This is a genomic window from Adhaeribacter radiodurans, assembly GCF_014075995.1.
Classification (GTDB): Bacteria; Bacteroidota; Bacteroidia; order Cytophagales; family Hymenobacteraceae; genus Adhaeribacter; species Adhaeribacter radiodurans.
Genome location: NZ_CP055152.1, coordinates 57,672 through 115,342, shown reverse-complemented (window position 1 = coordinate 115,342; position 57,671 = coordinate 57,672). Strand labels below are relative to the sequence as shown.

Below are 57,671 nucleotides of genomic sequence, written 5' to 3'. Positions count from 1 at the left end.
GACCAACCTTGTTCCTGTTGGCGTTGGAAAATCAGCTGACCAATATCCCAATATAGGAAAATCATCTCTGCATTAGCGGCCAAAGTTGCTTTCGTCTGGGCTATCCGGATACGAGATTTGACATCCTCAAGTAAAGATGTATAAAAAGTCAAATTCAATTTTAAAGGTTTTATAATGAGCGAAAAAGTTTAACTAATTGCATAGAAATGCAAAGTAGAGGGGAAAAGAGAAATCAGATAACATTAAGAAAACGGTTATTTTACCAAAGTAAATCCAGATTAGCTAATCTAAATCCCATGGCTTGACTACTAACTTTAAACTTAATTGCAAGGCATTGAATTACATCTACTTGATCATCTTCAAAGTTAAATTTAGTATTTTTTATAGCTAAATTCACTAGTTCTCTTGGCATTAATAAGGCTGCAGCAAATGCATTAGCTTCACGTTCTTGTAGAAATTCACCCGTTGATGAATTTTGATCACGATACACAATAGTAAATAGATTACTTGGCTTATCAATAAACACTCCTTCACGTTGATGTTCAAGTAAATAATGCCCTATCTCGTGCGCAATGGTAAATCGTTGCCTAAATTCTATATTATTAGAATTTACACCAATTGTTGATTGGCCTAAATTAGTAATCAATAGTCCAGAAATATCCTCGGCTAAATCATGATAGATAATATTAAGATTTAAATTTTTAGCTAATGCGGAGACATCTATAGGTTCGGAATATAAATCGAACATCCTTAGACTATCTTCAGCACATTTTTCTATTTGCCTTAATCTTTTACGATTCATTTCCAGAGTTTATAATTTTATCTGTAAAGCTTCTAAGTTTTTCCTGGGAACTTTCACTTATTCCAGTCTTAAAAATGGCTTTCGTTAAAACGCTATTGAGTTCTTCATCTTTGGATGCAGGAACTACATTGTTAGGAATTAAATCATGTACTCCTATTTTTAATACATTGGCTATCAGACTTAGTAAGTACAAGGATGGATGTTGTCTTCCTTGTTCAATGTTGACGATAGATGTTCTGCTTAAATTTATTTTAGAAGCAAGATCAGTCTGGCTCATGTTAAGTTTCATACGGCAAGCACGGATATTCTGGCCTATCACCACATAAAACTCTATTTGACTCAAATAACTCATACGCAAATATATAAACTTAGTATACAATGTCAACTATCACAAACATTGTTTGTGATAGTTGACATAAATTTTTTTAAAAATGATTGCTTTTAAAAACTTATTTATATATTTTCGTATATAGTTAAAACTTATATATACAAAACCTATGACTAACAAAAAATCTACATCCTCCAATATTGCTAAACATGCTGCGCAAGTTCTTTCTGATCCATATGCTTCTTCAATAGCCAAGACACTTGCCGGATCTGCTTTATCACAAGTAAATAAAGGACATCAGACTGGAAGTAAAGTAGAAGATATTGCATCAAAAGCGCTATCCAGCTCAAAGTATAGCAATGAGACTAAAGTGCTTGCTGCATCTGTTCTTTCCCAATCAAATAAAGGACGTTGAATATTGCCTTAAAAGCTAATTGTTGCATTATGTGACAATTAGCTTTGTACCATTTCATCCCATAGTTATAGGAATGGATTACTTGTTACGAACTTTGGAAACTCTCTGGGAAATGGGAAGGATTAGAAAAAATTGAGAGGATAAGTTTAATTCAAGTGGAAATTTTGCGTAATCATCTTAGTTACTTGATATGGCGGCAATTGACTTAATTTAAAATGTCAATCCAAGATAACGGTAACAAGTAGCTCGAGAGATACCCAGTATCTTAGCAATCTCCTCTGCTCGCTTACCTGATTCGGAAAGAACTTTCGCGGACCTGGCTTTTTCCATGGCTTCGGGTGTCAAACCACTAGGCCTCCCTCCTGCTCGGCCGCGAGCTTTGGCTGCCACTAAGCCTGCTTTGGTTCGTTCTTTAATAATCTCGCGTTCAAATTCGGCTAAAGAAGCAAAGATGTTAAAAGTAAATCGACCAGTGGAAGTAGCCGTGTTGATGCCGTCTTGTAAACTCACGAAGTCTACTCCCCTACTTTGAAACTCGGCTACCAGGTCAATCAAATCGCGCAAGGACCTACCCAGCCGATCTAGCTTCCACACCACCACCGTATCGCCGGACCGAAGTTGACCCAGCAATTTCTCCAGCTCCGGCCGTTCCTTGTTCTTACCTGATTTCTTTTCCTGAAACACCAGCTCACATCCCTGCCGGGTGAGAGCGTCTAATTGCAGTTCTAATTTTTGGTCCTGGGTGCTGACCCGAGCGTAACCTATTTTCATATTTGTCTCACGAATGCCATCTCAAATATACAAAAATACTTTTGATTTATGAGATGGTCATTTGATACGGTTTTTAGCTGAAAAAAGCCTCCTTTTGGAGGCTCAGATTTCGTCTCGTAAAACGGTCGTTTCGTGAGATGAATGGTCAACGTATTTTAGGACTAAAAAGCAACTTTCTTTAGTAAACAGCATCGTACTCCCTCCTGAAAAGGCTACTTAGCCGATTAATAAACGGTTATAAACGGATATAAACGTTTATAACCGTTTATTAATCGGCTAAGGCTTCTAAAAAGACCAAGTACAACCCATATATTCCCTTCTTTTAGTCTGAAATACCTTTCCTATTGATTACAAATAGTCGTTTTAAGGAGCCTATCAACTCTAAAGAAAGAATTCATTTCAGATAAAAGTTATTTGGGAAAGAAAAAGTGGAGCTGGCAGGATAATTGGAGAATATTGTATATATTACTTATAATATGAAACAAGCCACTTTAACTAGTAAAAACACCCTTACAAGCCTCCTGAAAGCAGGTATTCCTACTCCAGCCATAGTGCAGATAACCGGAACAACTCCGTTTATCCGCTAGTTAGCTGCCAACAAAATGAAGAAAACAGTAGAAATAATAGAAGAGTTGAAGAGGTTTATACCTGTTGATGAAGATGCACCTGAAAGTAACGATATACTTTTGGACAACATCTTGGAAGACCTGTTCGAGAATGAGGATGCCCATTTAGTAATACCTTCATTATTTGAATTGATGGAAAATTATCCTGATGTTGACTTTGGGGCACCTGGTACAATTGTGCATACTTTAGAGACTTTCGATGGACAATATGAAGAGCAACTGTATTTATCTCTAAAAAGGGAGCCAACTGTTTTGAGTGTGCTGATGTTAAATAGAATAATTAACTCTTTATCAGACCCAAAAGAGAAAAATGAAAACATTGAACTTCTCCGTCAGATAAGTATTTCAGATAATATTAACGAGAACGCGAAAGAAGAAGCAAGAAGTTTTTACGATTATCAATTAAAGAATCTCGTCAGCTAATCGAGTAGACGGCCCTGCCACCGATAGGTAGCAGGGAGCGCCTCTCACACCACTGTACGTGCGGGTCTCGCATACAGCGGTTCGTTAAGTTGTAGAGCTACTTTCTTGTAGTAATCGAGCAACGATTCATATCCCCTCTTTACCAGTCGCTGGAGGGTAATGGTAGTCCCCAGCATCGGACTTTGGGCCACCGCCCAGCCGCCCTTCCGGGTCCGGCTCCAGGCGTAAGCCTGTCCCGCCGGAACACCTAGCCGTATCAGGTTCTTTCTTTTCCGCTCGGGTTTCTTCCAGTCATGCCAAATGCAATGGCGCAGCCGGTTGCGTAACCAACTATCCACTTCTTTTAACTTTCCCTGAATACTAGCCAAACGGAAGTAGTTGACCCAACCCCGCTGCACTTCTTTGAGTTGCTCCATACGCTCCTCAAAGGTACTGGGTGTGGTTTTGCGGGTAATGGCTTTCAGACTTTGTTTGAGCTTAACCCAAGCCTTTTCGGCCACCACCAGCTGGTATTTACCTTTGTCCCCTTTCCGGTAAGTGGGCACAAACCGGTAACCTAGTATCTGGAAATCTACTGGTCGTCTAATGCCGCTCTTTTCCCGATTGATGGGTAATCGCAACTTGTTTTTCAGGAACAGGAAAAGACTGTTGCCCACCTGTCGGGCTGCTGCTTCACTTTTGGTGTAAACACTGAAGTCATCGGCATAGCGCACGTACCGCCAGCCTTGCTTTTCCAGCTCTTTATCCAGTTCGTGGAGCAGGATGTTGGAGAGCAGCGGGCTCAACGGACTGCCTTGCGGTACCCCTTTGCGGCGTTTGGTTAGCTTTCCCTGGATAAGCATAGGAGCCCGCAACCATTTGCGGATCAGGCGCAGGGTGAGCGGGCATTTAACCTTGCGGTATACCAGTTGCAAGAGCAGGCAGTGATCTACTTCATCGAAGAAGCTTTTCAGATCCATGTCCACGATATGCTGGTAACCGGCATGGATATGCTTCTGAGCCTGCAATACTGCCTGCTGGGCATTCCGATTGGGGCGAAAGCCGTAGCTGTAGGGTTTGAACGCCAGCTCAAACAAGGGCGCGATGACTTGGTTTACCGCCTGTTGCAGCAGCCGGTCGGTGACGGTGGGAATGCCTAACAGGCGTTTCTGACCGTTGCTCTTGGGTATTTCTACTCCTAAGATGGGCTGAGGAAGGTAGCTGCCATTCGCAATAGCCGTGACAATCCGATCTTTGCTGACTTGCAGGTATGCGGCTAATCTACTCACGGGCATACCGTCCACCCCGGCCGAACCTTGGTTGGCCCGCACTTGGCGGTAAGCCTGGAGCAGGTTGCCCCGGTGGAGTACTTTCTCAATCATCTTACTACTTTAAGGGTAATCCTTGTTCCGCTTAAGGTAAGACTGGACTCGCCTCCTTACCACATTGGGAACAAACTTAACGTTTGGCCCTTCATCACGTGGTGAGACCTCCGTAGTGCTTACGGCTCGTTTCCCGTGACTACTATGGCCGCTGCTGACTTCTCCCTAGCTAACCCGTAGTGGGGAGACCTCCCCAGGTAAGACACTTATCCTTCCTTCTAATCCAGCGGCATCTACACCAAGTCGTTTGTTGGTCAAGGGCTTTACAAAGAGGTGCTTGCTTACCCACGACTCGGTGCCTCTTATGCCGTTTCTGTTCGTCCGTTCAGAAGTTTGTAGTCCCGCTTCCTTCAATGCTGGAGTTACCTCCAACCACCTTGCGGCTTACTAATCGGCTGCACCAACTCGCCGATAAGGGACTTGCACCCTCTGGATAATCTGAGTATCTTTCTTTCGAAATATTACCCGTGCCATGCTGGGCACACACCAAACCTAAACGTCAGTCTCGGCCGACGGCCTCAACCGTCGTTTAGCAGAGCCGTTGTGTGCAAGGCTAAACGACCTATTCATCCAAACTTTAGCAAACAATTTTTGAAATAAAAATTAATATGTTTGCCATACCAAAATGTTTTTTAAGACAACAATATTATGGACATTACAAATTTTCCAGAACATTTATTTGAAAATAACTACACGGAGACATCAGACCTACAAATTACTAACTACGAAGTGTATAAACATGTTTCCAAAAATAAGATTAACCTAAACAAAAATGTATTCAGTTTTTTGTTGGACGGACAAAAGAACATTCACTTTTCAAATGACATCGTTTCGATAGATGATACACAATCCTTACTCCTTGCATCGGGAAATTTTTTAACAACAGAAATTATAGGGGCAAATAGTTATAGTTGCCTACTCTTTTTCTTTTCTCAAAAAAACATTAATAATTTTTTATTGAAATATGGGCATTTATTTAACCCAAATGATTTTAATAAAGCAGCCACCAGTAGTCCTTATTTCCTTATAGAAAAAGACAATTTTATTATGCATTTTATTAATTCTATTCAACAAATTCATGGCTTGAATCAAACAATCTCTCAAAAGATTCTGGAATTGAAATTTGAAGAAATTATGCTGTATCTGGCTGATAAGTATGGGCAATTTTTTTTTGTTTATCTACATTCATTGTTAATCAATGAAAGAGAATTATCTTTTAAAATGGTCATTGAAAAAAATCTGTACACGAGTTTGAATATTGATGAGGTCGCTTTTCTATGCAATATGAGCCTGTCTACTTTTAAGCGAAAATTTATACAAGTATATCAAGAGTCTCCAGGAAAATGGTTTCAACTAAAACGGCTCAACAAAGCCAAAAAATTATTGCTTAATAATGAAGCGACACCATCAGAAATCTATATGGACTTTGGTTATGACAGCTTATCAAATTTTAGCACAGCCTTTAAAAATGAATTTGGTTACAGTCCAAAAAACATTATGAAAACTTGACCTTTTTTCATAAGTTTTTGAACTAAATAAAAAAGCCTCACAATCTTAAATGAGCTACATTTGTTAAAAGAAAATTGTTTTAATTTAGAATTAAAAAGACATGAAAAAATTAGGATTATTAGTTCGACTAGAAGCAAAACGTGGAAAAGAAAAAAATGTTGAAGAGTTTATTACAAGTGCATTGCCACTTGCTAATGAAGAAGCGCGTACTATTACATGGTATGCGTTCCGTATTGACGCTTCTACATTTGGCATTTTTGACACTTTTTCAGATGAAGAAGGCAGAGAAGCACATCTTGGTGGCAAGATTGCAAAGGCGTTAATGGAAAATGCACCTGAATTGTTGGCTACTGCACCATCTATTGAGAAATTGGACGTTTTAGCGGCTAAATAAATACACCACAATTATTATAAAATGGCAGCCTGTCAAAGTTCTGTAAAGGAATTTGGACAGGCTTCCTATGTTTAAAACAGCGTGGAAATAAATTAAGCTTAGACTGACGAAGAAGCCCAGCACACAACAAGGGTTTGCCAAAAGCGGGGCTGAAGTGCTTCTATTAAACATTTCTGCAAGGTTCAATAGTAGTAATTCTATTGAACTTTTGTGCTAAAAAACCCCGCCTTCGGCAAGCCGCAAAACGTTGGGTGTAACTGAATATTTAAAAATAATAGAGCCTTGGCAATATCATTAAGTGACATTATTAAATCAGAAGCTCTGCTCTACATATCTGTCCTTATTTCTTTTTGGCTACCATTTTATGTTTATGCAAAGATATATGCCCTTATAAAGTTTAAGGTTTACTCTTTAAAAGATGTAATGGTATTGATTGGGTGTGTTGCCACACTTTCGATTATCTTTATAGTTGTGTTCAATGATAAACAGCGGTTGTACATTTTTAGCCTAATGACAATGCTGCTTCTGGCATTGTCTCTCTATTTGTTAGTAAGAAGGATTTTAATTAAAAAGTAATAAGGACACATCAATAGAAAGTTTAAAATTGATAAAGTAAATCAATAACAACTTCACCCAACAAAGCCTAAAGCACACTAAGGCGTGCCTTAGCCAAGTCCGTTAGGATTAAAAATGTTTGAGAGTGTAACATATCAAAAAAAGGATAAGTCCTACCTGGAAGAAAGGTACATGCTTTTGTGTTTTATCTTTTTCGGAATAGTGGTAATATTTTATATTTTAGAATTGAGGTCTATCTACTCCATCATTCCATTTATTACGTCTATTATCTTTTATTGGAAATGGCACTATTTTAAACAGGGTCAAGAAAGATTAGATGGAAGATTCCAAAAGCAGCTAAAACTATGTAAAACCTCCATTCAGGTTGGTGAAACTGTATTTACTTTAAATGAAATAACAGATATTAGAATAGATATCAAACATCTATTTGGAGAGGAAGTTATTTCGACCTCGACTATAACCTACAAAAATGGTACGGATAATAACTTAGAATTCACTTATAATAATGTAAAATACCAATTTGCCTTTTGGATTAAATCAGAGCAACACAAGGAAGATTTGAAGAGGATACTAAAAGAATGGTATTTAGCTAAAGTAAGATTTGAGGAAACTTCAAAAGGAAATACATCCTATCTCCTGGAAGTTTAGGATTACGATCAAATTCAGGTGTTAAAAGATCAGTATAAGCTTAATTAAAAAAAATTCTACTCCTAACCACATCTATACGGTAGCTGCGCCACCGCAAAGCCTAGTCCGTTACCTGCAATCTTACAACCAGCACTTTTAAAGCCCAAATGTTGAATACTTTCAAAGAACATATAAACAAATTCGCAGAAGCTTCTAACGATGAATTTGATGAAATTCAAAAATTCTTTGACCTCAAAGATGTAGCTAAAAAAGAAAACTTACTAGAGGAAGGACAAATTTGCAGACACCATTATTTTGTACTAAGCGGCTTGCTACGAAAGTTTTACATCAATGAAAAAGGCATGGAACAAACCACCGAATTTGCCATAGAAACTTGGTGGATGACCGACAACATTGCTTACGAACGCAAGATCTCTTCCCAATTTTATATCCAAGCAGTAGAAAAATCTAAGATTCTTTGTATCACACAAGACAATCAGGAAAAACTGGTAAAAGCATTTCCGGGTATGGAACGCTATTTCCGTTTTGTTTACCAGCGGGCTTACGCCGCAGCCCAAATGCGTATTAAATATCTTTACTCCCTTTCCAAAGAAGAGTTTTATTTTCAATCAATTGAAAGGTATCCCGAATTTGCACAACGTATTCCCCAGTACTTACTCGCTTCCTATTTGGGATTCACACCCGAATATCTAAGTGAAATTCGTAAAAAGCGTATTTCTTAAACCAGTTTAAGATTTTTCATTTTCTCATTTGCCAGCTTTGCATTGAACAATTTTAAAAGAATTAGGCAATGCAAAAACGATTCAACATTAAAGCAGCAGCTCCCAATGCGCTAAAGGCAATGATTGGTTTAGAAACCTATCTTTCACAGTGTTCTATATCCAAAACGACCAAAGAACTTATTAAAATCCGTGCTTCACAAATCAACGGGTGTGCCTATTGTATCAACATCCATACGCAAGACGCCATTAAAAATGGTGAAACGACCCAGCGTATTTTTTTGCTGAATGCCTGGCGAGAAGCCGAAGGTATTTTTACGGAAGAAGAAAAAGCAGTGTTGGCTATCACGGAAGAGATAACGTTAATCCATCAAAATGGATTAGCGGACGACACTTATACAAACGCCTTACAATTCTTTAGCGAAACACAAATTGCAGATATTATAACGGCCGTTATTACCATCAATCTATGGAACAGGGTTGTACTAAGCACCCATCTGCTGATAGGACAAAGTTTGGCATAAGACAATCCTAATAGAAAATCGCAGGTGTAACGACCTGTGATTTTTTATTGGAAAGAAAAAGAATTCGGGTTATCGGGCCTAGTGAATAAACAAGATTAGATAACAAACTTATGTGGACTAAAGAAAATATGCCTGATTTGACAGGCAAAACAGCTATTGTAACCGGAGCAAATACCGGTATCGGTTACGAAACGGCAAAGGCTTTATATGAAAAAGGAGCAAATGTTACCATTGCTGCAAGAGACCAAAATAAAATTGAGGTAGCCATTGAGAAGATTACATCATCTACAAAAGGAAATGGAAGTTTAGAAATCGGCATTCTGAATTTAGCACATACTACTCAGATAAAATCTTTTGCAGATGGATTTAAAAATAGACATTCAAAACTTGACATTTTAGTAAACAATGCTGGCGTGATGATACCACCAGCATCAAAAACCGATAAGGGGTATGAGTTGCAGTTTGGGGTAAATTTTTTAGGGCATTTTGCTTTAACAGGACATTTGTTTCCATTATTAAAAAAGGCTTCAAATGCCCGTGTGGTAACACTTTCAAGCGGTGCAGCAACATTAACGGATAATATTGATTTTGATAATTTGAAATTAGAAAAGCCGTACAACGCATGGCAGTCTTATGCCATAAGCAAGTTGGCAGACATTCTGTTTACCTATGAATTAGACAGAAAAATAAAAGCAGCGGATTTAAAAATGATTTCCGCAGCTTCGCATCCCGGCGTTACACGAACAGATTTACAACGTCATATTCCCGGTGAGCAATTAGAAGGAATGTTCGCTGAATTTGATGAAGTGATGCAGCCCTGGCAAGGTGCATTACCTTCACTTTTTGCAGCTACAGACGCATCCGTAATGGGTGGTGAATTTTATGGTCCTGATGGAGCGAATGAATATTCGGGTTATCCGGCTTTATCTAAACACAGCACCAGGGCAATGAACGATAAGGAATTAGCTAAACAATTATGGAAATATGCGGAAAGTGAGAGTGGTGTGAGGTTTGAAATATAAAGGACTGCAGCTAACCGGGTGTTTATGAAATTATGGCTGGGGGTTGGAGCATTCAACGATATATCGCTATTTTGCTATTGCAGCTAATTGGAACGGACGTTTTTCAAATGCTACAACTTCACCAATACTTTAGCATTAATTCATTAATTGTACAAAAGCTAGAAAACCCTTCCTATTTAACATATAATTCGTTATCTGAAAAAGGGAATTTGCAGCACTCTAATAGCCATTCTTTGCAACCTATATATTGGCACTTTACCAATCTATGAAAAATAATCCTTTCTGCCATGGCGAATAGTATATTCCTTGATTTAGTAACTGCTATCTTTAAGCGTGTAGTTAAACCAGGAAAGAATGCAACCTAGAATCTCTGTAGTGACATTAGCCGTAAACGACTTAGAGAAAGCCGTTGCCTTTTACCGAGATGGACTGGGATTACCAACCCAAGGGATTATCGGTAAAGAATTTGAATACGGGGCCGTCGCTTTTTTTGATTTACAAAATGGGCTAAAACTAGCCCTATGGCCTAGAACAAGCTTGGCGCACGATACGCAGTTAAAACCTAACGAACCCGCGGTCACTGATTTCACCCTAGGTCACAATGTTGCTAGCAAAGCAGAAGTAGATGCGGTGATGGAGCAGGCCAAAAGCGCGGGAGCAACCATTGTAAAATCCGCCCAAAATACTTTTTATGGGGGTTATGCGGGATATTTCCAGGACCTAGACCAACACCTATGGGAAATCGTTTACAATCCCGCCTTCGATTTAAACGATTAGTTTAGCCTGCCGCTTAAGGTTCTCCAAATAAAGCGTGCTATTGGTGACCAACGGATAGAAATAGGCAACAAATTAAAAAGAAGACACCTCCTTTTCAAAAGCTTTGTAGTCCCCTCCTACTCGGCTAATTAGGTCCTATAAGTACCAATATGTAAAACAGCTTTAATTTATCTCAAGAAAGTAGTCTTTTCGTAAGATAGAATCTTTCCTAAAAGTTAGCTTATTTAACTTGTTTTTGCAGCAAAAGAGAACCATATTCCGTTATACCGTTCTATAATAGCAGCCACTACCCTAATACCTTTACTCCCTAACTTATAAGTTGATTTCAATGTCTGATCTTTACTCTCCGCCGCCCAACTTATTGGCGGTCTTCAACTCTTTGCCCGGCGCTTACTTACTTCTCTCCCGCGATTTAATTATGGAAGCCGTATCGGATGCTTACCTGGAGGCAACCCTCACGAAACGGGAAGACTTAGTTGGGCATCATATATTCGAGCTTTTTCCGGACAACCCCGAAGCTCCGGAAGCGAAAGGAAAGACGAATGTGCGGGCTTCTTTAGAACAAGTAATAGCCACGGGTAAGCCCCACGAATTGGCCCGCCAACAGTACGATGTACCCGATCCGGAAAAAGCTGGTCACTTTGTGGAACGCCACTGGTTAACCCGCAATATCCCGGTATTAGATGCGCAGGGGCAAGTGTACCAGATTATCCATTCGGTTGTCAATGTAACCGCGGCGGTACTGGCTGAAAAAAAACTTTCCCAGAGTGAATCCCGCGAAAAAGCTGCGCATGCGCAAGCTGATCTACAAGAGCAGCAACTGCATAATATCTTAATGCAAGCACCGGCTCTCATCTGTATTTTCCAGGGACCCGAGCACGTTTTTAAATTCGTGAATCCGCCTTATCAGCAGTTAGTAGGCGAACGCCCCTTAGTCGGTAAACCGATTGCCGAAGTCATGCCGGAACTTGTTGGTCAACCTATTTTTGGTTTACTCCATAAAGTATATCGTACTGGCGAGACCTACTACGCCAATGAGATGCTCGTGCAGCTCGATCATGAAAATACGGGTCAAGAACTAGGAGAAAACTATTATAATTTCATCTACCAGGCTACGCGCAATTTAGCCGGTGAAGTAGATGGAATTATAGTCTTTGCTTATGAAGTAACCGCCCAGGTAGCGGCTCGTCGCCAGGTAGATATAAGCCGGCAAGAAGTTCAAACCCTGAATAAAGAATTGCAGGCTATAAACGAAGAACTGCAAGTTACCAACCAGGAACTTACTTCCACCAACCAGAAATTGGAAAAGGCTCAGCACGCCTTAAAACAACTCAATCAGGTACTAGAAGCCCGGGTAGATGATCGCACTCTCGCCTTACACGCGGCCCTCCAGAAAACAGAGCTGCAACGGGAACAATTGCGCGAGCAACAAAACAAATTGCAGCTGATCTTAGGGCAGGTGCCCGCCGCTATTGCCACATTAGAGGGACCGGAACATCGCTATAATTTTTTCAATGATCCTTACCTGGCTCTGTCGGGTGATCGCGCCCAATTAGGGCTAACCGTGACCGAAGTTTTTCCGGAATTAGCCGAGCAAGGTTTTGTTAGTTTATTAGACCAGGTGTATGCTACTGGCTTTCCTTTTGTAGGAACCGAAAAATCTCTGCGACTTTATGATCCGAACACGGGAAAACTTAAGCAACGATACGTAGATTTTGTCTACCAGCCCTTGCGAAATGACTTTGGCCAGATCCAAGGGATTCTGGCCTTTATTGTGGACGTTACCGAGAAGGTAGAAGCCCGGCAGCAAGCCGCCGCTTTACAGGCCGAATTAATAGCTAATGCGCAGAAATTAATCCAAGAACGCGAAACGTTCTACCAGGTATTTGAACTGACCCCCGCGGCTATTTGCATCCAACGGGGACCGGAACACCGGTACGAATACGTTAACGCCGCTTACCAGGCGTTTTTCCCGGGTAGGGAATTACTGGGCCGGACGGTAGCGGAAGCTTTGCCCGAAACGGTACCCGCGGGTTTCGCCGGGCTTTTAAATAAAGTTTACCAGACGGGGGAGACGTACTTCGGTCAGGAAGCTCCGCTACTGCTGGAACAGCCCGATGGAAAGCCACCCAGGGAAATGTATTTTACTTTTACTTACCAGGCTTACCGCGAGAACGGCCAAATCGTGGGGATTTCTACTTTTGCGTACGATGTTACCCAGCAAGTGCAAATGCGTCAGCAACAAGAAGCGCAGCAAAAACAACTGCAAGTTCTTTTCGAGCAAGCTCCCGTGGCTATTGCCGTGCTGCGCAATCCGGAATACGTGATTGAGGTAGCCAATCCCCTGGTAGCAGCCTTGTGGGGCCGAATTCCGGAACAGGTGTTAGGTAAAGCCTTGCTGGAAGCGCTGCCGGAAGTACGTGACCAAGGTTTTAAGGAGTTACTCGATGAAGTGGTGCGTACCGGTACCCCTTTTGTAGCCAACGAAGTAACCGCCATGTTGCCCCGAAATGGCCAATTAGAAAAAATATACTTAAACTTTGTTTACCAACCTTTACAGGATGAGCAAGGCCAGGTGATGAGCGTGGCGGCGGTAGCAACCGACGTCAGTGAACAAGTAAAAGCCCGCCAAGCCAGTGAAGCCAGCACCCAGCAACTACGCCTGATAACCGATTCCTTACCCGTTCTCATTGGCTACCTGGATCAGGAAGAAAAATACCGGTTCGCCAATAAAGCCTACGAGAGTTGGTTTCACCAAAAACCAGAAGATTTGCTGAACCGGCCGGTCCGCCAGGTAGTAGGGGAAACCGCTTACCGGGGAGTAAAACAATACATTGATCGTGCCCTTAAAGGGGAACGACTGGACTTTGAAGCGACCATGCCCTACCGAGAAGGCTTTACCAAACATATCCGGACCAGTTACGTTCCCGATTTACAAAATGAAAAGGTCGTAGGCTTCTATACCCTGGTGCAGGATATTACCGATCAGGTAGAAGCCCGCCGGATTGTGGAAGCCAGTGAACGCAAAGCAACGGCCTTAGCTGAAAATCTGCTCACGGCGAATCAGGAATTACAAGAGGCTAATCAGCAACTCGTGCGCGTGAACGTGGATTTGGATAATTTCATTTATACTGCCTCGCACGATTTGAAAGCGCCTATTCTTAACATCGAAGGGTTAATGGAAGCTTTGTCGGATCAACTGCCCCCCGATAGCTTACAAACCGAAGATGTTCCGTATACGCTACATCTCATCCAGGATTCAGTGCAACGCTTTAAGCGCACCATTGATCATTTAACCGAAATTACCAAGCTGCAAAAGGAAAATAAAGCCGAAGTCACACCGGTTGATCTGGCGGCTATCATCAGCGATGTGCAGCTGGATTTAGCTACGCTCATTCAAACTACCCAGGCCCAGATTGAAGTCGATGTCCGCAACTGTCCTACCATCCGTTTTTCAGCGAAAAATCTGCGCAGTATTATTTATAATTTACTTTCGAACGCTATTAAATATCATTCTCCGAAACGAACCCCGCTAATCCAGATTTATTGTACTGGAACAGCGGAATACCAGGTGCTCACAGTTGCCGATAATGGTTTAGGCATGGACTTGTCTGGCAAAAACAAGCTTTTCACCATGTTCAAGCGTTTGCATAACCACGTGGAAGGATCCGGCATTGGCTTATACATGGTCAAGAAAATAATTGAGAATGCGGGGGGTAAGATTGAAGTTACCAGTAACGTGGAGGAGGGCTCTACCTTCCAGGTATATTTTCGGCGATAATAATCAAGAAACCCAGTAAAGGCCTAGGTATAATACCGAACAGTACTAACAAAGAACACCATGACTAAAATGACTTGCGCCTTGCTGGTAGACGATGACGAGACGGCTATTTATTTAAATAAAAGGCTTTTCCAAAAACTGGCAGTAGCCGAAAAGCTTTTGGTAGCCCATAATGGGTTAGAGGCCTTACAACTCTTGCAAGCCCATTGTCCCGGTGGGGATTGCCCCCGGTTAATTTTGTTAGATATCAATATGCCTATTATGGATGGCTTTGAATTCCTGGAGGCGTATGAGCAATTAGAGCTTGCGCAGCGGCAATCGGTTATTATCATTATGTTGACTACTTCTTTAAACCCGCAAGACGTAGAAAAGATAGAACAAGCGAATATAACGGGGCTGCTGAATAAGCCTTTGACCGAGGCCGCTTTAAAAAGTATTCTGGCCCAACATTTTGAAGCATAGGTAAGCCCTCCCTAGCTAATTGTGGGATGAATAGATTGGGCAGATATGCCCTTTTTAAGTTCAACCCAGTCTAATAGGTACTGTTATGAGAAGTAAAGAGTGAAATAGTCTTATTATTCTAATGCATCCTTATTATGCGCCCTACTTGTCAAAAGCTTATTTGTCTCTTATAAAGCAGCCTTTTCGTCGCTGCTGCTGACTTCTGGTTGAATAATATCTCCTCCTTTTAAGAACTATCCGGTTTTGTTGCAGTATAAATTCTTAACCGTAATATATACGGTCGCAACATACGAATTCAAAGCAGGATAGTGGGATGGAACTAGTTAAGACGAAACAAGCCATATACGATTACTTAATTGCGCCTTCGCCCTTGTTTCTCAAACAAGTGGTCGATATTGCCGAAACTAAGGAGTATTTGCTGGTAATGGATTCGCGGGAAATGAAAAAGCGCTCCATTCCCGATCAGGTAATTGCCCGTTTTGAAAGCCGCTTCCAGCATTTGTGTCAACATAGTTGCAACTGTCAAGAGTACGATGGGGTCAATTATTTATTAATCCCCAAAATCTAGAAATTAACGACTACCCCGCAGGGAATGCGGTTGGTTGCCGAGTAAAGCAACTATTTTCGCGCGTACTTCTTCCAGGGTAGTTCCCCGGGTAATGATATGGGGCAATTCGACGATCTTACCTACGATGGTCCCTCTTCTGCCTTTTTGAAAGGCAATGGTTAAATTAGAATAATTCATGTTTTTACCCGTACTTACGGGGCTTTTAAAATGATACAGGGGAGTTACGCTTAAGTGAATAACTAAGTTTTCCTTAAGATGACTCTGAAGCAGTTATTAAATTTTAGACCAAAATATCTCCTGGAATGTGTACCTTTATCCTATATCTTTCCTTTGGCGTCAAATGGTTTACTAGTGAAGGCATCTTACTTGCCGGAGGGATATAACGCTGGTTAGTTAATACTTTTAAAATGACGCTACTTGAAAATAGAGCTACCCAATACTTTTGGTAATATTTTTATATCCATTAGCTATGATGCCCTCCATGGCTGGGTATACAACAACTGGCGTGGGTATCAAACCCTGGAAAGCGTAATGCAGGGGGCAAATGCTTGTTTAGAAATGATTCAAAAATATCGCTGCTTCCGGCTATTAAATGATAACCGCCAGGTAGTAGGTCCCTGGGATCATGCCACCGATTGGATTGCCCAGGATTGGACTCCCCGGGCTAGAGCTTTAGGACTTACCTATTTTGCCCACGTAGTTAGTGCCGAATCGATGGCCCGCTTATCGGCCGAGCAGATGCATGTAAAAATCAGTAATTCTTTCCAGATGCAAATATTCGCCGACTACTCCTTAGCTACGGAATGGTTGAGCCAAAGCAAATAGATTCTCCTTTGAGCAGTCATTTTTTGGCTTATAACCACTTTTATGATAAATAGAAAATGCAAAGTTGCTTATTGAGGTATTAATACTTGTCATGGAAGTTAAAGCAGGTTTAAAGGAGCATGAGGCTGTTTACTTTTATCTAAGGTTTTAATAAGGTCAGGGAGTAAGGAATAATTTAAGTTAGCTTGTAGTACGTTTACTTCTTGTAAGCTATTAACTAGAATTTTACGGTTACAGATATTAATGCGATTTATCATAGGTACTATGCTGTTCAAGTAACGATTGTAGAAGCCAACAATATCCTCCACTCTGTCAGGAATTTTATATCCGGACTTGCCCTGGATACTAACAATCAGAACTCCGTGATCTCGCAAGTGCTGAATACATACCCGTAATTGTTGCTCCGTAAAGTTGGGGTACATTCTTTTAACTTTATCAATAACTTCATATTTCTCCACGAGACGGTCCGGAGCAGTCCGGAACATGAGATATAAGTATTGTAGAACAGATTGTGCTTCCTCCGAAAATTTATGACGATTGACTAAAGCTTCCTGGACCGACTGCGCCGCAATTCGGGAGATCACCTGATTCTTTTCGTGGTCTTGCTCTGAAATAAAAACTGAAAAATCAGTTTTCTCAAAGGGAAAAAAATCTACAAAAGTGCGGTCATGCAACAAATCAAATAGGAAAGCGGCTTTTTCGTGACTATGGCTGGTACAATAAATTTTACCTAAACAACCGGAAATAAAATCAGCTAGTTGTATTAATGGTTCTTCCAACCGATCCTCTACCAACTGGTAGGTCCGATCGGGAGTAAATAAATCGCGTTGAATGACCTTCGTATTGATATAGTGCTGTAGGCTCCGCCGGAACTCCGGCCACCCTAATTGGTTGGCATGAATAGAGAAGGATGTAAAGTTTTTAGGGAATTGCTGTAGGAAGATGCGGTTGAAGTATTTGTAAAAAATAGTATTCTGGTCAAGCCCCTCCCCTATTACCTTACTTTTATTAATTACTAGACTAAGTACTAGGAAATCCAATTGCCGCAATTCTTTTAAAATATCAAGTCGTTTTTGGAAACCTATTTCATCGTTCGCAATACGGCTGGACTGAATGGGATGTCCTTGGAAATAGCGCTGGCTAATATCCGATCGCATCCTTCGGGCTTGTTCTATTTGGGCATCTTCAATAAGTACTGCTGTTAAAACAAAATGAGAGAAACTGCCAGTTTTCTCTGAGTTCAGACTTGTATTACCAAATTCGTCGACAAAGATGTGAAGGTGTTGCATAAGCTTGGTACGTGTAATAAAGCTTTTATCCTTCAAGTTAAAAATTATTCTAAATCCTCAAAGCTTTCAGATAGAAATACTCTAGGAAACGTGGTACTCATATATGTCATAAAGAGTTATCTAGATTGACAAGCTCCCACTAACAAATTGTTTGTATATAGATTAGAATTTTCTTTTCCCTTTTGTAACCCTTAATTGATGTATCAATTAAACAAGTGCCTGACTCTATAAAAATGGAGGAGCAAACGGTTTATTATCAAATAAAGTTGAAAAATATATTTTTATTCAACTGAATATAAGGCATATATTCGAAACATATTCGATTACTTTGTTGCTGCTATTAAAAGTCTACTTTGCATAAGTATTTTTAATAATACAATATTTTTATGTTTTTATAAATATTGTATTATTAATAGTATTTAGCAATATAAGCATAGATATTACTTATATTACAGTATTCTTGGTGCTGCTAGCGGTTTGTAATTCTAGTCTGCTATACATCCAAATATGGATTTAATATAAAAGAGAGTTTCTAAATTTAAAGAGAGAAGAGATGGGATTAACCAATTTTTAGTTTCGTTTCTTCTCCCTACATTATATTATTTTAATATTTTGTTATTAAACTTACTTAGTTACTAATATTATTTTATTGTTGAACTACTTTGATATTTAAGTGTTACTTGTGTTATTTAATTATTAATATTACCGATATTATTTATAGGCTAATTACATATGCATTTTTGTTATTTATGTTACTATCATAATTCGTTATTTACAAGTAAGTATTACTATTAATATATAGCTACTTTATTATTACATAATATAATAATTTTATACACTTATATTACTTTACTACTGTATTACTATATGATAGTGTATCCCCATACAGTTTTACTATTTATATTACTTTGTTGTTATATTCCTTTATTACTTATCATTAAGTAATCATGTTTACATAAACTAAGTGCTTCTGGGAAGCGTTAGTTCATCAATTAAGAAACAGGCTAAATTTCTACTAGCGTACTCGTAGCCTTAATTGGAATAGATGTGGTCTTCAGTTATAAGAGCTTCTTCCTGGCTGATGTAAACGGTTTTCTTTTTTATAATAGGTAAATTGCCAATATACTAACACGATTACTAGATTGGCGTATTTGTTGTTTCTCATTCTGCGGTTTACTTGATACCCTTCTAACTGCTGATATTTAAAGTTCCTTCCGTCAGGCAGCAATGTTCTACAAGGACTACCTTTTCTCAAAGAGTTAATTTTCTAATTTACTACTTGCCTAAATCCCCTTAAAGTTTTAAATTACATTACCTCTACGTGCGTAGTGATAATGTAATTTAAATTATCATTGCGTATATTTACCTGTAAAATTGGCAGACTTTACCCATGCAGGAAACTAAGTACGTTACTTATATTAGAGTATCCACCAAAAAACAAGGTGAATCCGGATTGGGGTTGCAATCTCAGCAAACTTACCTCGACCATTTTTACACCGACAAGAATGTAATTGCCGAGTTTACTGAAAATGTCAGTGGCAAGGATATTAGCAACCGACCGAAGTTACAGCAGGCGTTGGCTTTATGCAAAAAAGAAAAAGCAGTGCTAGTAGTGGCCAAGATTGACCGTTTAAGCCGTAACACCGAACAAGCGCTTTGGATTTATTCTGAACTAGACGGTAGGTTAGAGAGTTGTGATATTCCGAACTTGGATAAATTTACGCTTACTTTGTTTATGGCTATCGCTGACCGGGAGCGGGAGTTGATCAGCCTAAGAACCGCTAATGCTTTGGCTGAAAAAACCAAACGGCTGGGCGAGTGGCGGAAAGCAAGCGCTCCCTTTATAAATAAAACAGCTAATACTCTAGCAGTGGCAGTAAATAAAAAAAAGGCCAGAGCGAATGAAAACAATAAGCGGGCGGCGGCGCTTATCCTGCTACACCGCCAACAAAATAAGTCCTGGAAAGATATTGCCTTGGAACTAAACAATGCCGGATTTAGAGCTAGTAGGGGAGGGGCATTCCAGGCTGTTCAAGTGCAAAGAATCTACAATCGCTTAGTTAGTGCTTAAAACCTAGAAGTAGCATTGGTATCCCGTAAGTCGAAAGAAAACTGTGTTATAGAAAGTAATTTAATCATTAAGGCTCTTTTGAGACATCAGAAATTAAGATTGCAGATGCCTTAAAAAAATTGAATAAAAAAAACAGGTTTTATAAGTTAAGGACCGAAAAACAGGTTTTATAAGTTAAATATTAAAAAAACAGATTTTATAAGTTTATAAATAAGTTATACTACTTATAAAATCTGTTTTTTTAATGGCATAAACAGATTTATAAGCCGCAAAAACAGCTTTTATAAGCTATATGCCCAGTGTTGTCCGAAAGTAACCACCTGGATTATTTATATCTTTTCGGCGAAGTGAGATATCGTAGAGGCATTTATTGGCTTTTTTCCGGAGCTCCGTACTATTAAGGATTTTGTTGATAAGGTTAGTGTCCAGTATACCAATGTCCCTTAGACGTCCTTTCAGCTGGGCTGCTTCCCGGTCCAATTCTTCAGACTCGAAAGGAATAACCGTTTGTACTTGGGAAACCATCTTAATGGTAAAGGTAAGTTTGTGAATGGATTTACCTTTCTTTTCTGTTACAGCATAAGCCACTCGTAGATCTGATACTTCATTAATTTGCCGAATAGCCGGTTCTAACACATAATCCTTAAATTGACCCCATTGCTTATATTGTTCTGGAGCTTTACCAGATGGGTCTTTCAAGTTTAGCCGATATCGTAACTGCTCCACTTCGAAAGTCATTGCACCTAAATCTTTCCACCTGGAAAACTGCACATAAAGCCATTTAGCGTATTTGGAAGTCATGGAAAGTACACAGAAGAGCTGGAAACTGGTAAAATTATTTTTCAGGTCTACCAAGTATGGCTTTAAATCTTCAGCTATAGAAAGTTGAATGCGGCCTTGTCCTTTTAGGTATTTGGCGCTACTCATCATGGCCACCTGGAGTAGTCCATCCTCTTCTTCGATTTCGAACACCTTGCCTATCAGTCCAGCAGTAGCTTCCCGCAGCTGCTGGTAATTCCATTGTCGGCCGGTTAACTCCTCGATTTCTTTAACACTGATAATATACTTGGTGTCCTTGCTATCACCAGGCTTTAACCGAGAGAGCATCATAAAGTATATGTCTAGCTGCACCGCTGAGAGTTCGTGCCTGGCATTAGTTATTACATTATGATGTCGTACCTGGATTTTGGTTTCTTTAATTTCCAGCTGTTCCATGGAGCCCAATTTATATAAAAGGCTTGAGAAAAAACAGAGACTTTAAACATTTCTGTTTTTTAACTTATGAAATCTGTTTAATTAACTTATGAAATCTGTTTTTGTGACTTATAGAATCTGTTTATTGGCTTATTATTTCTGTTTATTGGCTTATGAAATCTGTTTTGAAAACCAAGTATATAATTGGTAATCAATGATATATGGCTATTACAAATAATTCAAATAATTCAAATATTCACAAATTTGGGATATGAATAAGGAAATTAGGTTGTTTGATTTCGGCACAAACAATGGAATCAAGGAAATCAAGTCAAAAAAATCTGATAAAGGAAGGAAACTGGGCCGGCCGAAAAAACAGGTTTCATAAGTGAAGTAAGCTTCTAAATGGCTAAAAATTTTAGCAAATCTTAATATATAGTAAATTAAATAAATTATTTTCGGTTACTTCCAAGAATAGGAACTTACTCGAAAGTTTTCTAGTCAAAGTAAAAGGAATATATAGAATCTTTATTGAGTACACCTTTCAATTACATCTGCACAAACGTAACTGACCGACAAGGAAGCATAAACCATAATGTGATTAGTGCTAGCCTTCGGCAAGAACGCTTTAATTATAGAATATAGTTTGTCCTCATCTGGTGAATTCGGCTACCGTAGCGGTCAAAAATTTTTGACTACACTAAAAAGCAATCATAAAGTAAGCATTAGCCGAGAGAATAGTTACTTGAACTTGTTGACATTGAATAACAAATTCTTGGCTAAATGGCTAGAAATAAAGCTAAAATATTTTATATTAAACATTTCAAGATAGTTACCATAAACGACGACATTGCTTTTGGTATCACCAACAATCCTGGCCATTTGGTAAACCTATTCGTCGCCGAACTCAGTAATGGCAACTATGGCAGACCAAGGATTTCTCTAGGAGTTTTAAACTGTTAACGAGTTCTAAAAAGTGCAAATGCTCCAAAGCCCGTTCTCAGCGGAATCACTTGGCCTATTGGTATCACACATTGGTGATTTTGAAAGTGATATCCAAACACCAAGTAAACAAGATAATCTAAAGCGTCAGCAGAAATTGTTTAACGAATTACTAACTTAAAACTTATTTAACTTTAGAATTTAATAGTTGCTATTTCTTTTTAGGAGGAGCTACCTTAATTTCACCATTTTCCATTTCGTATTGCTTTATGTATGCAGCAAAAGCAGCATTAACTTGGTCCTTAATTAAGGTTCTGTCCCAATAAGCTATTGCATTAATTTTATCTAAGTAATCTTCCCTTATAATTAATGTAGTGCGGCGCTCGGTAGAGTTTGTAGCTTCTTCTGCTTGATTCGAATTCTGCTCTTTTTCCTGCTCCGCCTTTTCAGTTGTTTTCTGTAGCAAGCTGCCTAAACCGCCTGAGAAATTTTTCTTAGCCATATTACTGATATTACTTTATGTTTTTACTATTTTGTTATTTAGTGCTTTTCTTCTTTGTATGTTTGGATAATATTTCTTCTGCTAATGACTCATAATCGGCCGCACCCGCGCTTTTACTGTTATAAGTAAAAATGTCTTGGCCAGTAGCCGGTGCCTCCGCCAAAGCAACATTATCGCGAATTTTGGTAGCGAAGACTTTTTTCGGAAAGTGTTCTGTGATAGTATCAAATACATTTTTATTAAGAACCTTACGGCTGTCATACTGGGTAATGAAAACACCTCCTAACTCTAAGGATTTATTCAGATGCTTCTGAATTATTGAAACTACTTCTAACATTTTGGCAAGTCCCTGCATAGCTAGGAATTCGGCTTGCAGCGGGATCAGAATTTTATCAGAAGCAGTTAAGGCATTAACCGTAAGCAGACCTAACGAGGGAGGGCAGTCAATCAGGATGAAGTCGTACTTCTTTTTTAATGGTTCAATTGCTTCCCTTAAAATAAGCTCCCGACCAATTTTAGTGCTCAATTCTATTTCAGAACCACTTAAATCTAAGGTCGATGGTATCACATCTAACCCTGGCCTAATATTCAATACTGCATCACTAGCTAGGTAATCGCCTTTGATAATGCCATAAATCGTCTGAGCTGGTTCTTGAATGCCCAAACTTTGCGATAAATTGGCTTGTGGATCTAAGTCAATCAGCAAAACAGATTTACCTGCCCTATTAAGTGCTGCACCAATATTAATGGTACTAGTGGTTTTTCCAACGCCACCTTTGTGATTGAGAAGGGCAAATACTTTCATTTGTTGCTTTAATATTTTGTTACTATCAATCCTCAAATTAATAGAATACTAACCGATAATAAAAGTTACTAACCATATTTTGTTAAAAGTTTTAAATATGTTTAATGTTACTTAAATATTATATTACTAATATTTTTTTTATTACTTTATTCACAATTATCTGCATTGCTTAATCTTGAAAGAAAAAGCTTACTTCAATAAATTTTAAAATCGGGCATACAATTGAGAGTCTTAAACAATGTATTTTTTTACAAAAGGGAAGAAAAAGTGCTTGATTTTGTGTATAAATAAATATGTATGAAATGAACATATTTATGTTTAAAACGTATATATTTGTATAAGTAATTAATCAAACAGCAGCACTTTAAAACTAACCCCAATGACCTCTAACCAAAAATTCACCCAGTTAGCCGAAGAAGTAACAAATGAAGTAATCGCTCAATTAGAGCAAGGCAAAGTTTTCTGGAAAAAGCCGTGGAGCTCGTATGGATTGCCTAAAAATTATGTATCGGATCGTGCGTACGAAGGCTTTAACGCTTTTTACCTTAACTACATTACGGGGAAAAGAAAATATAAAACTCCGTACTTTTTAACCTTTAAACAGGCTAAAGATTTAGGAGGTAATGTGAGAAAAGGCGAAAAGGGCACTCAGATTATCTTCTGGAAAATATTTAATAATAAAATTGGAGAGAAGAATACTCCAGCCGGTGAAACCAAGGATATAGTGCAAACCAAGTTTGTGCCTTTCATCTGGACCGTATTTAATATTGACCAGGTAGAAGGTGTAAGTTTTAATCTTTCGGGTGATGTAGAGCGGACTGACAATCAAATTATAGAAGCTTGCCAGAATGTTGTAAATAATTATCCGGAACCGGCGCCACGGATAGAACACGGTGGTTCAGAAGCTTACTATTTACCGGCTTTTGATAAGGTTCAGATGCCTGATATTAAAACCTTCATCAATGCTCAGGCCTACCATTCTACTTTATTTCATGAGTTAATTCATTCCACTGGCCACGAGATAAGGTTGAACCGCTTTACCGAAGAAGATAAAGCAACCCAATTTGGAGATATAAATTATTCCAAAGAAGAATTAGTAGCAGAGATGGGAGCGAGTTTCTTGAATGCTTTCACCGGGATTAAAGAAATAGTTTTCGAAAACTCAGTAGCTTATTTACAGGGTTGGATCAAGAAGCTAAAGGATGATAAAACTATGATTATGTATGCTAGCACCAAAGCATTTAAGGCAGCTAGTTTTATTCTGGGCCACAAACCCGAACACCAAGATCAAGAACAACACGATACCGAAGCAATAGAAGTTTAAAATACAAAGCCTACCCGTAAAAGGTAGGCTTTTTTTATTCAATGCAAAAAAAATGTGTTTAAAACCTTCACTTTTCTATTTAAAACTGACATATTTACAATGATGCTTTTATATTCAGCTTATGAAACTAAAATACATCGGTATCCTGGTATTCGGAGCTGCCCTAGTGAGCTTTACCGGCCCAACAGCATTATTGGTTTTAATTAAGGGAAAAAACACGACCCAGGTCAACAATATTAAACGCAATGATAACTTGCGAGCTAGGAGAATTAAGTATGAAGAAGCGTGGTACAGTAATACCGCAGAAGTAGGTTACTTGAGCCAAACCAAAGCCGCTATAATTAGGGACATCAAAAGAAGATCCGCGTTTGAAACCGAACCCTTTGAGGTTTCTAAAATTGTGTTCACTTCTGAAAAAGTGAAATGGGTAGCAGGTCAAAAGCAGGTGCATCTTTCTTTTACCTATCAGTTGCAATACCGGAAGGCTAAACCGCAACAACTACAGGGATCCATCCTGCTGGCCAGTGATGCAGATGGTAAATTGTTTAGTAGCCAAGTTAAAATATAGTATCATGATACTAGCGGACTTTTTACGGTTGACCATTGCGGAACGAGCGGAACACGTTTTCCATTTTGGTAACTTCTTGGAGTGCTGCCAGGATCGAGGTAACCTCTATGATATGGGTGGATTTTATGCTGAGGTTATTTATAATCACGAACTCAACGAAATTCAAAACGTGACCGGTTTTCAAGATATCTCTGGACTTGAACCATACCTTGCCGAAATAAATATATAATCTGATACTAAGGGTATTTAATGTACTCAAAATTGAGCTAATTAAAATCCAGTACTATGAACACCGAGACCACGCCGAATAAAAAGTTTGATAAAGCTAAATTACTTTTTGACCAAGGCCTGATTAATGAGTTTAAGGACTTGTTCGATATTGCTCCATATAGTCTCATCGCCAAAAAACTAAATACGAGTCATATTCGATTTAAAGCAAAGCTGGAAGATCCGACAAGTTTAAAAATTTCTGAGGTGGATGAAGTGGCCAAACTGTTAAACATCGATTCTCTTGCCCTTTGTGCCTTAGTCCTTAAAAGCCACCCCAGGAACAAAGCTTCAAATTAACCATTTGTATCCATCTGGATCTACGCTATAAATAATTAGAAACCTTTATCATAAACTTGCCTCCCTTTTGTTAGAAACAGCATATCAGAATAAACTTTGCAATAAATAATCATTACTTGCCCTACTGGAGTTCGTTTTGCAAGATGTGTTTTCGTATATACGAAAACCTCTTGCCTTACTTTAGGGCGGAGCCCTGAAGTAAGGGTAAAATTATTCGCAACTCATAATTTTTATCAGCGTGGAAGAAGAAATTAAAAACTGGAACCCAAAAGGAGGTAGGCCCAAAAAGAGCGATAAGGAGCGGCGGGATAAACCGGTGCTGATTAAATTCACTGAAGACGAGAGAAATCAGCTGTATAAAGAAAGTGAAGATTTGGGATGGAAACAGCCCCTGGTGTATTTCCGAAATAAGTTACTATCCAAGACTAACAGCACCAACTATAACCCACAATCTTTATTTAAGGCGCTGAACAAACTAAATCCCGAATTAAACAAGGTCGGTAACAACATCAATCAAATAGCCCGGTACGTGAATTATCTGGACAAGAATAATATGGTGGATCAGAAGTTTATTACCGAATATAATACCTGCTTCAAGGAGATGATAGAAGTACAGAAAGAATACACATTAGCCATCAAGGCTTATCTCCGTTCCGTTTCTAAAAAGTAATGTTTGATGTGCACTGCTCATTACGCAATGTTCTATAAACATTGCGTAATGTTTATATTATTTTTATGCAATGTTCATTATGCAATATTCATTGTTTAATGCTTGTTGTTAAATTTATTAATTGGAAATGCATGATTGTAAAAATTCTTTCTTCTGCCGGTAGCTTTTCAGGAGTAGAATATAATGAAAATAAAGTCAGTTTAGGGACTGCAGAACCGCTGGCTGAAGAAAATTTCGGTCTTCTGGAATTAAATGGTAGCGTCAGGAGCCGAGCTGTCCATGAGTACCAGCAATTTTTTAAAGCCTGGTCTACCACTGAAAGAGGTATGATCGATAAACCCCAATTTCACGCGGTTATTTCCTGCGAAGGCAGGGAATATTCTGGTTTGGAGTTAAAAGCCATTGCCGAACAGTACCTGGAAAAGATGGGTTACAAAAATAATCCTTACCTGATCTATTTTCATAAAGATACCGCCAATAATCACGTGCATATTGTTTCAAGCAGGGTAGATGAATCCGGCCGGAAAATTAATGATTCCTTTGAGCGACACCGCTCCCAGGCGGCAATAAAAAAAATATTAGGTAAAGGTCTAGGCCAGCAACCTGTAGAGCAAGTTACTAAGTCTTTGTGTTATAATTTTTCCTCTGAGGCTCAGTTTAAGATGTTACTAGAGTCTCAAGGTTTAACAGTAACGGTAAAGGCCGAAGATTATCAATTCATCCGCGGAGGCCAAGTGCAACACTCTATTTCTAAAACCCAGGTTGATGATAAAATTAAAAACTATGTGGAGCCCACGGACCGCAGGCGCCAATTAAAGGCCTTATTCATTAAATACAAACCTGCTTTAACTCCGGAAAAATTTTCAGAATTCATGCAATCAAAATTCGGAGTAGAAATAGTATTTCACACTGGTAAGGGTAAGAATATTCCTTACGGCTACACGATTATTGATCATGCTAAAGAGCAAGTCTTCAAAGGTTCTCAGGTAATGCCCTTAGCTGCTTTACTCACGTTGCCAACGCGACAAGATCAATTAAAGGCCGGAGCTGAAGTAATTGATACTTTAGCCAATGAAGAAAATAATAAAGGCCTGCGGTACCGGGAGGTTAAAGCACAATTATTAAAGCTTGGTTTTGAGCTCAACAGTAATGGAGTGGTAAGAATTTGGGGCGAAAAAGAAACCAGCTTTTCGGTTTCAAAAGAAAGAATGAAACAGCTGCTTTACAATGATAGGTTGTTTGAAGCGCAGAAATTTACTACCACTACTCCGGATGAAGTGGAAGTGATTTGCAAGGCTATGTTTTTAAGAAAGGAAGATGCTAAAGTGCTATCTCAACTCATTTCGGGAGAAAAGAATAAACATGGGGAGCAGACAATGATCCTTTCAGATAAGCTAAATAGTTTACTAGCTACGGGTAAAGACCTAGGAGATATTGCTAAGGAGAATAAATATTCCTTTGCTAGAAAAGCAAATACGGTTTACCTCATAGATCAAAAGAATCATACTCTGTACAATATGGCTCAGTTGATGTCAACAGCTCCGGATTACAGCACAGTGGAGGTTTTTGACTGCAACCGGATAAATCAGATCCAACACAGCCCCCAATTGGAATACAGCAGCGGAACCTTTGCCGAAGTAGCTGGCCTAGTGCTTGAGGTTCTGAAGGATAATCCGGAAGAGTATCCAGAGAAAAAGAGAAAGCGGAAACGAAAAGATTAATCACCTAAACCATAAAACCAATGAAAATTATAATTGCTAACCAAAAAGGAGGTGTGGGTAAATCTACTATTACCACCCTTCTAGCTAATTACCTAGTACTGGATAAAAAAGAGAATATTATCATTCTCGATATGGATTACCAAGAAACAGTGTTTGCCCGTTGGGAGGAAGACAAGCAAATGTATTCCAATGACCCATTGTACGAAGTGATGAAAGTGGATTTGGAAGAATATTCTAAGTATTCCCATGCCTTGAATGAAGTAAAAACGGAAGGTCATATTTTGCTCGATACACCAGGTAAGCTCGATGATGATAATATGCTGGCCATCATTAAAGATGCGGACTTAATTATCTGCCCGTTTGCCTACGAAAAGACTATTTTTGAAAGCTCGTTGTTTTTTTCCAAAGTAGCTCATCACGTAAATCCCAACATTAAGATTGTATACCTACCCACGAGAATCAAAGGAACGGTAAAGTACGAAACCGAAGGAAAGGTGAAAGAAGTATTAGCCGCTTACGGAACCATAGCCCCAAAAATCCCTGACCGGGTAGCCTTAGAGCGAATTGATACTGTTTCCATTAGTAGCGAGGCTAGATCTTTAATCCAAGAACCCTTTGATTATATATATGACTCATATTTAGTATAGAAAACTTATTTTATATATTATTAATATTAAATAAGTATAATAAATTATTGTAAAGTGATTAAAAATTTAAATTAATATGTTATTAGTATTTTATTTTTTTATTTACTCATAAAATGTATATTTGTGATGAGCAAGGATCTATTAAATAAGATTAGGAACCGGATTGATAACCCGGAAGGAACTGAAACCGGGCAAGCAGCCGGCAAACCCGAAGAAGATATTCCAGCAAAACCAGATAATGCTCCTCAAGCAACACCAGCGAGTAAGAAAGCTACTCCGGATAAAGAGGTAAGTGAGAAGCCGAAAGTAATTCTTGGCAAAGACGGGTTTGATAAAATCAGAAATACACTGAAGGCCGAAAAGGAAAACTTTATTTTTAATCGGCGCTTGGTTTACATCGATGATAATATTGGGGAAGCATTGGATCTGTTACGGAAAGAAGCTAAAATTAACTCGAATGTATTAGCCAGTTACCTCTTAAAGCAATTTCTCTTGGAAAATAAGGACCTGATAAAAGCTTTAAGAGAGAAGAAAAAAGGTAATATATTTTTCGATTAATCCTCCCAATCCCTCCTTAGCTCATTTTAAATAAAATTTAACATTAGTTAATTTAAGATAGACAGCTTATGGAATGGGGTAACTTTTTGATTGCTATTGTTGCCGTTTATTTGGCTTATTACGGTTTAAATTTTCTCTTTGACCTGTTAATCGCAGGTGGCCCAAAGCTGCCCACAGCACCCGCTACGCAGTACAATGTTCGGGATTTAATGGACGAAGAAGAACCCGCGCAGGTGGTAGAAGCAAAGGACTACGAAGATAAACTTGTCGATATACGTCCAATTTCTTTTGCTCCCATATCCTCTGATAATTCTGCTAACGATGGAACCGGTTCTAGTATTTCTGATGCCCGAATTCCAGAGCCAGTTACCGTGGAACCGGTGGATTTTTCCAATGATTGGGCCAGCGAAATAGACCAGGAAGAAACCATCATCGAAATACCAATCCAGGGGCAGGCGCTTTCTGTCAGTGATTTTCTCAAATCATTAAAGGATGAAGCAAAGCTGGAGACCGCAACAATTACTTTTTAATTAGTTTCTCATTTTTAAACCATCTTAAATTTTATGAAAACCACTTTATTCTCTAAATTCTCTAAGAAAGCCTTATTGTTTGTGTTTAGTATTGCCTATGCTGTAACTGCTAATGCACAGGGTGGCGGTGCGGCGGGTATTGATGCCGGTGCTTCTGAGCTTACTACTTACATTGACCCAATTGGTAATTTAATTCTCATTATTGGTGCTATTGTTGGTTTGGTTGGCGGTGTTCGAGTTTATATTAAATGGAACTCCGGCGATAATGACGTACAGAAATCAATTATGGGTTGGGTTGGTTCTTGCGTATTTCTCATGGTAGTAGGTACCATTGTGAAAGCCTTCTTCGGAGTATAATTCCCGTCATGGAATCCGAAAAAAGATTAGGGTTTAATGTTTATAAGGGGCTGCAACGGCCCCTTATTTTTAAATCCTTAAAAGGAAAATTCATCTATTGGGGAATGGCTTGTTTGCTGGTTGCGTTTGTGACTGGTATTCTGCTTTCCACCATAATTCATCCAGTTGCCGGCATTATCGGGTTAATAGTTATTGGTTTGGGAGGCATGGGTTATATTCATGGTCGGCAGAAAGGCGGCTTACACAGTAAAACTAAATCCAACGGTACCTACATCGTTTCGCCTCATTTCAAGCGGGTTTCTAATCGCTAGTACCGGCTTTCTTCTTCTCTGATTTATATCCATTACTGTTTTACAAGTTATGAAAGCCAAAGAATTTTCACGGCCGTTCATAGGCATTCAAACCTATGCTTACGACGTTCTTTTCCACGAGAAAAGTGACCATTCTGTAATATTGAAAATTACCAATCCTGTCCTGCAATACTCCGCTGATGCAGATGCTTACACAGATTTTCATTACGTCTTTAGTAACATCATCAAGATTCTAGGTTCGGGTTATACCATCCAAAAGTTAGATATACTGGCATTAAAAAAATTCAAAGGGCAGGAGTCAGAGGATTACCTCAGCCAGAAATATAATGAAGCTTTTACTGGTCGAGAGTACCGGGATATTACAACCTATCTCACTATTACCCGAAATGCTAAACGCTCTAAGTTTTTTACCTATGATGCGAAAGACTTTAAAACCTTTGAGCGCAATATTGCCAAGGTAATTGATGTGTTGCAAAGCCGGGGGGTACAACCCCAACCTTTGAAAGAAAAGGAAATTATCAGTTTGCTGAATCGCTTTGTGGCCTTTAACTTTTCCGATGAGGTTTATTCATTTAATAATTTCTCCGCATCTGATGAGAGTATCCGAATCGGCAACCGCACTATTAAAAGTATTTCGCTCATTGATATCGATGAGATAAACTTCCCCGCTACCATTAAGCCCCATACGGACCTTAATCTAGGCTATAATCTGCCTGTAGATTTAATGCATTTTCTTCACTCTATACCAGGTACCGATTGCATTGCTTATAATCAGACTATCCAGATTCCGGACCAACGAATCGAATTAGCCCGGCTCAATGCTAAAAAGAAAAAACACACCTCCATGCCGGATCCAGCTAATGACTTAGCCGTGGCCGATATAGACCGGGTAATGGCTGACATTGCCAAGGATAATCAGTTGTTGGTATTTGGTCACTACAATATTATTCTCTCTGCCAATGACCAGGTGATAGATCGGGCCACAAACTACATTGAAAGCAGCTTATTTAACTTCGGCATCATTCCTTCCCGAAATGCAACTAACCAAATGGAGTTATTTCGATCTGCTATTCCCGGTAACCAGGAGGAACTCAAGCATTACGATAAATTCCAAACCACAACTGATGCGGCCATTTGCCTAATGTTTAAAGAAAGCCTGTTAAAGAATGAGCAATCTGATTTTCAGATATTTTTTTCAGACCGGCAAGGTATTCCTGTGGCAATCGATACCAGCGATATGCCTATTCATACTCAGCGCATGAACAACCGCAACAAGTTTGTTCTGGGTCCCTCCGGTGCCGGTAAGTCGTTTTTTATGAATCACATGATTCGGCAATATGCTTTGCAGGACACGCATATCATTATGGTGGATACCGGGCACAGCTATTCTGGCCTGTGTCAATACTACAACGGCCGGTACATTACCTACAGCGAAGAAAAACCGATCACTATGAACCCATTCCGGATCTCCCGGGAAGAATTTAACGAAGAAAAAAGGGAGTTCCTCAAATCACTGGTAAGTCTACTCTGGAAGGGCGCTGATGGTAGCATCAATCAAACTGAAGACAGTGTTTTATCATCGGTAATTAGTGCTTATTACGAGGATTTCTACAACCAGAAAAGGGCAGCCAAATACCTTTCTTTCCAGTCCTTCTATGATTTTTCTATAAATAAAATTCAGGAAATCAACGAAAGCGAATCCATTGACTTTGATATCAAGAGTTACCGGTTTATTCTGAAGAAGTTCTGTCTGCAGGGAGAGTACGGCGCTATCCTGAATAATGAAATGGACTCTAGCCTGTTCGACGATAAGTTTATAGTGTTTGAAATAGATGCTATCAAAGAACACAAGATCCTTTTCCCAATTACGACAATCATTATCATGGATGTGTTCTTGCAGAAAATGCGGCACAAGAAAAACCGCAAGGCCTTAATCATTGAAGAGGCCTGGAAAGCCATTGCCTCGCCACTAATGGCTGGTTATATCCTCTATGTGTACAAAACTGTGCGGAAGTTCTGGGGAGAAGCGGTAGTAGTAACCCAAGAGCTGGATGATATCATCGGAAATGCCGTGGTAAAAAATAGTATTATCAATAACTCCGATACAATCTGTCTTCTAGATCAGACTAAGTTCAAAGATAACTTTCGGGATATTGCCAACCTACTTTCTCTTAACCAGGTCGAGCAAAACAAGATATTTACCATTAACAAACTTGATAACCGGGAAGGCCGCGGACGCTTCAAAGAAGTGTACATCAAGCGTGGAGCCAAGGGTGAAGTGTACGGGGTAGAAGTTTCGTTGCATGAGTACCTAACTTTTACCACGGAGCGAAAAGAGAAAGAAGCTCTCCAAGTTTACCTGCAAAAATTTGCCTCTTACCAGCATGGCTTAGATGCCTTCGTCGAGGATTTTAAAAAGTCCGGATTAAAGCTAAATGAATTCACCAATTATATAAACCGAACAACTCATGAAAAAGCCCCTCTTCCTGCTTAGTGTCTTGGCTTTTGCCTCGCATGGACTTTTTGCCCAACAGGTAGTATTTGATCCAACCGTTGTATCTACCCTGGTCATTAATCATACAGCTCAGCAAGCTGCTCTCAGTGATATAAAAGATAATGAGGGGCAGATCGCCGGATATCAGAAAGCCATTACTTTTAAAATGATCCAGATTCACGAAATGGAGCAAAAGATGTACAACTCGCTCAAATCTGTGCAATCTATTATAGGGCAGAGTAAGAATATTATCTATGCCAGTACCATTGCTAAGGACATTGGCAAGTATCAGCTGCAAATGTTGGAAACAGCCAAAGGTGATCCGGAGCTCACAATTATAGCCGCCAAAACGGAACTAGAGCTAATTAATCGTACCGCTGATTTATTTAATTACATCTACCAGGTAGCTGTTATTGGCACGGATGTAAACCTGATGAGTAATGCGGATCGATTGGCCCTAATTCGCCATGTGGTAGATGAGCTGAGGATTATGCGGGGCCTAGCCTTTGGTATCAATCGCAAAATGAGGCTGGCCAAGTACGCCGGATTATGGAAGGCAATGAATCCAATGGGATTGCGGTACCCGAACAACAGTGCTGCTATTGCCAGGTCCTTAGTAGATGAATACAAAAGCCGGAAAAAGTAGCCATGAAAAAGCCTTTACTACTAGCACCGGTATTGCTGCTACCTCTGGTAGAAGCTTTAGCGCAAACACCACCCGTTCCAGTTAAAAGCCCTAACACCCGTTACCAACTGGAAAGAGAGGTTATTACCCGTTGGAACAAGTTCAATCCTAAATGGTATTTCATTCTCTTTCACAACAAATACCGCAAAGGCCCGGACCGGCGCAATGTGAAGCAACTGTTGCCTATTATGGCGGCTTTGCGCTTAAATGCCGCCGATACCGAACAAGAGGATGAAAACGTAACGGAAATTCGAGATCAAGAGCTTTTTAAAATGGCAGATCGCAGCCTGAATAAAAGTTGGTACCTGCTTTACGAGAATAAAATAAACGGCCTCAACAATCGCATTGTCGGGCTAGATGCCGAAGCCATTTCCGCAGGAGTGGACTTAGATGTACTGCTTGCTTTAAAAGGTGAACAGGAGCGCATTAACGCAGATATCCAGTTAACCAAAGAAGCCTACCAAGACGATGCTAAAAAAGCGGAACGGTTTCGGGTAGCTCTGGAGGATCTCTCTACGCTGCGCGGTTATTACCTGAGAATAATAAACCTTTTTCAAACCAGTAAAAACCTCCCTAAAAAATAAGAAATAATGAGAGAGTTGATAGACCAGACTATTTTCGATTTAATGGAAACCTTGTATCTGGACATAGCGGAATTGACTTTTAATTTTTACTCTGATGCCCAGGCAATTGCTGCTATTGCCATGCTGCTTTATTTCGCGTTGGAGGCTTACAAAATGATCGCCGGTGACAAGACAATTGAGATAATGCCCTTAATGCGGCCATTTGCACTGGCACTAGTAATCCTGCTCTGGGAGCCTTTCATTGAAGTCATGAACTTTCCTATTAAAGTAGTAAACGACACCGCTAAAACTATGTATTCGGCACAAATAGATATGGTAGAACACGGTCACGTTGAAAGGTTAGGATTGATAGAACAGGTAGCCAAGAAAATGAGCGAAGATACCGGCGATTTCGAGCAAGTTAAGGATGAAACCCAAGATAAGGATTGGATGGAAAAGCTAGGAATAGATTTGTCTCCTTTACTTGATAAGATGAAGGGTTATTACCTGATGTTGACCGCTCAAATCAATTTCGCTTTTATGCGCCTGTTTGAGTACATCGTAATTATTATCTTCCAGTTCTGCATTTACATAATCTTTCTTTTCCAGATTATATTCGCTGCTATTCTGGTTATTCTCGGGCCGTTTTCCTTTGCGCTGAGCATCTTTCCTGGTTTCCGCGACTCTTACCTTACCTGGATCGGAAGGTACATCTCTGTTGGCCTTTATTCGACCATTGCCTACATCATCATGACTATTTCTTTTGTGCTAGTCCGCTACGGGCAAGAGCGGGAAATTGAAGTGTTGAAGGCAGTGCTGGAAAATGAAGAACTCTTTATTGCTTACGTCGGCTCCTCCAGTGGGCACATTAGCTTTTACCTGGTTTCGCTGTTAATGGCGGCGCTAGCCATGCTTTGCATTCCGGTAATCTCTACCTGGATCATTAATACTACCGGCGTTAGTCAAGCCTTTAGCTCGGTGGCAAGAACGGGTACGGGACTAATCAAATAATTTATTTTAAAAAGTACAAACATGATCAATAGAATTGAAAGTAAGATAAGACTGGCTTTCGCCATTAGCATTGGAAGTTTCATAACCGCCCTGGTGATGGTGGGCATTGTTTGTTTTTTCGCCTATTCGCTCATTAACGAACAACGCAAAAAGTTGTATGTGATCGACCATAATGTTCCATTGTTGGTGCAGCAAACCGAACTAGGAGCTAACCGGGGAGTGGAAATGGAAAGTCATATTAATATGTTTCACCTACTCTTTTTCACTTTGCCGCCAGATGACGCCTACATCAAAAATAACCTGACTAAGGCAATGTACCTGGTGGATGAAACCGGATTGGCTCAATACAATAACCTTAAAGAGAAGGGGTATTATAATTCCATCCTGGCCAGCTCAGCCCTGCTAACCATCCAAACTGACAGCATTGTATTGGATCAGAACCGGCATTTCCGGTACTACGCCAAACAGCGGGTAGAGCGGGAAACTTCCATTCTTAAAAGACTTTTGGTAACCGAAGGTGATCTTCAGGACGTGCCACGCACAGTGAATAATCCGCACGGATTAATAATTAAAAACTGGAAAACGGTTGTGAATAAAGACTTGGAGCATGAACAAAAGAAATCTTTTTAGGCAAGCTGTAGAATTCTTACTCAGTACTAGGGAACGGGTAATTATTTACCGGTCAAAGTATCCAGAAAGAATAATTGCCGGTATGTTCTTAATTCTGCTCGTGGCAATAACCATCTTTCTAATCAGAAAGGTCAGCCATAAGCAAAGCCACAAGGCAACAGCTACTACGCTCATTAATCGAATAAGCGCAGCAGATGCTTCTGCTGCTACCAAGCCGGTATCTACTGATTTAATGAATTTAGTTGGCTTGTACGGCAAAGCCAAATCCATTAATCCAGACAGCCTCACCTTAAATGACAGCCTGGTGCTAAAAGAAATCAATAACGATTTAAAGAAAATTTTAAAATGAAAAAGATTGATTTTAGAAAACCTAAGTACGCATTGCCTTTAATCGTACTGCCTTTTCTTTTTCTTTTTAATTACCTCTACTTGGACATGTTCCCCTCCACAGAAGCAAAAGGTAAGCAGCATATAGCTTTAAAAGAAACCGATGATATTATAACAGATTTGCCGGCCGCTAATCTGGAGAAAAAGGACATCAATAGTAAGTTCGGGGCCGGACTGGAGGAGCATAAACACCACAGGGATTATTCCGCTGTTCAAGAATTAGAGCAGGACGAAGAAGAAAAGCAATACGGCAGTGTCTATACTGACAAAGAAAAAAGAATGCTCGATAGTATTAATAATGCCATTCTTACTCAGAAGAACACCCCTGCTTTTATGGATCGGGTTCAGGAACAACAGAACACCGACCGCCAGCGCTACGCGGCTACAACACGAGTTCCTAGTTCCCGGCCACAGCGGCAAAAGGCAGAAAGCGCTTATGAAAAAGAGATGCGGTTGTTTAAAGAACAGATGCGCTTTGTCGATAGCCTAGATAAAGCCGGTCAAGAGCCGAAAAAGCCAGCCCGGAAAGGAACGCCAACTATAGCAGAAAAAACAATACAGGCATCGGAAGCTGTAGAAGTTCGCAAATCAGCGAACCCCAATGCTGCTTATTTCAACACCGTTAAAAATGACGGAAACGAGCAATTTATTAAAGCGATGCTGGATGAAGGTTTAAAAATCCGGGAGGGAGGCCGGATTAGAATCAGGTTGCTGGATGATATCTACGTGAGTAATTACGAAATACAAAAAGGCAGTTACTTGTACGGGGTGGTATCGGGTTTCTCAGCTCAGCGGGTAGAAATATCCATAACTTCCCTGCTTTATGGCAATCAGATTATACCCGTGGATTTAAGCATTTATGATAACGATGGGTTAGTGGGTTTGTACGTGCCGGGCTCTCAGTTTCGAGATTTTACCAAACAGCTAGCAGCAAATAGCACCAATGGCCAGAGTATAAATTTCGATGATAGTCCGGAAAATACGAATCAGATGCTCTTCTCGGTAATGGATAAAATGGCCCAAACTACTTCCCGAGCCGTGGGCAAGGCAGTTAAGCAAAACAAGGCCAAGCTGAAATATAATACCATAGTTTACTTAATTGATAACAAAGCCAAAACACAATAACATGAAAAATACATTAATGCTGTTCTTATTGATGGCTATAACCTTGCCGGCTGTATGCCAAAAAACAGCTCCTCAGGTAATCTATGTAAATGAAACTATCTCCACTCATTTTGTGAGTCCAGAACCGATCAAATACGTCGATATTTCTACTAATGATGTGGCCGGTGATATTCCGGTGGATAATATATTCCGCATTAAACCAAAGCAAGCAAACCCTAAACTCGGCATAGTAACGATTGTTGGGGAGCGTTTTATGGTTCAGTATAAACTCGCTTATGCTACTCCTGCTTCAGCTAGTTCCGAGGTAAGAATTGATCCTACCCAGGTTGATGAATACTTGAATCCGGATGTGGCCATGAGCGAGCAGGAAATGAAAAGATTTTCTCTGCTAGCCTTGCAACAAAAGCCTGTAGGTCGATCTGCCAGCGCTAAAAAAGACAAAATGCAAGCGGTGGTAAATAATATCTACACCATCGGAGATTATTTCTTTATTGATTTCTCCATAAACAATAAAACCAACATTGCTTATGACATTGATCAGATTCGGTTTAAAATAGAAGATAAAAAGGTAGTTAAGTCAACCAACTTCCAGCAATTAGAAATCCAACCCGTACATCAGCTTTTTTACACCGATAGCTTTAAACGCCGGTATCGAAACGTGTTTGTATTTAAGAAATTTACCTTCCCTGATGAAAAGGTATTTAATATAGAAGTAGCCGAGAAGCAGGTGAGCGGTCGTACTATTTCCGTGAAGGTAGATTATAAAGATGTATTAAAGGCTGATACACTTTAAAACAAAATAAGACATGGAAGAATCAAGCGAATTAAAGAAGCTTTATTCCTTTTTACAGAGTTTTATTTACTTCACCTTGTTCACGGAATTTTTAGTGTTCCTTTTTGCGGATGCTGGATTTATGGAACAGCTGCGGCCGGTAATCCTTAAATTACAGCGAATTGCGATTTACCAGAACATCTACTATTCTAAAGCATTTACTTTTCTTTTGATCGTAATTGTAGCCATTGGAACCAAGGCCCGGAAAAACTTACACCACGATCCAGTAAAGCACATTTACTTACCGTTATTTTTCGGCTTCTTGTTTTTCTTCGGTGCCGGGTACTTTTACCAGCACCCGACTAATCGGCTGTTGGCTTTTGGAGTAACCTGGTCGGATGCAGCTTATATGCTTTTCTCCTTGGTTGGAGCGGTAATGATAAACATTGCCCTGGATAATATTTCCAAGCACATTCAGACCGGGCTAATGAAAGATAAGTTTAATGTCGAGAATGAAAGTTTTGAGCAGAGCCGGGAGCTAATGAATACGCCCTATAGCGTCAACCTGCCTATGCTTTTTTACTATAAAAGGAGGGTAAATCACGGTTATCTGAATATTGCTAATCCTTTTCGTGCCACCTTGTTGATCGGAACACCTGGATCCGGTAAATCCTATTCAGTAGTAAATCCATTCATTAAACAAATGTTGGCTAAGGGCTTTACCATGGCTCTCTATGATTTTAAGTTTCCAGACCTGGGTAAAATAGCCTATTATCATTATCTGTTAAATAAGAAAAATGGCACCTTAAAAGATATTAAATTTCACGTTATTAATTTCAATAGTATAGAACACAGTCGAAGGTTCAATCCCTTAAAACCAGAATATTTACCAACCTTGGCCGATGCCACCGAAACTGCAGAGGCCTTGTTGCAAAGCCTGACTAAGAGTGACAAAGAATCCGGGGCTGCCCAGTTCTTTACTCAAAGCGCAGTAAACTTTCTGGCCAGCTGTATCTTTTTTCTCAGTAGGCATGAAGGTGGCAAATATTCCACGTTCCCGCACGTGCTGGCCTTTATCAATCTGGGTTATGATGAAATATTTAACATGCTTTTCTCTGAACCTCAACTGGTCAGCTTGCTTTCACCGTTTCGAACCGCTTACAAAAACAAGGCCTTTGATCAATTGGAAGGCCAGATTGGGACACTTAAAATCAACGTGGGCCGCTTAGCTACGCGGGAAACCTTCTGGGTATTATCAGGTGATGATTTTGAGCTAAAAATTTCGGATCCTAATAATCCGGCCATCCTGGTTATTGCCAATGATCCGGCTACACAGAGTATTAACAGTGCTTGCAACGCTCTAATTCTAAATCGGATGACCAAACTAATAAATTCAAAAAGAAACCTGCCCTGCGGGCTTATCATTGATGAATCTCCAACCTTGTACGTACACAAGGTAGAAAACTTAATTGCAACCGCTAGAAGCAATAAAATAGCCGTTCTTTTGGGTTTACAGGAATTGCCACAACTCAAACAACAATACGGTCGGGAAACCGCAGATACCATTTGCTCCGTGGCCGCTAACGTAATCTCCGGGTCCGTTCGCAACAAAGATACCCTAGACTGGCTAGAAAAACTTTTTGGTAAAGTCCGGCAGCAAAAGGAAGGAGTAAGTATTGACCGTAGCCGGACTTCTATTTCCATGAATGAAGAGATGGGTTCTTTAATACCTGCTTCAAAAATTGCTACCTTAGCCGCTGGTGAAGTGGTGGCCCAGGTAGCATTTGATAATAATGAATATAATGGCCAACATGTAAATAGTACCTATAATTGCAAAATCAATTTGGATACTGCAGCAATAGCAAAAGAAGAAGAGTCATATGTTTCTATGCCAATATTTTATAATTTTGGTAGCGCTTCTGACAGGAACACTGTTTTAGATAAGAACTTTACCAAAATCAATCGAGAAATAGAAACACTAAAAGACCACTTCTACACATGAAATTAAATCTACATGATTTAGGGGAACGCCTGCAACTTCTTCGAAAGGGGCTGGACCTTTCTCAAAAAGATTTAGCAGCAACCCTGGAGACACACCAGAATCAAATATCCCGACTAGAAAATGGGATTGGAGGTACGCTGGAGCTCTTGGTTCAACTGCTGAATTTCTACTCAGACCATTTTCATATAAGCTTTATTTTTTCGGATGAATTCGAAGTTATAAAAAGGTCTGAACCATTATCTCACATGAGCACTTTTAACAGCATTGCTATAGAACGGCTCAAAATCTTGCAAACAGATGTCAACGGCCAAATAACTGATATCATAGGTATCATGGAAAAAGAAGGTAGTTTCTAATCTTTTTTCGTGCTTTATACAGTCCTGGGCTAAGGCTCTTTATATACTTTAAGGTTGGTTTTGTAACTACTGAGCCTGAGGCATTGTCTTCAGGCTTAGTAGTTTTATCTTATTTGGAAGTTAATTCCGATGCCATTCTTTTGCTTTTTTTTCGGGCCTCCATTTCTACCCGACGATAAACTAAATTCAGAAATGGAACTGGATTAATGGCCTTGCCTCGGTGCTTGATAGCAAAATGTAGATGTTCTCCAGTACTTCTTCCCGTACTGCCAGTTATACCCAAAACAGTACCAGCAATTATTTCGATCTTTTCTCTAACCAGTATTTGGGATAAATGACCATAAATGGTTTTAAACTCACCGTGTTCTACTTCAACATAATTGCCTAGACCTCTGGAATAAGCTACTTTCTTTATTGTGCCTGGTAGAATGGCCTTAATTGAATCTGATGATCCTCTGAAATCCAGGCCATAATGGAATTTTATTTTCCCAGTCAGTGGATCTATTCTATTTCCAAACCCGCTGCTAATAATCGGCGCCTGCAATGGCATAGAAACCGATACATTAGCTTTTTGACGAAGATTATTTACATTTACAGCTTCCCAAATACTATTATCCTCGGGGTTGTTTGACAAGCTGGTAATATAATCAATCTGGATTTGAGGTAGAATTTCAACCTTTTTAATGGTATTAAACTGTGCTTTTGCGGTATAAGGAATAATTAATAATAAGATTGGTGATAACTGTTTAAGTATTCTCATATTGAATTTGTATATTATATAATAAATTTATACAAAATAAATATATTATAAAGTAATTAATCCCCAATTATATCAATTATGTACGTGTTTTATGTATATTTACTCAAGGATAATCTATGAAAATACATTTATAAACTAACCATCATGAGTTTCCAAATTAAAGACTTGCCCTATTCTCAGTTTGAGCAACTGGGAATGAGCAGAAAAGATGTAATCACGATGCCAGCTCATGAACTGGCAAATCTGCTAGAAGGTCGCCGAACAGGTTTAATTTCTTTAAGGATTCATTTAAAGGAAGGAATGAAGCCAATTGAAGCTCAGGCCAAATTAAGTTTAACCAGAAATCCCGATAATACACTCTCTCTCGGAGTACATCCGATTTTAGCACGGCCAGTAAACAACATTGAAGCAAATGAAGAGCAGTGGAATAAATTATTAAAAGGAGAGGCAATTGTAAAAAACTCCAAAGCTCTGAATGGTTCCATAGAGCCGCACATTCACCAGCTGGATAAAGAAACTAACGAAATATTAAGCGCCAGGTTAAGCGCAATCCAGATACCCAATGCTATAAAAGATACCGTGTTAAGCGTAGATCAAAAAGAGCAGCTTAAAAAAGGGTTGCCGGTTGAGATTGTAAATAAGTCCACCAAAGATATAAACATAGTTCAGATTGATTTAAATGAACCCAAAGGTTACAAAATAACTGATGCCAACCAGTTCCGGCAAAAACCAGAAGTAACAATGGTTAAACTGGAAGAACCAACACTAGCCGTTAGTTCGGAGAAAATTAAAGGTGTTAAAAGGTAATTCTTACAGTCATGACATTTCAGGACTACAGGGAGCGAATTGCCATCACCGCAGTGGCTGAGTCTTTAGGTTACAAAGTTAATTTACAAAAGGGAAGAGCCGTGCTGGAGTTTAAACACTCAGATGGAGATACCGTGCTGATCGATCCGGTGAAAAAACTTTACTTTAATCGGGATGGTACCAACGATCGTGGGGATTTAATTGAGTTTGTAAAAAATCGGCTGAATAGATTTAACATCTCTTACCAAAACGAAATTTCCGCTATCAACAAAGTACTCCAGGGTTATGCTAACGAACCCCATCTTTTAAAAATCGAGTACGGCGTTCCGGAGCCGAAGAAATTTGATTCCAGTCGGTACCAGATAGCTAATCCTTCTGTCTTTAAATTACATTATCTGATTCAGGAACGGGGCTTAGATCTGGAAACTATTAAACGCTTCTCACCTTTTATTCACTTAGTTAAAGATACGGAGAAAACCAAAGGTAGACCTTATGAAAACATTGGCTTTCCCTTAACCAAGCCCGGTAGTAATGAAGTAGTTGGCTACGATTTACGGAATTATGGATTTAAAGGGGTAGCACCAGGTAGTGATCGGAAAAACGGTATGTGGGTTGCTGACTTTGTGGGGGCTCCCCAGCGTACTCGGAATGTGTTCTTCGGGGAAAATCCGATTGACCTCATGAGTTTCTGCCAGTTAAACAAACACCGGCTTGACGTTGATAATGCGGCCTTTGTTTCCTTTGGTGGAGGTATAGCCAAAAGTCAACTGCAGGGAGCAATCCAGCACTGGGCTGGTGTTAAAATACATACTGCTTTTGATAATGATTACCAGGGCAAGATGTATGACATTGCTGTAGCCATGCAAGTAAATGGTAAAGATGTTCCATTACCCCAAAAGAAGGAGGATAGCCTTTTATTCCAGGTAAATGGTAAAAGCTTTGAAATTCCGGTAGCAAAGATAAGCCTAGCTGCTTTCGAAAGGGCATCTGGTATTCGGTCTGGAGTAACTGTTCACAAAGCTGCCAGTGAAAATAATGGTATAAGCTTTAAGGACTTTAATGATATCATTCATCCGAAGAATGCAACTCAAGTAAGCAAAATATCTACTATTAGGTATTGATGATATACTTAAAAGAACTGGTTTTAAACAGGGTAGTAATTTCAAGATTGGAAAAGGTTACCAGGTTCCGGTTTTAGACATGATAGCCAAAATTGCTGAAGGTCTGAGTTATGCATTGCAGAAATTTAAAAAAATGTCATAGCATACACTAGTCATAGAACTTTATCCTTATTGTATATGTAATTTTATTTAAGTGGTTTGGCAATACTAATAAGATATATTTAGTTAATAGAAAAAGCCATTTAATTCATTTAAAGTATACTTATATGAGAACTCTTAAGCACTTTAGTAGTTTTTTGATATTATTGCTCTTACTTGTTGGCTGCGGCAAAAATAACGATGATCCAACCCCAACCACCAGCACGGCCACGTTTCGGGTTGATGTAACTCAAACCGGAGATTATCAGAAATTTACCAGAATTATTACTATTGCTGGTGGGGATTTTAAGTACCGGGATACAACAGATCCGGTGCCGGCGGTGTTGCTGGGAGATAATTTAAATACAGCTTCTTTTTCGGTAGAAGCTCCCAATGTAGAAGAATTAAGCATTTCCACTATGACCGGATTTTCTCCAGTGGAAACAGGCCCAGCTGCCATGACTTTAAAATTTTCTGTTTACAAAAATGATACCTTGTTAGAGGAGAAGGTCTTCACTTATACTGAAGCTACAAAGGATAAAAGTGAAGAGCTTATTTATATGGCAAATTAATAACGATGTACTACTATATCTTTAAGGTTATCAAACACTTATAATGCTGATGCAAAAAAATCTGCTTTTGTGAAATAGCTTACGACTTAAATCCCAAGAGCTTTATTTTAAAAAGCCTAATGCCTATAGAAGTTGGTATTAGGCTTCACTATTTTTTTGAATTAATCCTTCACTTAAATCTCTAAAGGTGATATACCTTGTAAAGCCATTTTCTTCATTTATTAATAACAATGAATTTTAATGATTTGGGTTTATTCTCTTTTGAATACTGGTGTTTTTACAAAAGAATTCAAACGATAGATTTCTCCTTTTTCAAATGATATTCTCATGCCAATGGCATGTTTATTTTCTTCAATAAAGGTTTCATACTGATCTTCTCTCAAGTTTGAATGTAAGTAATTATACATTTCATTTTGCTCATCCTCGGCGTTATTTGAAATATTTTACCTATATTTTAAGGTAAATAATGTTTTAATTTCTTAATTAAAATTAGTTTCGAAATATGTCGTATTTTCTTGAAAATCATTACAATATTAAATATAACATCGAAGCTAATGGGTTAAGGAATGCCCAGATAGGTGCTATTCACGCAATTTCCTCACATTTTACCTTATTTGAGAAAGAGCCTGCATTGGTTGTAATGCCCACTGGAACGGGTAAAACCGCAGTTCTTATAATGGCTGCATTTATTGAAAGGGCAAAAAGAGTATTAGTGATTAGTTCTTCGGTTCTAGTAAGAGGCCAGATCAAAGAGGAGTTCGAAAGCTTAAAAACTCTTAAACAGGTTGGGGTGGTAAGTGAATCCATTGATTTACCTAAGGTTTTTGAAATTATAACTCCAATAAGATCTAACGAACAATGGACAGAGTTGGAAAATTATGATGTAGTTATTGGCATTCCACCTAGTATAAACATAGGAATTAGTGAAGATATCTATCCTAATCCATCTTTATTCGATTTAATACTTGTTGATGAAGCTCATCATGCTGCTGCTACAACATGGAATAACATTCTTAACGTATTTCATAATTCTAAAAAAATATTTTTCACAGCTACTCCATTTAGAAGAGATAAAAAAGAAGTTTTAGGGAGAATTGTTTACAATTATCCATTATCAAGGGCAAAGAAAGATAGAGTATTTGGAGAAATTGGGTTTATTCCTATTACTCCAGACACTAACGAAACAGTTGATCTCGCTTTAGCGAAAGCTGCGGAAAAACAGTTTAACGAAGATCGAGAAAATGGATTTGACCATTATATTCTGATAAGGACTAATACAAAAAAACATGCAAAGGAACTTGAAAAAGTATACGAAGAAAATACAACATTAAATTTAAGAAGAATTGATAGTAAAAAAACCTATAAATACATTAAGCAAACTGTAAGAAAGTTAAAGGATAAATTATTAGATGGTATAATATGCGTGGATATGCTTGGTGAGGGGTTTGACTTTCCAAATCTTAAAATAGGAGTTCTTCATCAGCCACATAAATCATTAGCGATTACATTACAATTTATAGGTAGATTTGCAAGAACTAACGCTTCTAATATCGGTCAGGCTAAATTCTTAGCACTTCCCAATGATTTAGAAATAGGCACTAAACAACTTTTCTCTGAAGGGGCAATTTGGAATGATTTAATTGTTGATTTAAGTCAAGACAGAATAATTGTCGAAGATTTAATAAAGAATGTTATTAATTCTTTTAACCGTGAAGAAGATGATTTGGTAAGGGAGGAAGCAGAGAATATTTCGATCTATAACTTAAACCCTTACTGCCATGTAAAAATTTACCGTGTTACCGATTTTAATATAGAAGGTTACTTAGATATTTCAGGTCATGAGATTGTTCATCACTTTATTAGTGAGGAAAACTCGGCTATAATTTTTATATCCAAGGTTACCCAAAGCCCTAAATGGATTAATTCAGATGAAATTGTTGATGTAAATTTTTTTCTTTTTCTAATTTTTTTTGATGAAGAAACAAATTTGGTATTCATCCATTCAGCCATTAAAACTCCCCAGTTTTATGATTTAATGATTGAAAAGTTTACTAATAACCCGGCTGAAAAAATATCTAAATATGATTTGCATAAAGTACTTTCAGGGTTAAGTGAAACTGAAATATTTAGTTTAGGGATGCAGAATCGTTCCATTAATAGCGGTGAATCTTATAGGACAATTTCAGGGTCTCACGCTCATAATTCAATAAAAAAAACTGATGGGCGTATGTATTCAAATGGTCATATTTATGGTAAGGCTAAAAACGAGGAAGATACAAAAATTACCATTGGATATAGTAGCGGTTCAAAAGTTTGGAGTAATGCTTACGAAAAGATTCCAATTTTTATTAACTGGTGTCGAGAAATAGGAAGGAAAATTGAAAGTGATGTAATTGTTAAAACACATACTGGGTTAGACCATTTACCGATAGGAGTAAAAATTAACAATTTCCCAGAAAAGGTCTATGCTGCTATTTGGAATAGAGAAACATTTTCTGACTTCCCAGATTTAAATATTGTAAGTGTAGAGGGAGAATTATTAGAAACTGTTAATTTATTAGAATTTGATATCATAATTGATAAAGACCAAACTAATAATCAGGAACTATCTTTTGACCTCACTTATGAAAAAATCTCTATACCGCTAAAATTCTCTTTTCAAGATCATTATTCATTAAGAGAAAGCTCAGACTTTTTATTTAATGTTTTTGATTATAGTATTGAGGAATATTTAAATGAATATCCCTTGCAATTTTATTTAAATGACTTTTCAGCAATAATATATAATGAATTGCATAAACCTAATCAAAATGAAATTTTATTTCCAGCTGAACAAATTTTTGATTTTGATTGGGTTACCAATAATACTGATATTGAAATAGAATTTTATGATCCAACTAATCCAAGGATAAAGTTAAAGGCGGATAATAATAACAAAGATTCAATTCATGAAACAATACACAGTTCTTTATTCGCCCAAGACTATGATTTGATTGTATACGATCACGGAACAGGTGAAATGGCCGATTATATTACATTTAAAGAATCGCCAGATTCAACTATGATAAATTTATTTCATATCAAAGGTTCTGGAGGGAAGGAATCTGGTGATAGAGTAAATGATGTATATGAAGTCTGTGGTCAAGCAATTAAATCATTATTATGGACTTCAAATAAAAATACTTTTAATAAGAAATTTTTACAAAGAGTGAATAGTAAGCCACAAAAATTTATTAAGGGTGATTTAACTCAATATAAAGCTTTAATAAGTAAAGGTAAAATGTTAAGTTTTACTTTCACTATAGTACAACCAGGAGTATCAAAAAACAATTTATCTAGTAAAATAAGCTCAATCTTAGCTGCAGCCAATGATTATATAAATGGAAATGGTAATAATGAACAACTTAATGTTTGGGCATCCTTAGATTGATTTATAATTTATTCCTTTTATAACTTAATAATTTTACCTTACCACTAAAATGTCTTCCATCCGGGTTGTATAACAAGGTGTACCATAATCCTGCCTCATTTTCCAGGATTTTTCAATACCTTCTTTGGCTACTTTTACAATACCGGTTCCTAATTTCCTAGTCAGTAAATCCAAGGTTTGCATCAGGTCTAAGTGCTTGCCACGGTCAATGGTATCAAAAATATTGCCTTGCACAGCTGTAGCTGGGCTAATATCATCCAGTAATACGCCGGCCTTTTTATATTTATACCCTTCCCGATAAATGGCTCTTAAAGCTATAAGTGCATAATTAATTAGTTCTAATGTGGAGTTAGTGGGCACCGGCAGCTGGATGGTTTTGCAATTATTGTATTGGGCCTCGTTCTCCTTAAAGGGGTTTGTTTCCAGGAACACACTTAATTGCGAACAGCGGCTTTTTTGCTTTCTTAGTTTATAAGCACTACGTGTCATATAGGTGGCCACGGCTTCTTCGAGTAAATTCAACGTAGTTACAGGCTGACCGAAAGAGCGGCTGGTACAAATACCTTTCTTTGCTGGTGGTTCAATTTCCAAATCTGCACACGCTTCGCCGCGCAGTTCCTTTACAATGCGTAATCCTACAATGGTTAAATGCTTTTTAGCAAAAGCATCGGTCACCTTAGATAAATCCCAAGCTGTGTAAATGCCAAAATTACGAAGTTTAATGGCGTATTGACGGCCAATTCCCCAGACATCTCCTACATCAATGATTTTTAGGGCAGATGTAATATGGTCCGGCGTGTTGAGGACTAAGACACCGTTTGCTTTCGCTGATTTTTTAGCTATTCGGTTGGCCAGCTTCGCGAGCGTTTTAGTAGGAGCGATGCCCACGCAAATTGGCAGGCCTAACCATTTCCACACCGTTTGCTTAATGGTTCGACCGTATTGCTGCAGGTTAGTGTTGTAGAAATTGCCCAGATCTAGAAATCCCTCGTCGATGCTGTAAATTTCCTGGTTAGGGGAAAACGTGCCTAGTGTATTATGAAAGCGGGTACTCAGATCGTGAAAGAGCGGGTAATTGCTGGAGTATACCTGGATCTGGTGTTTGTCAATAATAGCTTTGGCTTCAAAAAAAGGTTGCCCCATCTTAATTCCTAAGTCCTTAGCTTCTTGGGAACGCGCAATGATAGAGCCGTCATTGTTGGAAAGCACAATAATCGGTTTGCCGGTTAGCTCCGGGTTAAATATCCGGAAGATGGAGGCATAACAATTATTGATATCGGCGTGTAAGAATAAGCTGGTCATTTCCGGAATCTCCTGGCTATACCTCTCACTACCCCCCAAACCAATAATTCTAAATTATTATTTATAACTATAGGCTTATACTTCTTATTACCCGGTACTAAACGGGCTCCATTCTCTGTTATTTCGAGCATCTTTACCGTAAATTCATTATCCAGATTAGCTAGGATAATATCGCCGGATCGTACTTCCAGGGAACGGTCTATTACTAATAGATCCCCTTCAAACAGATGAAAATCTATCATAGAATCGCCCTCCAGCAGCACATAGAAAGTTGCAGTAGGATTGCCGGAAAGAAATTTTAAGAGGCTGATGCGCTCCTCAGCATAATCCTCGGCCGGCGAAGGGAACCCGGCTTTTACGTAAGAACTGAATAAGGGCAGTTTGGTTTCCGTTTCATAACCCAACAATATAAGATTTACGGCATCCTGATTTTGCTTATGATTATCTATTTTATCCATAGATACATATTTTATTTAAAGCTAAATAATTTGGCATTTTTGACCAAATATATTCGTTTACTAATAATAACTGCAAAATGTTTGCTAATTTTATTGACAAAAGAATTTATTTGCTATTTTGCTCTACTAACAATTTGAAATATGAATTATATGGGGAAATTGGGTATGCAAAAAATGCAACTTCATTGCAGTATACTTTTTGATACTTATATAGAAGATTAAATTGTTATTTATCGTTTTAAGTATTCATAAGGTACTATTATCGTGCATTCCCTTTATTAATGCCGCTATCAAGGAAGATATCCACCAATATTACTTTTACTTCGCAATGAGATGCAGTTAACGATGCTCTAGTGGTTGATTTTAGTACTCTTTTGTGAATCTGTAATTATTAATTTCTTATATTACTTTTTAATAGCAGTATTATAAGATAGAAGATGAGTGAATCGGAGGTAAGCAGTGGGGAGGATTTCGGTGTTTGCGATAAATGCCGAAAAGGACGAATGGTAAAAAAGTACAGTAGTAAAAATAGCCAACATTTTTTAAGTTGTAATACTTACCCCGTTTGCAAAAATACCAAGCCTTATCGTTCTAACTCCTCAACGAACCTGGCAGCCGCAGCAATTACAATTAAGGATGAATTTACCAACCTGTTCAAATTAAATCTAGCCCCCTTTCCTAGAAAGCTCTTTATTCTTTCTGCCGATTTGAGGGCCGATTTTCCAGAAGCAGCCTTTTTTGAACAAACGAAGTTAGTAACTATTAAAGCTGATCCCCGGTTAGTTGAAATACCCTTAGAAATTGAAAAGATTAAATTTATTCTTTATCGTTATATTCGACACAAATTTAGTCAGTACCAGGGGGTAGCCGTATTGACAAGAAAGTTTACAGAGGAGAACTTTAATGAAGTAGTTTTTACCGAACTACCGCATCCTACATTAGGTAATAGCTATTTAGAATATTTTCATATTTGTCAAGCTTTCAAGTTCGCCTTACATTATTCAGACGGTCAATTTTATCTATCTGTTGAACCGACCTTAAGAGTGGTAAACCAAATGTCAGTTTCGCAAATAATTCAATTATATAATAAACCCGATTTATTAGAAAAATTGAAAAGCCAGAATACCTTATCTTGTTTCTACTATATAACTGATAGTAAAGGTGTAAAATGGAGAAGGAAAGGAGTATTAGCAGATATCCTAAAGCAGGGTGAACAGGAAGATGGGTTGTTGCCAATTCTACAAAATGACATTATTCCTATCTTTCCCATTGAAAGGATGCAAAATATTGTAAACAAATTAGTAGAAAAAGGAAAGCTAACTTATATTGATTTAAATAATCGTCTTAAAGGCTTGACTCAGCTTAAATCACAAGAACGATTAGCTTCAGCCATTGTCTTAGTTAATAAAATTGCTGCTATATTAAACGGTAAAATAGACACTACCAGGGTAGTGCTGGAGAAACAACCTGTATCCCAGAACGATTTTTACAAAAAAGTAACTATTTTATCTGAACCTAATCTTCGGTTCGATTCGATTCAGGATTCGAAAAAAAGCATTAAAGTTAAAGAAGGGTTAGTTCTGTACGGAGCATATGAGAAGCCTCCAAAACCTGTTCGTATACTATTTTTGCATTCCGCTGCTACTACGAAACAAGCCAGACAATTTTCATTGCTGTTACAAAATGGGGTAGATGGATATTATGGATTTGAAAAGCATTTTCATACTACCCTCGAAATAGATTGCCAAATATATGAAGAAAAAGATTTTGAAATTTTTCTTACAAGAATAGTTATCGGCCGTGCTGAAGGGTATGATGTCATTATTTATCAATTGCCGGCTGACCCATCTTTTACAAAAACTAAAGTTCAGGCTCAGTTAATCAATGGTGGTATCGTCTCCCAATGTGTTAGAGAACCTACCTTTAATGGTCCTAACCAGTTTACTCTTTGGAATTTTGCCCTAGATTTGTATGTGAAGGCTGGATATACTCCATGGACGCTTTATCCTAAAGAGAAGCTGCCGAACGTAGATTTATTTATTGGCATATCTTACTCTAGTAAGAAAGAAAAAGCAATTGCGGTCAGTCCGAAGCTACTCAGAACTTTAGCTTGTATTAATGTTTTTTCAGCAGATGGGGAATGGCAGCAGGCTTATTACAATGCTGATACCTTTGATGAAGAAGCGCAGTATGATTTTGAGAAAAGAGGTCAAAATGTAGGTAAATTGATACGTGATGCCGTATTAGCTGCCCAATTGGGTCAGCCTAATTTAAAAAAAATACATATTCATTATAATAAGATTTTCAGTAAGGAAGAAATGAATAGTGTTTATAAGGCAATTACTAAGGTTATTCCTGATGCTATACTGTATTTTGTAAGTATTGCAGACAATCATACCGTTAGACTTTTTAATTCTAATAATGTAGATGCCCACCAGCAAAGGGGAGGAGGTATACTATTTAGTGATAATACATTATATTACTGTACATCGGGCTATTCATCCATTAAAACTACTGTAAAAGGTACTCCGGTAATATTAAGAATAAAGTGCCATACTATGCCGGCGCAGCATGATTTAAGTATGAACGATTTAGCAATGCATATGCAGGCGCTTACTAAACTAAATTATAAGGCCACTTTTCCCCTCACAACGTTGCCGGCTACTGTTGCTTTTCCCAAAGAGCTAGCTCGTACAATTAACGATTTCCGCTCTATAAATCAATTCAAGAACATTATAATTGATAAACGCTTGTGGTGGATATAGCTTTTTCAAATAGTTTACTTCATTTAGAGCGAGCTGTTAGTACAACTCGATTTTGTATTAGCCAGAAATTTGATTCGGATATTGATACCGATTCTTATTTAACAGATGCCTTATTTGTCCATTTGATACAGGAGCATCAAGAGTTCCATATAGAAGGGGTAATAGACTTTTTTAAACGCCAAGATACTTTTTGTATTACTAAAATTGTAGCCCATCAGTTTGCCCAAAGTCCCTTACAAGAAATTATAGCAGCAAGCTTAATTGCAAGTAGCCGGCATTCAGTATTAGAGCCAGAACTAGTTAATAATTTGAAAGATTATATTGAAAGAGAAGTAAAATTTCACCCTCAGAGTGGTTTGCTAAAGGATTTATCGCATACTCTTATCATACTTTACTCAATAGCTAAACTTAATATTTGGAATGAGGAGAAATTAAGTACTCATATTGATATATTGTTAAGCAAGCATACTTATTATAGAGGATTAGATTCTGTCTTTCTGGTAAAACTAGCTGCTTTAGTTCCTCAGAACCAAAAATTAAGCTTTGTTGCAAAAAGGCAAATTGAATTGCCTTTAGAACTGAAAGATGCAGAAGAAAAGCTCTTCTTTTATTATGCCCGCTTATGGTATTACACTCAGTTAAAGGATAATTTTACTAAAGACTATTTACTGGAAGCAATAGCTTTTATTAAAGGAATACCGCTAGAAGAATTTCAAGTGGGAACATATTTTGAAGATTACAAAGTACCAGGTAAATGTAAATGGCCAGGGTCCGTTTATCCGTGTTTTTTACTAGGTTACACTAAAATAGTATTGGATATTTATAATACCATTATGTCAGAAGAAAGAATACAATCTGAACAGCAGGATTTTAAGCAGTTAGTCGATGATAATGGCCGGCAGATTATGTTGCAAAAGCCAGGAGAGCAGTTCGTTGGGAGTCCATTCAAAGTACTTAAATCTGGCGATAAGTATCGGTTTACAACTGACATCAATGTGCAGGTAAATGATATTATTTTGGATGGAGAACAAGCTTATAAAATCTCAAGTGTACAAGATTATTCCAGCAATGGAGTAGTAGTGGGTAAAGAGGTGAAGTACGAGCCGGTCAGGTACAGTTCACCCGCTGCTCAAATTAATAATTTTTATAATAATGGCGTAAATAATTCTCCTGTTCAAGTAGGTGGTACTGGAAACACACAAAATGTAAATATAACACAGTCAAATAATACCGAAATCATATTTAAGTTAATTGAACTTCTACAACAGCTTCCAAAAGAAGATTTACCAATAGAAATACTTTCTGATTTAGAGCTGGCTAAGTCTGAGGCAGCAAAACCATCACCTATTTGGGGTAAAGTTGCGAACGGAGTAAAAGGGGCCTTGACCTGGACGTTTAATAATCCTGATAAAGCAGGCGTAATAGTACAAAAGGTTAATGATTTTATTGCTACATACGGTCCCCAAATGGGGCAGCTTTTACAATTGCAAAATGTGGGCCTTTGAACTGTAAAGCTAAATAGAGCAACTTTTCCAAGCGTCGGTAAAAGGAGTACTCGTAATTTGTTAACTAACTCACTTAAAACTAATTGCAACTGTATTTACAATATCGTCAAGCTCTTTCTTCCTCGCTTTCGGATACACGAATGTTAAAGTTTTGTAAACTGTTTCGCCATTCTTATTGCTGTACATTACAACTTTTTCATAATTAATGTTAGAGCCTAATATTTTTGAAATTACATACCAATTGCCTTTGTATATCTTATAGAAAGTTTCTTTTGTGGTACTGCTATCAGTTGAGTATGCCAAATAGGAATGATATAAACCTTTTGATGATGGTGGATAATAACTCGCCGTAGTCCGTAGTGTAATTTTTTTATCTTTAGATACGAATCTTTGGCCATCGCCATTATTTGACTCGCCTTGCGGTATTAAAAAGTTGGGATACTTAACACTAAATAAAAAGCGGTTGTTATAATACGTTTTATATTTTGTTTGTGGGTAACAATTAAGAGAAGTTAAAAACAAGCAAATAGCAATGATTAAACGCATGATGATAAATGATTTAGCAAGTTTTTGAAATTTATGGTATTTACAAATTTATGCATTAAATCATTTAAGCTTGCAAGTTATAATTTAGGATAGTTGACAACGGATTATTGTCCTATAGCATTCTAAATATTATCTAAAAATAGAAATAACATTGAGTTTGGTAAGTTCCTGAAAATACTCTTCAGGTTAAAGGGTTAAAATTCAATTTAATTTCTCTATTAACTGGCTATGGTTGCCAGGAGTTTTTTTCTGTTTTCGCCAACGCTTTTTAAGTGGCCCTTTCTGATGTTGTGCAATGACCTCCTGACTTTATCCATAATTTTCTAGCTGTGCCAGATGGGATTGATTTTCTAGCTCTTTCTACAGGCATAAATAAAAAAGTCCCTTTAATTAGGACTTCTATAAATATATATTTTTTTCTTTAATTTCAAATTTTTGAGTTATCTATCTGGATAGCACCTCCGATTTTTGAGTGGTGCTGTTGATTGGCTTAATTGCTTTCTATTATTCTGTTCTAGTTTCGAAAAGCAGATGTAATTTTTGTTGTAGTAGTTCTTTATCGGGTAATTGCGTTTTATATTCCGCTACTAAGGCTGGCGAGAGGTTTCGACTCAAAGCATATTCCACTACCTCACTATCTTTATCCTTACAAAGTAAAATACCAATGCTAGGATTCTCATTGTCTTTCTTTACATCTCGGTCTAAGGCTTCCAGGTAAAAATTAAGTTGTCCTAAATGCTCCGGCTTAAATTTATCAGCTTTTAACTCAAAAGCTACCAAGCATTGTAAGCCCCGATGGTAAAATAGTAAATCAATAAAAAAATCACTATTTCCAACTTGTAAGCGGTATTCTTGCCCCACAAAAAGGAAATCCCTCCCTAGTTCTAGAATGAAGCTTTTCATCTGAGCCACCAGTGCTTTTTGTAAGGTCCCTTCACTATGTGATTCTGGAATATTCAGGAATTCAAAAACATAGCTATCTTTAAAAACATTGCTAATGTCCTGCTTTAATTCCTTTATAGCAGGAGGCTGTTTTTGGTTCCCCAGCATAGCTCGCTCAAAAACTCCGCTGTTGATTTGTCTTTCTAATTCTCGTACACTGTACTTTTCCTGTATGCAAAGCCGTAGATAGTATTCACGTTCTTCTTCCGTCTTCGTTCTCGCCAATAAAACTAGGTGATGGGTCCAGCTAATTTGGGTAAGGAGGGTATTTCTAATACCTCTATTTTCTAATTGTGTCATCACTGATGACACAATTGCATTAGCTGGTTGTTGAAAATTTTCTAGTAGTGCTAGCGGTAATGACACAACTTTGCTAATGGTATAAGTTTCATAAAATTGTTTCATCCGGTATAATCCCCGTCGATTAAAACCTTTCAGTTCCGGATGGTAGGTTTTGAGGTGCTGTGCTAGTTCATCAATGGTTTTTTCTCCCCAGCTGGCATTAGCCAATCGCTGATTAATATGTTGCCCAACTAACCAGTAAAGATTAATTAATTCAGAATTAACCGTTTGGATAGCATGGTGCCGAGCTTGTTGGATAAGAGCAGTAATCTCAGAAAACCTGTCTGAAAGCATTAGATTATAGACTAGCAGTGATCAAGACCAAAGATACCATTTTGAAAGTATATTTTATTAAAATCAATAAGTCTTACTTACCGGCAGTAGCGTTCGTGAATGCGCTTTACCTAAATAGCTTGACACGCGCCGCCTTTACTAGGTTTAAACCCAGCTTGATTTAACTTATCGGCAATGGCATCCAGGTTAACCTTTGCTCCCAACTAGTAACAGTTAAATTATTTAAGTTGCCTAACCCCTCACCGCGGGCTTATTTAGTTTGTAGTTCAGCCTTGGTTCTTTTACTATTTGTTTCCTTTTCATGCTAAGCAATCTTTTCCCAAATACCAATATCATCTCCGGCATATCCAGGCAAGTCTAATTAATGTTATTCTTCTCTACACGGTTTTTAATTGAAATGGAAAGGTCACTTCTCTACTGAGCCGGTCAAGTTTGGCAATAATTAAAGCAGTTTTTATTTCTTGGCTGCCAGTATTGCTTGTTCCAATAATGGCCAGTTGTCATTCTTACCCAATTCGTGTTCCATAAATTTCAACCTAATAGATTCAAGATATTTAGCTAAGGAAAGAACAGCTCTCATTGGGTTTTCAGGCCAAGTTCGTTTATACCTTGCTTTAGCGGTTGATACCAGGTAGTAAACGGTGTATTTTGTATAGCTCACATCTGTAAAGGGCAATAGAGAAGAAATATTATTTTATTAAAAACCAGATTTGCAATTGTGAAAAAGCCAATCTTTTTTCCCTTTTGTTTTATTTTGAAGATTTTCACTAAAATATGGTAGAAGTTGCCTTCTGATTGCCAATTCTTAAAAATGGGTGATATAGGAAAGGTGAAATAACAGAACAATTTTTGTTTTCGGCCAAAGGAGCTCTTTATTTGTCCAAAAGCTAAATCATGAAGATACACGATAACCTTAGAAATCTCCGGAAGCAAAAAGGGCTAACTCAAAAGTGCATGGCTGATAGACTTTTTATGGCAAGATCCACTTACAGCAAGCTAGAATCTGGGAGTACTACATTGCCCTATGATAAATTAATCAGTATCTCTAAGATTCTAAATGTTCCGGTCTATGATATATTAACGGAAGATGGAGAGCTGTTTCTTAGTTCTCTTTTTGAAAAGTTCTCTTTGTTGCTTTCTCAAACTTACCACACATTATCTGAAACGTTATTTACAACAATACCCTATGATAATTTAGAACCTAAACATCTAGCTCAGCTTTTGCCAAAAGGAATTACTAGCCGGGAAGCCTATGAAGACACTCCCTTAGGTGGGCGAATTTATAAATTTGGGCCTAAGGAGGCATTTCAGCGAATGATGCAGCACTATGGCATGGATGTGCTGTTCGAAGAAAATATGATTAAAGATAAGTATTGGCTACAAAAGTGGAAAGCATATAAAGGAAATACAAATTCAGAATTCGAGCTTGATGATAAAGAGTATTTTGTTGTGCATATTATTATGCTAACCATGCTCGATGCAGAAGAAAGATGGGTGCAAATGGCAGAAAGGGATTTTCCGGAAGGAGCAGATGAAGATGAGGTGTTAAATTATATTGTAAATAAAACTGGAGCTTTGACTGGTGAATATATGGCTTTTACAATTGATGGTTATGACCCATTTTCAGAAATCATAAGGTAAAAGCAATTTTACCTACTTAGAAATTATAATATAAAGGCAAAAAGATCGGGAGGTACTTTTGTTTATTCCTGATAGTGTAGATCAAAGTGCAAAATCTTATTACTCATTCTTTAAATTTTGTAACAGTGCTGCCTTTATGACAAATTACCTTTGTATTATCATTTAATACAAATTAGTAATTATGAAAAGTGATATAGATAGCCTAACCGCACTTTTAGAAACAGCAGATATAACAGCTACCCAAGCATCTATGCCGGTTACTGGTATGACCTGTGCTGCCTGTGCTATAAGCGCAGAATCAATTGTTGCTAATACTCCAGGGGTTTCCCAAGCGAATGTAAATTTTGCTACCCAAACTTTACAGGTTACTTATAATCCAAAGCAGGTTAAAGTAATTGACATGCAAAAGGCACTACAGTCAATAGGTTATGATTTA

59 protein-coding genes (2 of these 59 cut by a window edge) are annotated in these 57,671 nt (G+C 38.3%); 43 read left to right on the top strand and 16 right to left on the bottom strand.

Features of this window, described 5'->3' with window-relative positions:
* The 3 genes from HUW48_RS00580 to HUW48_RS00570 all read right to left on the bottom strand — a co-directional run.
* Positions 1-158, bottom strand: the 5' end (the start) of a protein-coding gene (locus HUW48_RS00580) for a PDDEXK nuclease domain-containing protein (protein ID WP_246343462.1). The gene continues 904 nt to the left of window position 1, outside the view; only the first 158 of its 1,062 coding nucleotides appear in the window; it begins with the start codon at positions 156-158; its stop codon lies off the left edge, out of view.
* 101 nt (positions 159-259) lie between these two features.
* Entirely contained in the window at positions 260-802 is a 543-nt protein-coding gene (locus HUW48_RS00575; RefSeq protein WP_182411418.1) for an ImmA/IrrE family metallo-endopeptidase, read from the bottom strand.
* The gene (locus tag HUW48_RS00570; protein WP_182411417.1) at positions 792-1,154 is read right to left on the bottom strand and encodes a helix-turn-helix transcriptional regulator; all 363 of its coding nucleotides are present in this window, start codon (positions 1,152-1,154) and stop codon (positions 792-794) included. The genes HUW48_RS00575 and HUW48_RS00570 overlap by 11 nt, the downstream gene beginning before the upstream one ends.
* Before the next feature lie 145 nt (positions 1,155-1,299).
* Here HUW48_RS00570 and HUW48_RS00565 point away from each other — a divergent pair, with 145 nt between their 5' ends.
* A complete protein-coding gene (locus HUW48_RS00565; RefSeq protein ID WP_182411416.1) occupies positions 1,300-1,545 on the top strand; it encodes a hypothetical protein in 246 nt (81 codons plus the stop codon).
* 210 nt (positions 1,546-1,755) lie between these two features.
* Here HUW48_RS00565 and HUW48_RS00560 read toward each other — a convergent pair whose 3' ends face one another.
* Complete coding sequence (locus HUW48_RS00560; protein ID WP_182411415.1) at positions 1,756-2,316, bottom strand: recombinase family protein; 561 nt, start codon at positions 2,314-2,316, stop codon at positions 1,756-1,758.
* 602 nt (positions 2,317-2,918) lie between these two features.
* Between HUW48_RS00560 and HUW48_RS00555 the strand changes: the two genes are divergently transcribed.
* The gene (locus tag HUW48_RS00555; RefSeq protein ID WP_182411414.1) at positions 2,919-3,365 is read left to right on the top strand and encodes a hypothetical protein; all 447 of its coding nucleotides are present in this window, start codon (positions 2,919-2,921) and stop codon (positions 3,363-3,365) included.
* Positions 3,366-3,409: 44 nt separating this feature from the next.
* Here HUW48_RS00555 and ltrA read toward each other — a convergent pair whose 3' ends face one another.
* Positions 3,410-4,726 (bottom strand): group II intron reverse transcriptase/maturase, encoded by a 1,317-nt coding sequence (gene ltrA / locus HUW48_RS00550; protein ID WP_182411413.1) that lies wholly within the window; start codon positions 4,724-4,726, stop codon positions 3,410-3,412.
* Positions 4,727-5,374: 648 nt separating this feature from the next.
* Here ltrA and HUW48_RS00545 point away from each other — a divergent pair.
* The 10 genes from HUW48_RS00545 to HUW48_RS00500 all read left to right on the top strand — a co-directional run bounded on the left by HUW48_RS00545 (position 5,375) and on the right by HUW48_RS00500 (position 15,706).
* Entirely contained in the window at positions 5,375-6,235 is an 861-nt protein-coding gene (locus tag HUW48_RS00545) for a helix-turn-helix domain-containing protein (RefSeq protein WP_246343461.1), read from the top strand.
* 100 nt (positions 6,236-6,335) lie between these two features.
* Entirely contained in the window at positions 6,336-6,629 is a 294-nt protein-coding gene (locus HUW48_RS00540) for a putative quinol monooxygenase (protein WP_182411412.1), read from the top strand.
* 690 nt (positions 6,630-7,319) lie between these two features.
* Entirely contained in the window at positions 7,320-7,853 is a 534-nt protein-coding gene (locus HUW48_RS00535) for a hypothetical protein (RefSeq protein ID WP_182411411.1), read from the top strand.
* A 146-nt stretch (positions 7,854-7,999) separates the two neighbouring features.
* Positions 8,000-8,575 carry a Crp/Fnr family transcriptional regulator gene (locus tag HUW48_RS00530; RefSeq protein ID WP_182411410.1) on the top strand — a complete coding sequence of 192 codons (576 nt, stop codon included), beginning with the start codon at positions 8,000-8,002 and terminating at the stop codon, positions 8,573-8,575.
* 68 nt (positions 8,576-8,643) lie between these two features.
* The gene (locus HUW48_RS00525; protein WP_182411409.1) at positions 8,644-9,096 is read left to right on the top strand and encodes a carboxymuconolactone decarboxylase family protein; all 453 of its coding nucleotides are present in this window, start codon (positions 8,644-8,646) and stop codon (positions 9,094-9,096) included.
* A 110-nt stretch (positions 9,097-9,206) separates the two neighbouring features.
* A complete protein-coding gene (locus HUW48_RS00520; protein WP_182411408.1) occupies positions 9,207-10,118 on the top strand; it encodes an oxidoreductase in 912 nt (303 codons plus the stop codon).
* Positions 10,119-10,472: 354 nt separating this feature from the next.
* Positions 10,473-10,895: a VOC family protein gene (locus HUW48_RS00515; RefSeq protein ID WP_182411407.1), complete on the top strand. Its 423-nt coding sequence runs from the start codon at positions 10,473-10,475 to the stop codon at positions 10,893-10,895.
* A gap of 328 nt (positions 10,896-11,223) precedes the next feature.
* Positions 11,224-14,676 (top strand): PAS domain-containing protein, encoded by a 3,453-nt coding sequence (locus tag HUW48_RS00510; RefSeq protein WP_182411406.1) that lies wholly within the window; start codon positions 11,224-11,226, stop codon positions 14,674-14,676.
* Positions 14,677-14,736: 60 nt separating this feature from the next.
* Positions 14,737-15,138, top strand: coding sequence for a response regulator (locus HUW48_RS00505; protein ID WP_182411405.1), 402 nt, complete (start codon positions 14,737-14,739; stop codon positions 15,136-15,138).
* A 313-nt stretch (positions 15,139-15,451) separates the two neighbouring features.
* The gene (locus tag HUW48_RS00500; protein WP_182411404.1) at positions 15,452-15,706 is read left to right on the top strand and encodes a hypothetical protein; all 255 of its coding nucleotides are present in this window, start codon (positions 15,452-15,454) and stop codon (positions 15,704-15,706) included.
* A gap of 3 nt (positions 15,707-15,709) precedes the next feature.
* Here HUW48_RS00500 and HUW48_RS00495 read toward each other — a convergent pair whose 3' ends face one another.
* Positions 15,710-15,883 carry a hypothetical protein gene (locus tag HUW48_RS00495; RefSeq protein ID WP_182411403.1) on the bottom strand — a complete coding sequence of 58 codons (174 nt, stop codon included), beginning with the start codon at positions 15,881-15,883 and terminating at the stop codon, positions 15,710-15,712.
* Between the two features lie 240 nt (positions 15,884-16,123).
* On the opposite strand from HUW48_RS00495, the gene HUW48_RS00490 reads away from it, so the two are divergent.
* A complete protein-coding gene (locus HUW48_RS00490) occupies positions 16,124-16,531 on the top strand; it encodes a hypothetical protein (RefSeq protein ID WP_182411402.1) in 408 nt (135 codons plus the stop codon).
* A gap of 98 nt (positions 16,532-16,629) precedes the next feature.
* Here the strand turns inward: HUW48_RS00490 and HUW48_RS00485 are convergent, their stop codons facing one another.
* Positions 16,630-17,820: a DUF3800 domain-containing protein gene (locus HUW48_RS00485; RefSeq protein WP_182411401.1), complete on the bottom strand. Its 1,191-nt coding sequence runs from the start codon at positions 17,818-17,820 to the stop codon at positions 16,630-16,632.
* A 1,390-nt stretch (positions 17,821-19,210) separates the two neighbouring features.
* Here HUW48_RS00485 and HUW48_RS00480 point away from each other — a divergent pair.
* Positions 19,211-19,891, top strand: a complete 681-nt coding sequence (locus tag HUW48_RS00480; protein ID WP_182411400.1) for a recombinase family protein — start codon at positions 19,211-19,213, stop codon at positions 19,889-19,891.
* Positions 19,892-20,179: 288 nt separating this feature from the next.
* Here the strand turns inward: HUW48_RS00480 and HUW48_RS00475 are convergent, their stop codons facing one another.
* From HUW48_RS00475 to HUW48_RS00465, 3 genes are all read right to left on the bottom strand, one after another.
* A complete protein-coding gene (locus HUW48_RS00475; RefSeq protein ID WP_182411399.1) occupies positions 20,180-21,106 on the bottom strand; it encodes a replication initiation protein in 927 nt (308 codons plus the stop codon).
* A gap of 1,132 nt (positions 21,107-22,238) precedes the next feature.
* Positions 22,239-22,529, bottom strand: coding sequence for a hypothetical protein (locus tag HUW48_RS00470; RefSeq protein ID WP_182411398.1), 291 nt, complete (start codon positions 22,527-22,529; stop codon positions 22,239-22,241).
* A gap of 34 nt (positions 22,530-22,563) precedes the next feature.
* Positions 22,564-23,334: a ParA family protein gene (locus HUW48_RS00465; RefSeq protein ID WP_106933760.1), complete on the bottom strand. Its 771-nt coding sequence runs from the start codon at positions 23,332-23,334 to the stop codon at positions 22,564-22,566.
* Between the two features lie 379 nt (positions 23,335-23,713).
* On the opposite strand from HUW48_RS00465, the gene HUW48_RS00460 reads away from it, so the two are divergent.
* The 21 genes from HUW48_RS00460 to HUW48_RS00360 all read left to right on the top strand — a co-directional run bounded on the left by HUW48_RS00460 (position 23,714) and on the right by HUW48_RS00360 (position 40,612).
* Entirely contained in the window at positions 23,714-24,658 is a 945-nt protein-coding gene (locus HUW48_RS00460; RefSeq protein ID WP_182411397.1) for an ArdC family protein, read from the top strand.
* 121 nt (positions 24,659-24,779) lie between these two features.
* Positions 24,780-25,226, top strand: coding sequence for a hypothetical protein (locus tag HUW48_RS00455; RefSeq protein ID WP_182411396.1), 447 nt, complete (start codon positions 24,780-24,782; stop codon positions 25,224-25,226).
* A 4-nt stretch (positions 25,227-25,230) separates the two neighbouring features.
* On the top strand, positions 25,231-25,455 hold the full coding sequence (locus tag HUW48_RS00450; protein ID WP_182411395.1) for a hypothetical protein: 225 nt from the start codon (positions 25,231-25,233) through the stop codon (positions 25,453-25,455).
* Positions 25,456-25,511: 56 nt separating this feature from the next.
* Positions 25,512-25,793: a hypothetical protein gene (locus HUW48_RS00445; protein WP_182411394.1), complete on the top strand. Its 282-nt coding sequence runs from the start codon at positions 25,512-25,514 to the stop codon at positions 25,791-25,793.
* A 238-nt stretch (positions 25,794-26,031) separates the two neighbouring features.
* Entirely contained in the window at positions 26,032-26,463 is a 432-nt protein-coding gene (gene mobC / locus HUW48_RS00440; protein ID WP_182411393.1) for a plasmid mobilization relaxosome protein MobC, read from the top strand.
* Between the two features lie 41 nt (positions 26,464-26,504).
* A complete protein-coding gene (locus tag HUW48_RS00435; protein ID WP_182411392.1) occupies positions 26,505-28,184 on the top strand; it encodes a relaxase/mobilization nuclease domain-containing protein in 1,680 nt (559 codons plus the stop codon).
* 20 nt (positions 28,185-28,204) lie between these two features.
* The gene (locus HUW48_RS00430) at positions 28,205-28,831 is read left to right on the top strand and encodes a ParA family protein (RefSeq protein WP_106933753.1); all 627 of its coding nucleotides are present in this window, start codon (positions 28,205-28,207) and stop codon (positions 28,829-28,831) included.
* Positions 28,832-28,957: 126 nt separating this feature from the next.
* Positions 28,958-29,389 carry a hypothetical protein gene (locus HUW48_RS00425; RefSeq protein ID WP_182411391.1) on the top strand — a complete coding sequence of 144 codons (432 nt, stop codon included), beginning with the start codon at positions 28,958-28,960 and terminating at the stop codon, positions 29,387-29,389.
* Positions 29,390-29,457: 68 nt separating this feature from the next.
* On the top strand, positions 29,458-29,919 hold the full coding sequence (locus tag HUW48_RS00420) for a hypothetical protein (protein ID WP_182411390.1): 462 nt from the start codon (positions 29,458-29,460) through the stop codon (positions 29,917-29,919).
* A 33-nt stretch (positions 29,920-29,952) separates the two neighbouring features.
* Positions 29,953-30,276 carry a DUF4134 domain-containing protein gene (locus HUW48_RS00415; RefSeq protein WP_182411389.1) on the top strand — a complete coding sequence of 108 codons (324 nt, stop codon included), beginning with the start codon at positions 29,953-29,955 and terminating at the stop codon, positions 30,274-30,276.
* Between the two features lie 8 nt (positions 30,277-30,284).
* A complete protein-coding gene (locus HUW48_RS00410) occupies positions 30,285-30,587 on the top strand; it encodes a DUF4133 domain-containing protein (RefSeq protein WP_182411388.1) in 303 nt (100 codons plus the stop codon).
* Between the two features lie 49 nt (positions 30,588-30,636).
* Positions 30,637-33,081 carry a TraG family conjugative transposon ATPase gene (locus tag HUW48_RS00405; RefSeq protein WP_182411387.1) on the top strand — a complete coding sequence of 815 codons (2,445 nt, stop codon included), beginning with the start codon at positions 30,637-30,639 and terminating at the stop codon, positions 33,079-33,081.
* Positions 33,056-33,727: a plasmid transfer protein gene (locus HUW48_RS00400; protein WP_182411386.1), complete on the top strand. Its 672-nt coding sequence runs from the start codon at positions 33,056-33,058 to the stop codon at positions 33,725-33,727. The genes HUW48_RS00405 and HUW48_RS00400 overlap by 26 nt, the downstream gene beginning before the upstream one ends.
* Before the next feature lie 2 nt (positions 33,728-33,729).
* Positions 33,730-34,350, top strand: a complete 621-nt coding sequence (locus tag HUW48_RS00395) for a hypothetical protein (protein WP_182411385.1) — start codon at positions 33,730-33,732, stop codon at positions 34,348-34,350.
* Positions 34,351-34,356: 6 nt separating this feature from the next.
* On the top strand, positions 34,357-35,340 hold the full coding sequence (locus HUW48_RS00390) for a plasmid transfer protein (protein ID WP_182411384.1): 984 nt from the start codon (positions 34,357-34,359) through the stop codon (positions 35,338-35,340).
* Between the two features lie 21 nt (positions 35,341-35,361).
* The gene (gene traK / locus HUW48_RS00385) at positions 35,362-35,970 is read left to right on the top strand and encodes a conjugative transposon protein TraK (protein WP_182411383.1); all 609 of its coding nucleotides are present in this window, start codon (positions 35,362-35,364) and stop codon (positions 35,968-35,970) included.
* Positions 35,948-36,319 carry a hypothetical protein gene (locus HUW48_RS00380; RefSeq protein ID WP_182411382.1) on the top strand — a complete coding sequence of 124 codons (372 nt, stop codon included), beginning with the start codon at positions 35,948-35,950 and terminating at the stop codon, positions 36,317-36,319. The genes traK and HUW48_RS00380 overlap by 23 nt, the downstream gene beginning before the upstream one ends.
* Positions 36,316-37,482, top strand: a complete 1,167-nt coding sequence (gene traM, locus HUW48_RS00375) for a conjugative transposon protein TraM (protein ID WP_182411381.1) — start codon at positions 36,316-36,318, stop codon at positions 37,480-37,482. The genes HUW48_RS00380 and traM overlap by 4 nt, the downstream gene beginning before the upstream one ends.
* A gap of 1 nt (position 37,483) precedes the next feature.
* A complete protein-coding gene (gene traN / locus HUW48_RS00370; protein ID WP_182411380.1) occupies positions 37,484-38,275 on the top strand; it encodes a conjugative transposon protein TraN in 792 nt (263 codons plus the stop codon).
* Between the two features lie 13 nt (positions 38,276-38,288).
* Positions 38,289-40,256 carry a type IV secretory system conjugative DNA transfer family protein gene (locus HUW48_RS00365; RefSeq protein WP_182411379.1) on the top strand — a complete coding sequence of 656 codons (1,968 nt, stop codon included), beginning with the start codon at positions 38,289-38,291 and terminating at the stop codon, positions 40,254-40,256.
* The gene (locus HUW48_RS00360) at positions 40,253-40,612 is read left to right on the top strand and encodes a helix-turn-helix domain-containing protein (RefSeq protein WP_106933739.1); all 360 of its coding nucleotides are present in this window, start codon (positions 40,253-40,255) and stop codon (positions 40,610-40,612) included. The genes HUW48_RS00365 and HUW48_RS00360 overlap by 4 nt, the downstream gene beginning before the upstream one ends.
* 109 nt (positions 40,613-40,721) lie before the next feature.
* Here HUW48_RS00360 and HUW48_RS00355 read toward each other — a convergent pair whose 3' ends face one another.
* The gene (locus HUW48_RS00355; RefSeq protein ID WP_182411378.1) at positions 40,722-41,372 is read right to left on the bottom strand and encodes a M23 family metallopeptidase; all 651 of its coding nucleotides are present in this window, start codon (positions 41,370-41,372) and stop codon (positions 40,722-40,724) included.
* A gap of 144 nt (positions 41,373-41,516) precedes the next feature.
* Between HUW48_RS00355 and HUW48_RS00350 the strand changes: the two genes are divergently transcribed.
* The 3 genes from HUW48_RS00350 to HUW48_RS00340 all read left to right on the top strand — a co-directional run bounded on the left by HUW48_RS00350 (position 41,517) and on the right by HUW48_RS00340 (position 44,010).
* Entirely contained in the window at positions 41,517-42,179 is a 663-nt protein-coding gene (locus HUW48_RS00350; protein ID WP_182411377.1) for a DUF4099 domain-containing protein, read from the top strand.
* An 11-nt stretch (positions 42,180-42,190) separates the two neighbouring features.
* Positions 42,191-43,300 (top strand): DUF3991 domain-containing protein, encoded by a 1,110-nt coding sequence (locus HUW48_RS00345; protein ID WP_182411376.1) that lies wholly within the window; start codon positions 42,191-42,193, stop codon positions 43,298-43,300.
* A gap of 266 nt (positions 43,301-43,566) precedes the next feature.
* Entirely contained in the window at positions 43,567-44,010 is a 444-nt protein-coding gene (locus HUW48_RS00340; protein ID WP_182411375.1) for a beta-barrel fold lipoprotein, read from the top strand.
* A 251-nt stretch (positions 44,011-44,261) separates the two neighbouring features.
* Here HUW48_RS00340 and HUW48_RS27140 read toward each other — a convergent pair whose 3' ends face one another.
* On the bottom strand, positions 44,262-44,393 hold the full coding sequence (locus tag HUW48_RS27140) for a hypothetical protein (protein ID WP_262891441.1): 132 nt from the start codon (positions 44,391-44,393) through the stop codon (positions 44,262-44,264).
* Positions 44,394-44,512: 119 nt separating this feature from the next.
* Between HUW48_RS27140 and HUW48_RS00335 the strand changes: the two genes are divergently transcribed.
* Entirely contained in the window at positions 44,513-47,440 is a 2,928-nt protein-coding gene (locus tag HUW48_RS00335) for a DEAD/DEAH box helicase (protein ID WP_182411494.1), read from the top strand.
* A gap of 33 nt (positions 47,441-47,473) precedes the next feature.
* Here the strand turns inward: HUW48_RS00335 and HUW48_RS00330 are convergent, their stop codons facing one another.
* Both HUW48_RS00330 and HUW48_RS00325 read right to left on the bottom strand, forming a co-directional pair.
* Positions 47,474-48,742 (bottom strand): Y-family DNA polymerase, encoded by a 1,269-nt coding sequence (locus tag HUW48_RS00330; protein ID WP_182411493.1) that lies wholly within the window; start codon positions 48,740-48,742, stop codon positions 47,474-47,476.
* Positions 48,739-49,200, bottom strand: coding sequence for a LexA family protein (locus HUW48_RS00325; RefSeq protein WP_182411492.1), 462 nt, complete (start codon positions 49,198-49,200; stop codon positions 48,739-48,741). Before HUW48_RS00325 ends, HUW48_RS00330 begins: the two co-directional genes overlap by 4 nt.
* Positions 49,201-49,637: 437 nt before the next feature.
* Between HUW48_RS00325 and HUW48_RS00320 the strand changes: the two genes are divergently transcribed.
* Both HUW48_RS00320 and HUW48_RS00315 read left to right on the top strand, forming a co-directional pair.
* Complete coding sequence (locus tag HUW48_RS00320; protein WP_182411491.1) at positions 49,638-51,965, top strand: topoisomerase DNA-binding C4 zinc finger domain-containing protein; 2,328 nt, start codon at positions 49,638-49,640, stop codon at positions 51,963-51,965.
* The gene (locus HUW48_RS00315; protein ID WP_182411490.1) at positions 51,956-53,470 is read left to right on the top strand and encodes a hypothetical protein; all 1,515 of its coding nucleotides are present in this window, start codon (positions 51,956-51,958) and stop codon (positions 53,468-53,470) included. The genes HUW48_RS00320 and HUW48_RS00315 overlap by 10 nt, the downstream gene beginning before the upstream one ends.
* A 69-nt stretch (positions 53,471-53,539) precedes the next feature.
* Here the strand turns inward: HUW48_RS00315 and HUW48_RS00310 are convergent, their stop codons facing one another.
* Positions 53,540-54,016: a hypothetical protein gene (locus tag HUW48_RS00310; protein WP_182411489.1), complete on the bottom strand. Its 477-nt coding sequence runs from the start codon at positions 54,014-54,016 to the stop codon at positions 53,540-53,542.
* Positions 54,017-54,520: 504 nt separating this feature from the next.
* The gene (locus tag HUW48_RS00305; RefSeq protein WP_182411488.1) at positions 54,521-55,594 is read right to left on the bottom strand and encodes a PDDEXK nuclease domain-containing protein; all 1,074 of its coding nucleotides are present in this window, start codon (positions 55,592-55,594) and stop codon (positions 54,521-54,523) included.
* An 894-nt stretch (positions 55,595-56,488) separates the two neighbouring features.
* On the opposite strand from HUW48_RS00305, the gene HUW48_RS00300 reads away from it, so the two are divergent.
* The gene (locus HUW48_RS00300; protein WP_182411487.1) at positions 56,489-57,235 is read left to right on the top strand and encodes a helix-turn-helix domain-containing protein; all 747 of its coding nucleotides are present in this window, start codon (positions 56,489-56,491) and stop codon (positions 57,233-57,235) included.
* Positions 57,236-57,416: 181 nt separating this feature from the next.
* Positions 57,417-57,671, top strand: partial view of a heavy metal translocating P-type ATPase gene (locus HUW48_RS00295; RefSeq protein ID WP_317173686.1) — the beginning only. The gene runs 2,013 nt beyond the window's last position; 255 of the gene's 2,268 nt are visible here — the first part of the coding sequence; the start codon lies at positions 57,417-57,419; its stop codon lies beyond the right edge, outside the window.

Bases quoted from the DNA above. Each gene is read 5' to 3' on its own strand.
- HUW48_RS00450 (WP_182411395.1), top strand. From the start codon at position 25,231: ATGATACTAGCGGACTTTTTACGGTTGACCATTGCGGAACGAGCGGAA.
- HUW48_RS00350 (WP_182411377.1), top strand. From the start codon at position 41,517: ATGAGTTTCCAAATTAAAGACTTGCCCTATTCTCAGTTTGAGCAACTG.
- HUW48_RS00445 (WP_182411394.1), top strand. From the start codon at position 25,512: ATGAACACCGAGACCACGCCGAATAAAAAGTTTGATAAAGCTAAATTA.
- HUW48_RS00480 (WP_182411400.1), top strand. From the start codon at position 19,211: ATGCAGGAAACTAAGTACGTTACTTATATTAGAGTATCCACCAAAAAA.
- HUW48_RS00525 (WP_182411409.1), top strand. From the start codon at position 8,644: ATGCAAAAACGATTCAACATTAAAGCAGCAGCTCCCAATGCGCTAAAG.
- HUW48_RS00555 (WP_182411414.1), top strand. From the start codon at position 2,919: ATGAAGAAAACAGTAGAAATAATAGAAGAGTTGAAGAGGTTTATACCT.
- HUW48_RS00355 (WP_182411378.1), bottom strand. From the start codon at position 41,372: ATGAGAATACTTAAACAGTTATCACCAATCTTATTATTAATTATTCCT.
- HUW48_RS00300 (WP_182411487.1), top strand. From the start codon at position 56,489: ATGAAGATACACGATAACCTTAGAAATCTCCGGAAGCAAAAAGGGCTA.
- HUW48_RS00545 (WP_246343461.1), top strand. From the start codon at position 5,375: ATGGACATTACAAATTTTCCAGAACATTTATTTGAAAATAACTACACG.
- HUW48_RS00515 (WP_182411407.1), top strand. From the start codon at position 10,473: ATGCAACCTAGAATCTCTGTAGTGACATTAGCCGTAAACGACTTAGAG.
- HUW48_RS00455 (WP_182411396.1), top strand. From the start codon at position 24,780: ATGAAACTAAAATACATCGGTATCCTGGTATTCGGAGCTGCCCTAGTG.
- traM (WP_182411381.1), top strand. From the start codon at position 36,316: ATGAAAAAGATTGATTTTAGAAAACCTAAGTACGCATTGCCTTTAATC.
- HUW48_RS00325 (WP_182411492.1), bottom strand. From the start codon at position 49,200: ATGGATAAAATAGATAATCATAAGCAAAATCAGGATGCCGTAAATCTT.
- HUW48_RS00380 (WP_182411382.1), top strand. From the start codon at position 35,948: ATGAACAAAAGAAATCTTTTTAGGCAAGCTGTAGAATTCTTACTCAGT.
- HUW48_RS00465 (WP_106933760.1), bottom strand. From the start codon at position 23,334: ATGAAAGTATTTGCCCTTCTCAATCACAAAGGTGGCGTTGGAAAAACC.
- HUW48_RS00485 (WP_182411401.1), bottom strand. From the start codon at position 17,820: ATGCAACACCTTCACATCTTTGTCGACGAATTTGGTAATACAAGTCTG.
- HUW48_RS00420 (WP_182411390.1), top strand. From the start codon at position 29,458: ATGGAATGGGGTAACTTTTTGATTGCTATTGTTGCCGTTTATTTGGCT.
- HUW48_RS00365 (WP_182411379.1), top strand. From the start codon at position 38,289: ATGGAAGAATCAAGCGAATTAAAGAAGCTTTATTCCTTTTTACAGAGT.
- HUW48_RS00570 (WP_182411417.1), bottom strand. From the start codon at position 1,154: ATGAGTTATTTGAGTCAAATAGAGTTTTATGTGGTGATAGGCCAGAAT.
- HUW48_RS00405 (WP_182411387.1), top strand. From the start codon at position 30,637: ATGAAAGCCAAAGAATTTTCACGGCCGTTCATAGGCATTCAAACCTAT.
- HUW48_RS00500 (WP_182411404.1), top strand. From the start codon at position 15,452: ATGGAACTAGTTAAGACGAAACAAGCCATATACGATTACTTAATTGCG.
- HUW48_RS00575 (WP_182411418.1), bottom strand. From the start codon at position 802: ATGAATCGTAAAAGATTAAGGCAAATAGAAAAATGTGCTGAAGATAGT.
- HUW48_RS00565 (WP_182411416.1), top strand. From the start codon at position 1,300: ATGACTAACAAAAAATCTACATCCTCCAATATTGCTAAACATGCTGCG.
- HUW48_RS00505 (WP_182411405.1), top strand. From the start codon at position 14,737: ATGACTAAAATGACTTGCGCCTTGCTGGTAGACGATGACGAGACGGCT.
- HUW48_RS00425 (WP_182411391.1), top strand. From the start codon at position 28,958: ATGAGCAAGGATCTATTAAATAAGATTAGGAACCGGATTGATAACCCG.
- HUW48_RS00530 (WP_182411410.1), top strand. From the start codon at position 8,000: ATGTTGAATACTTTCAAAGAACATATAAACAAATTCGCAGAAGCTTCT.
- HUW48_RS00535 (WP_182411411.1), top strand. From the start codon at position 7,320: ATGTTTGAGAGTGTAACATATCAAAAAAAGGATAAGTCCTACCTGGAA.
- traK (WP_182411383.1), top strand. From the start codon at position 35,362: ATGATCAATAGAATTGAAAGTAAGATAAGACTGGCTTTCGCCATTAGC.
- HUW48_RS00415 (WP_182411389.1), top strand. From the start codon at position 29,953: ATGAAAACCACTTTATTCTCTAAATTCTCTAAGAAAGCCTTATTGTTT.
- HUW48_RS00510 (WP_182411406.1), top strand. From the start codon at position 11,224: ATGTCTGATCTTTACTCTCCGCCGCCCAACTTATTGGCGGTCTTCAAC.
- HUW48_RS00540 (WP_182411412.1), top strand. From the start codon at position 6,336: ATGAAAAAATTAGGATTATTAGTTCGACTAGAAGCAAAACGTGGAAAA.
- ltrA (WP_182411413.1), bottom strand. From the start codon at position 4,726: ATGATTGAGAAAGTACTCCACCGGGGCAACCTGCTCCAGGCTTACCGC.
- HUW48_RS00410 (WP_182411388.1), top strand. From the start codon at position 30,285: ATGGAATCCGAAAAAAGATTAGGGTTTAATGTTTATAAGGGGCTGCAA.
- HUW48_RS00520 (WP_182411408.1), top strand. From the start codon at position 9,207: ATGTGGACTAAAGAAAATATGCCTGATTTGACAGGCAAAACAGCTATT.
- HUW48_RS00400 (WP_182411386.1), top strand. From the start codon at position 33,056: ATGAAAAAGCCCCTCTTCCTGCTTAGTGTCTTGGCTTTTGCCTCGCAT.
- HUW48_RS00560 (WP_182411415.1), bottom strand. From the start codon at position 2,316: ATGAAAATAGGTTACGCTCGGGTCAGCACCCAGGACCAAAAATTAGAA.
- HUW48_RS00330 (WP_182411493.1), bottom strand. From the start codon at position 48,742: ATGACCAGCTTATTCTTACACGCCGATATCAATAATTGTTATGCCTCC.
- HUW48_RS00430 (WP_106933753.1), top strand. From the start codon at position 28,205: ATGAAAATTATAATTGCTAACCAAAAAGGAGGTGTGGGTAAATCTACT.
- HUW48_RS00310 (WP_182411489.1), bottom strand. From the start codon at position 54,016: ATGCGTTTAATCATTGCTATTTGCTTGTTTTTAACTTCTCTTAATTGT.
- HUW48_RS00305 (WP_182411488.1), bottom strand. From the start codon at position 55,594: ATGCTTTCAGACAGGTTTTCTGAGATTACTGCTCTTATCCAACAAGCT.
- HUW48_RS00335 (WP_182411494.1), top strand. From the start codon at position 44,513: ATGTCGTATTTTCTTGAAAATCATTACAATATTAAATATAACATCGAA.
- HUW48_RS00390 (WP_182411384.1), top strand. From the start codon at position 34,357: ATGAGAGAGTTGATAGACCAGACTATTTTCGATTTAATGGAAACCTTG.
- HUW48_RS00345 (WP_182411376.1), top strand. From the start codon at position 42,191: ATGACATTTCAGGACTACAGGGAGCGAATTGCCATCACCGCAGTGGCT.
- HUW48_RS00460 (WP_182411397.1), top strand. From the start codon at position 23,714: ATGACCTCTAACCAAAAATTCACCCAGTTAGCCGAAGAAGTAACAAAT.
- HUW48_RS00320 (WP_182411491.1), top strand. From the start codon at position 49,638: ATGAGTGAATCGGAGGTAAGCAGTGGGGAGGATTTCGGTGTTTGCGAT.
- HUW48_RS00470 (WP_182411398.1), bottom strand. From the start codon at position 22,529: ATGGCTAAGAAAAATTTCTCAGGCGGTTTAGGCAGCTTGCTACAGAAA.
- HUW48_RS00475 (WP_182411399.1), bottom strand. From the start codon at position 21,106: ATGGAACAGCTGGAAATTAAAGAAACCAAAATCCAGGTACGACATCAT.
- traN (WP_182411380.1), top strand. From the start codon at position 37,484: ATGAAAAATACATTAATGCTGTTCTTATTGATGGCTATAACCTTGCCG.
- HUW48_RS00360 (WP_106933739.1), top strand. From the start codon at position 40,253: ATGAAATTAAATCTACATGATTTAGGGGAACGCCTGCAACTTCTTCGA.
- HUW48_RS00495 (WP_182411403.1), bottom strand. From the start codon at position 15,883: ATGAATTATTCTAATTTAACCATTGCCTTTCAAAAAGGCAGAAGAGGG.
- HUW48_RS00340 (WP_182411375.1), top strand. From the start codon at position 43,567: ATGAGAACTCTTAAGCACTTTAGTAGTTTTTTGATATTATTGCTCTTA.
- HUW48_RS00395 (WP_182411385.1), top strand. From the start codon at position 33,730: ATGAAAAAGCCTTTACTACTAGCACCGGTATTGCTGCTACCTCTGGTA.